This is a genomic window from Streptomyces sp. A3M-1-3, assembly GCF_024213665.1.
Classification (GTDB): Bacteria; Actinomycetota; Actinomycetes; order Streptomycetales; family Streptomycetaceae; genus Streptomyces.
Window position 1 is genome coordinate 1 of sequence record NZ_JANAVP010000043.1, and the last position, 45,463, is coordinate 45,463.

The 45,463-nt window shown below is 69.4% G+C and carries 43 protein-coding genes, 1 tRNA gene and 5 pseudogenes; 30 read left to right on the forward strand and 19 right to left on the reverse strand.

Annotated elements, in window-relative coordinates:
• Positions 1-201 precede the first annotated feature (201 nt).
• Together NLX86_RS31780 and NLX86_RS31785 are read right to left on the reverse strand one after the other, a co-directional pair.
• On the reverse strand, positions 202-870 hold the full coding sequence (locus tag NLX86_RS31780; protein ID WP_374214006.1) for a YdcF family protein: 669 nt from the start codon (positions 868-870) through the stop codon (positions 202-204).
• Positions 867-1,661: a GntR family transcriptional regulator gene (locus tag NLX86_RS31785; RefSeq protein WP_254375285.1), complete on the reverse strand. Its 795-nt coding sequence runs from the start codon at positions 1,659-1,661 to the stop codon at positions 867-869. The genes NLX86_RS31780 and NLX86_RS31785 overlap by 4 nt, the downstream gene beginning before the upstream one ends.
• Positions 1,662-1,813: 152 nt before the next feature.
• On the opposite strand from NLX86_RS31785, the gene NLX86_RS31790 reads away from it, so the two are divergent.
• From NLX86_RS31790 to NLX86_RS31840, 11 genes are all read left to right on the forward strand, one after another.
• Positions 1,814-2,155, forward strand: a complete 342-nt coding sequence (locus NLX86_RS31790) for a hypothetical protein (RefSeq protein ID WP_254375286.1) — start codon at positions 1,814-1,816, stop codon at positions 2,153-2,155.
• Positions 2,156-2,160: 5 nt separating this feature from the next.
• Complete coding sequence (locus tag NLX86_RS31795) at positions 2,161-3,522, forward strand: FtsK/SpoIIIE domain-containing protein (RefSeq protein WP_254375287.1); 1,362 nt, start codon at positions 2,161-2,163, stop codon at positions 3,520-3,522.
• 83 nt (positions 3,523-3,605) lie between these two features.
• A complete protein-coding gene (locus NLX86_RS31800; protein WP_254375288.1) occupies positions 3,606-4,001 on the forward strand; it encodes a hypothetical protein in 396 nt (131 codons plus the stop codon).
• A gap of 81 nt (positions 4,002-4,082) precedes the next feature.
• Positions 4,083-4,748, forward strand: a complete 666-nt coding sequence (locus NLX86_RS31805; RefSeq protein WP_254375289.1) for a DUF2637 domain-containing protein — start codon at positions 4,083-4,085, stop codon at positions 4,746-4,748.
• Between the two features lie 20 nt (positions 4,749-4,768).
• Positions 4,769-4,960, forward strand: coding sequence for a mobile element transfer protein (locus NLX86_RS31810; RefSeq protein ID WP_254375290.1), 192 nt, complete (start codon positions 4,769-4,771; stop codon positions 4,958-4,960).
• Between the two features lie 20 nt (positions 4,961-4,980).
• On the forward strand, positions 4,981-5,175 hold the full coding sequence (locus NLX86_RS31815; protein WP_254375291.1) for a hypothetical protein: 195 nt from the start codon (positions 4,981-4,983) through the stop codon (positions 5,173-5,175).
• 23 nt (positions 5,176-5,198) lie between these two features.
• The gene (locus tag NLX86_RS31820; protein WP_254375292.1) at positions 5,199-5,531 is read left to right on the forward strand and encodes a SpdD-like protein; all 333 of its coding nucleotides are present in this window, start codon (positions 5,199-5,201) and stop codon (positions 5,529-5,531) included.
• Positions 5,532-5,623: 92 nt separating this feature from the next.
• Complete coding sequence (locus NLX86_RS31825) at positions 5,624-5,830, forward strand: hypothetical protein (RefSeq protein ID WP_254375293.1); 207 nt, start codon at positions 5,624-5,626, stop codon at positions 5,828-5,830.
• Positions 5,831-5,961: 131 nt separating this feature from the next.
• Positions 5,962-7,248, forward strand: coding sequence for a replication initiator (locus tag NLX86_RS31830; protein WP_254375326.1), 1,287 nt, complete (start codon positions 5,962-5,964; stop codon positions 7,246-7,248).
• Positions 7,245-7,454, forward strand: a complete 210-nt coding sequence (locus NLX86_RS31835; protein ID WP_254375294.1) for an excisionase family DNA-binding protein — start codon at positions 7,245-7,247, stop codon at positions 7,452-7,454. Before NLX86_RS31830 ends, NLX86_RS31835 begins: the two co-directional genes overlap by 4 nt.
• On the forward strand, positions 7,454-8,623 hold the full coding sequence (locus tag NLX86_RS31840; protein ID WP_374214007.1) for a tyrosine-type recombinase/integrase: 1,170 nt from the start codon (positions 7,454-7,456) through the stop codon (positions 8,621-8,623). Before NLX86_RS31835 ends, NLX86_RS31840 begins: the two co-directional genes overlap by 1 nt.
• 51 nt (positions 8,624-8,674) lie before the next feature.
• On the opposite strand, the gene NLX86_RS31845 is transcribed toward NLX86_RS31840, so the two are convergent.
• Positions 8,675-8,748 (reverse strand) — tRNA-Gly (locus tag NLX86_RS31845).
• Between the two features lie 462 nt (positions 8,749-9,210).
• On the opposite strand from NLX86_RS31845, the gene dcd reads away from it, so the two are divergent.
• Positions 9,211-9,786, forward strand: a complete 576-nt coding sequence (gene dcd, locus NLX86_RS31850) for a dCTP deaminase (RefSeq protein ID WP_254375295.1) — start codon at positions 9,211-9,213, stop codon at positions 9,784-9,786.
• Here the strand turns inward: dcd and NLX86_RS31855 are convergent.
• Positions 9,777-9,998 (reverse strand): DUF1214 domain-containing protein, encoded by a 222-nt coding sequence (locus tag NLX86_RS31855; protein ID WP_254375296.1) that lies wholly within the window; start codon positions 9,996-9,998, stop codon positions 9,777-9,779. The genes dcd and NLX86_RS31855 overlap by 10 nt on opposite strands.
• Before the next feature lie 802 nt (positions 9,999-10,800).
• On the opposite strand from NLX86_RS31855, the gene NLX86_RS31860 reads away from it, so the two are divergent.
• A complete protein-coding gene (locus NLX86_RS31860; RefSeq protein ID WP_254375297.1) occupies positions 10,801-11,076 on the forward strand; it encodes a hypothetical protein in 276 nt (91 codons plus the stop codon).
• Between the two features lie 31 nt (positions 11,077-11,107).
• Here NLX86_RS31860 and NLX86_RS31865 read toward each other — a convergent pair whose 3' ends face one another.
• A complete protein-coding gene (locus tag NLX86_RS31865) occupies positions 11,108-11,362 on the reverse strand; it encodes a hypothetical protein (RefSeq protein WP_254375298.1) in 255 nt (84 codons plus the stop codon).
• A 625-nt stretch (positions 11,363-11,987) separates the two neighbouring features.
• On the opposite strand from NLX86_RS31865, the pseudogene NLX86_RS31870 reads away from it, so the two are divergent.
• Positions 11,988-12,237, forward strand: a pseudogene (locus tag NLX86_RS31870) (carboxymuconolactone decarboxylase).
• A gap of 111 nt (positions 12,238-12,348) precedes the next feature.
• Positions 12,349-13,780 (forward strand): annotated as a pseudogene (locus NLX86_RS31875) (DUF2252 domain-containing protein).
• Between the two features lie 34 nt (positions 13,781-13,814).
• Here the strand turns inward: NLX86_RS31875 and NLX86_RS31880 are convergent.
• From NLX86_RS31880 to NLX86_RS31890, 3 genes are all read right to left on the reverse strand, one after another.
• Complete coding sequence (locus NLX86_RS31880; protein WP_254375299.1) at positions 13,815-14,738, reverse strand: Yip1 family protein; 924 nt, start codon at positions 14,736-14,738, stop codon at positions 13,815-13,817.
• Positions 14,739-14,972: 234 nt separating this feature from the next.
• Positions 14,973-17,264 (reverse strand): (Fe-S)-binding protein, encoded by a 2,292-nt coding sequence (locus tag NLX86_RS31885; protein WP_254375300.1) that lies wholly within the window; start codon positions 17,262-17,264, stop codon positions 14,973-14,975.
• Positions 17,265-17,393: 129 nt separating this feature from the next.
• Entirely contained in the window at positions 17,394-17,900 is a 507-nt protein-coding gene (locus tag NLX86_RS31890; protein ID WP_254375301.1) for a sugar transferase, read from the reverse strand.
• A 305-nt stretch (positions 17,901-18,205) separates the two neighbouring features.
• On the opposite strand from NLX86_RS31890, the gene dnaK reads away from it, so the two are divergent.
• The 4 genes from dnaK to NLX86_RS31910 are packed head-to-tail and all read left to right on the forward strand — an operon-like array spanning position 18,206 to position 22,414.
• Positions 18,206-20,071 (forward strand): molecular chaperone DnaK, encoded by a 1,866-nt coding sequence (gene dnaK / locus NLX86_RS31895; protein ID WP_254375302.1) that lies wholly within the window; start codon positions 18,206-18,208, stop codon positions 20,069-20,071.
• Positions 20,068-20,712: a nucleotide exchange factor GrpE gene (gene grpE, locus NLX86_RS31900; RefSeq protein ID WP_254375303.1), complete on the forward strand. Its 645-nt coding sequence runs from the start codon at positions 20,068-20,070 to the stop codon at positions 20,710-20,712. The genes dnaK and grpE overlap by 4 nt, the downstream gene beginning before the upstream one ends.
• A 57-nt stretch (positions 20,713-20,769) precedes the next feature.
• The gene (gene dnaJ / locus NLX86_RS31905; protein ID WP_254375304.1) at positions 20,770-21,945 is read left to right on the forward strand and encodes a molecular chaperone DnaJ; all 1,176 of its coding nucleotides are present in this window, start codon (positions 20,770-20,772) and stop codon (positions 21,943-21,945) included.
• A gap of 1 nt (position 21,946) precedes the next feature.
• Positions 21,947-22,414: a heat shock protein transcriptional repressor HspR gene (locus NLX86_RS31910; protein WP_254375305.1), complete on the forward strand. Its 468-nt coding sequence runs from the start codon at positions 21,947-21,949 to the stop codon at positions 22,412-22,414.
• A 481-nt stretch (positions 22,415-22,895) separates the two neighbouring features.
• Here the strand turns inward: NLX86_RS31910 and NLX86_RS31915 are convergent, their stop codons facing one another.
• On the reverse strand, positions 22,896-23,282 hold the full coding sequence (locus tag NLX86_RS31915; RefSeq protein WP_254375306.1) for a DUF4234 domain-containing protein: 387 nt from the start codon (positions 23,280-23,282) through the stop codon (positions 22,896-22,898).
• A gap of 212 nt (positions 23,283-23,494) precedes the next feature.
• Positions 23,495-24,481, reverse strand: coding sequence for a helix-turn-helix transcriptional regulator (locus tag NLX86_RS31920; RefSeq protein ID WP_254375307.1), 987 nt, complete (start codon positions 24,479-24,481; stop codon positions 23,495-23,497).
• A gap of 347 nt (positions 24,482-24,828) precedes the next feature.
• Here NLX86_RS31920 and NLX86_RS31925 point away from each other — a divergent pair, with 347 nt between their 5' ends.
• Positions 24,829-25,149: a (2Fe-2S)-binding protein gene (locus NLX86_RS31925; protein ID WP_254375308.1), complete on the forward strand. Its 321-nt coding sequence runs from the start codon at positions 24,829-24,831 to the stop codon at positions 25,147-25,149.
• Between the two features lie 141 nt (positions 25,150-25,290).
• Here the strand turns inward: NLX86_RS31925 and NLX86_RS31930 are convergent, their stop codons facing one another.
• A complete protein-coding gene (locus NLX86_RS31930; RefSeq protein ID WP_254375309.1) occupies positions 25,291-25,695 on the reverse strand; it encodes a pyridoxamine 5'-phosphate oxidase family protein in 405 nt (134 codons plus the stop codon).
• A gap of 130 nt (positions 25,696-25,825) precedes the next feature.
• Here NLX86_RS31930 and clpB point away from each other — a divergent pair, with 130 nt between their 5' ends.
• Entirely contained in the window at positions 25,826-28,411 is a 2,586-nt protein-coding gene (gene clpB / locus NLX86_RS31935; RefSeq protein ID WP_254375310.1) for an ATP-dependent chaperone ClpB, read from the forward strand.
• Between the two features lie 105 nt (positions 28,412-28,516).
• Positions 28,517-29,050 carry a YbjN domain-containing protein gene (locus NLX86_RS31940; protein WP_254375311.1) on the forward strand — a complete coding sequence of 178 codons (534 nt, stop codon included), beginning with the start codon at positions 28,517-28,519 and terminating at the stop codon, positions 29,048-29,050.
• Between the two features lie 38 nt (positions 29,051-29,088).
• Here the strand turns inward: NLX86_RS31940 and NLX86_RS31945 are convergent, their stop codons facing one another.
• Together NLX86_RS31945 and NLX86_RS31950 are read right to left on the reverse strand one after the other, a co-directional pair.
• Entirely contained in the window at positions 29,089-30,279 is a 1,191-nt protein-coding gene (locus NLX86_RS31945) for a glycosyltransferase family 39 protein (RefSeq protein ID WP_254375312.1), read from the reverse strand.
• A gap of 148 nt (positions 30,280-30,427) precedes the next feature.
• A pseudogene (locus NLX86_RS31950) lies at positions 30,428-30,802 on the reverse strand (aminotransferase class I/II-fold pyridoxal phosphate-dependent enzyme); the annotation flags it as partial.
• A 181-nt stretch (positions 30,803-30,983) separates the two neighbouring features.
• Here NLX86_RS31950 and NLX86_RS31955 point away from each other — a divergent pair.
• Entirely contained in the window at positions 30,984-32,117 is a 1,134-nt protein-coding gene (locus NLX86_RS31955) for an aminotransferase class I/II-fold pyridoxal phosphate-dependent enzyme (RefSeq protein ID WP_254375313.1), read from the forward strand.
• Positions 32,118-32,186: 69 nt separating this feature from the next.
• Here NLX86_RS31955 and NLX86_RS31960 read toward each other — a convergent pair whose 3' ends face one another.
• The 6 genes and pseudogenes from NLX86_RS31960 to NLX86_RS31985 all read right to left on the reverse strand — a co-directional run.
• On the reverse strand, positions 32,187-32,402 hold the full coding sequence (locus NLX86_RS31960) for a DUF397 domain-containing protein (protein WP_254375314.1): 216 nt from the start codon (positions 32,400-32,402) through the stop codon (positions 32,187-32,189).
• Positions 32,399-33,153: pseudogene (locus NLX86_RS35215) on the reverse strand (helix-turn-helix transcriptional regulator). The gene NLX86_RS31960 and the pseudogene NLX86_RS35215 overlap by 4 nt, the downstream one beginning before the upstream one ends.
• A 309-nt stretch (positions 33,154-33,462) precedes the next feature.
• Positions 33,463-34,074, reverse strand: a complete 612-nt coding sequence (locus NLX86_RS31970; protein WP_254375315.1) for a hypothetical protein — start codon at positions 34,072-34,074, stop codon at positions 33,463-33,465.
• A 47-nt stretch (positions 34,075-34,121) separates the two neighbouring features.
• The gene (hisS, locus tag NLX86_RS31975) at positions 34,122-35,450 is read right to left on the reverse strand and encodes a histidine--tRNA ligase (protein ID WP_254375316.1); all 1,329 of its coding nucleotides are present in this window, start codon (positions 35,448-35,450) and stop codon (positions 34,122-34,124) included.
• Between the two features lie 576 nt (positions 35,451-36,026).
• Positions 36,027-36,410: a hypothetical protein gene (locus NLX86_RS31980; RefSeq protein ID WP_254375317.1), complete on the reverse strand. Its 384-nt coding sequence runs from the start codon at positions 36,408-36,410 to the stop codon at positions 36,027-36,029.
• Positions 36,411-36,849: 439 nt separating this feature from the next.
• Positions 36,850-37,020: pseudogene (locus NLX86_RS31985) on the reverse strand (aminotransferase); the annotation flags it as partial.
• 760 nt (positions 37,021-37,780) lie between these two features.
• Between NLX86_RS31985 and NLX86_RS31990 the strand changes: the two are divergent.
• From NLX86_RS31990 to NLX86_RS32020, 7 genes are all read left to right on the forward strand, one after another.
• Positions 37,781-38,374, forward strand: coding sequence for a DUF2617 family protein (locus NLX86_RS31990; RefSeq protein WP_254375318.1), 594 nt, complete (start codon positions 37,781-37,783; stop codon positions 38,372-38,374).
• A gap of 10 nt (positions 38,375-38,384) precedes the next feature.
• A complete protein-coding gene (locus NLX86_RS31995) occupies positions 38,385-39,992 on the forward strand; it encodes a polyamine aminopropyltransferase (protein ID WP_254375319.1) in 1,608 nt (535 codons plus the stop codon).
• Between the two features lie 51 nt (positions 39,993-40,043).
• Positions 40,044-40,934 carry an SRPBCC family protein gene (locus NLX86_RS32000; RefSeq protein WP_254375320.1) on the forward strand — a complete coding sequence of 297 codons (891 nt, stop codon included), beginning with the start codon at positions 40,044-40,046 and terminating at the stop codon, positions 40,932-40,934.
• A gap of 20 nt (positions 40,935-40,954) precedes the next feature.
• Entirely contained in the window at positions 40,955-41,749 is a 795-nt protein-coding gene (locus NLX86_RS32005) for an aldose 1-epimerase (protein ID WP_254375321.1), read from the forward strand.
• Between the two features lie 10 nt (positions 41,750-41,759).
• Positions 41,760-42,299 carry an orotate phosphoribosyltransferase gene (pyrE, locus tag NLX86_RS32010; RefSeq protein WP_254375322.1) on the forward strand — a complete coding sequence of 180 codons (540 nt, stop codon included), beginning with the start codon at positions 41,760-41,762 and terminating at the stop codon, positions 42,297-42,299.
• Between the two features lie 179 nt (positions 42,300-42,478).
• On the forward strand, positions 42,479-43,501 hold the full coding sequence (gene fbaA, locus NLX86_RS32015) for a class II fructose-bisphosphate aldolase (RefSeq protein ID WP_254375323.1): 1,023 nt from the start codon (positions 42,479-42,481) through the stop codon (positions 43,499-43,501).
• A 115-nt stretch (positions 43,502-43,616) separates the two neighbouring features.
• Complete coding sequence (locus tag NLX86_RS32020; protein ID WP_254375324.1) at positions 43,617-45,092, forward strand: MFS transporter; 1,476 nt, start codon at positions 43,617-43,619, stop codon at positions 45,090-45,092.
• Positions 45,093-45,463: the final 371 nt, after the last annotated feature.

Genomic DNA, 45,463 nt, shown 5'->3' on the forward strand with positions numbered 1-45,463 from the left:
TTCGTCCGTCAGATCTGCACGCGCCACAACACAAGATCATTTCACAGGCGAGATCCACTTTCGCAACAGGCCCTAGCCGCGCGACCGGCGTAGCCGGGGCCCGGAGCGGGGCGGAGACAGGAGCGTCGGGCCCCGGCGGTGAGCCGGGGAGCGCGCGGCGAGCGGAGCGAGCCGCCTTGAACCCGTAGAGAAGGTTTCTACTCACTCAGCCCGAGCAGTACCGGGCACGAGTCGACTTGTGAAGCCCTGGGCACACAGACGCTCGTAAGCTGCGATGACGTCCTCGGGGACTTCCTGGCTGATCATGAAACCCTGTTCGGGATAGATCAGGAGCCGCTGAAGGGAACCGACCAGCATGTCAATCACCAAGCGGGCGTCGCCGATCGAGTCGGCGTACTCGCTGAGGGTCATGGGCGCGGAAGTGCTCACGAACTCGACTGTCGGCCACAGCTTGCGTGCCGTGGCGTAGGCCCGACGCTCTTCGTACGGCTTGCTGACGAGCAGCACGGACGACACCTCGACACCGCTTTCTTCCAGCAGCGAGCGTGAGAAGCGGATGTTCTCGCCGGTGTTGCGTGCGTGGGGCTCCACTAGGACGGCCGAAGCAGGAACCCCCAGTTCGAGGGCACGCTCCCGATAGTGCACAGCCTCACCGCGGGGCATCCGCTCGCGCGTGGTTCGGCTCGTCGCCCCGGTGAACACAATCAGCGGCATCATGCCGCGTCGATACAGATCGACCGTGGTGTCAGCGACGCCGAGATCGTGACTGCCCAGGCTGATGGCAACGGAGCACGGACGCGGATCGTGACCCATCAGCTGGTAATCCCACAGCAGTTGGGTGTCGTCCCACACCTCTTGGGTCGGGATCACTGGTCGCCCTTTGGCTTCTCTGCCGAGTCCGGCACCTTGAAGTCGTACTCCCACGCAAAGCGCGAAGCGGCGTGGACGCCAATGGCGAACTCGACCACGGTGCCGTCAGCCGTGTAGGTCGTCCGATGAAGCTCCATCACCGGCTCTCCAGTAGGCAACTGAAGGAGCTTCACTTCCTCGGCCGTGGGGACACGGGCGAACAGTGCTTCCTTCATGTGGTCAATCTCGTATCCAGCGTCGTAGAGCACCCGGTAGCCACCGCCCCTGCCGGCAGGTCCCGGCGTCGGGTCCACCAGGCGCGTTCCCTCGACGTGCTCAGGGCGGTAGTAGCTGGTCAGAGTGTGCGTCGGCTGCTCGCCTTCCTTCACGAGCCGTGCTCGCGCGTACACCTCAGTGTCGGCCGGCAGTCCAAGTGCCTCTGCGACCTTGGGTGGGGCTTCGATTCGGCTGACCGACTGCGTCTGCTCATTGCGGCGGTAGGCGCGACCAGAAGCCACCCGGTCTGCGATGAACGCCACCTCATCACCGTCACGCCACTTGGCCTTGTCATACCGCGAGATTCCGAGCCGCTTGAGCGGCGTCTGGTGTCGCACGACCGTGCCGTGGCCTCGCGAGGAGGTGACCAGCCCTTCGGCTTCCAAAGCCTTGTAGGCCGCGTGAACCGTGGACTTCGAGCCCTCGCCAGCGTCCACCAGGTCCCGAATGTGGGGCAGCTGCTGGCCAGGCGCGTACTCGCCGCTCTGAATCCGCTCGGCCAGCCTGTCAGCCAGCTCGCGCCACTTGGGTGCCACGTGGACCTCCTCCTCGACAGAACAAGTCAAGCACAGTCCTAGGACATTGACAGTCCTGGGACTGTGCGTCATTGTCGTATCAGGCACCGCAGTCCTAGGACAGCGAGAGGGCTCGTCCTCGTGTGCCATAGGCCCCGAAACAAGGAGTGGCAATGTCGTCCTTCAAGATCGACCTTTCGACCGCCATCGTGTTCGTTGCGGTCGAGCCGAAGCTGAAGGTGATCAACAAGGAGACGGGTGAGATTGCCGTCGACCGCGAGACCAAGGCGAAGATGATGACGGTCGGCCTGACCATCGCGGATGACGGTGAGGCGAACCTCTACAACGTCTCGATCCCGGAGACGGGGATCCCGGCGGGTGTGAAGCTGGGGATGCCGGTAAAGGTCATCGACCTCAAGGCCCGGGACTGGGAGAACACCTTCGGCGGCGAGAAGCGGTTCGGCATCGCCTTCCGCGCGGTGGCTCTGGTCACCCCGTCCGGGGCGAAGGACTGAGCGGGATGTCCCGGGAGCTGTTAGCGGCCCTGCTGCTCGTGCTGGTCGCCGTCGCGCTGGTGCTGCGGTGGCAGCGTCCGGCCTGGTACTGGATGAGCTTCGGGATCGTCTTCGCGATGATCCGGGTGACCTTCCGGTACGCCTCGGTCATGGACGCCTGCGGGCTGACCGTTCCGCCGTCCCGGCTGCGGCTGGCACTGGCCCGGATGGCGAACCGTCCGGCGCCTGAGTCCCGGCCGCCGCGGGTGCTGCGGCTGCGGCCGACCCGTACGGGTCTGGTGCTGCGGCTGAAGCTGCGGCCCGGTCAGGACGCGTTCGACTTCGCGGCCTCCACGGATCGGCTGCGGCATTCGTTCTCGATGCAGGGCATCGTCTCCCGCGAGATCAAGTCGGGTGTGGTCGAGCTGCGGATGACCGGCTACGACGTCCTCAAGCGGGTGCAGATGCCCGCCAAGGTCGTACGGGAGGGGCTGCGCATACCGGTGGCCCTGCGCGAGGACGGGGAGATCCACTACCGCGACTACGAAGAGGTGCCGCACGCGCTGAACCTCGGCGCCACCAAGTCCGGCAAGTCCGTCTACCAGCGGCACCTGGTCAAGGAACTCGCCCCGCGACACGTCGCCCTCGTCGGCATCGACTGCAAGCAAGGCGTCGAACTCGCCCCGCTGGCCCGCCGGTTCACCGCTCTGGCCGACAACCCTGACGATGCGGCGGACCTGCTGGAAGCGCTCGTGGTCCGGATGGGTGCGATCTATCAGGTGATCCGGCGGGAGCAGCGGATCAGCGCGGACACCGAAGATGCGGAGATCACCGCCGACATCTGGGGCCTGCCCGAGGATCTGCGGCCGGTGCCCATCGTGCTGGTCGTGGATGAGGTGGCGGAGCTGGCCCTGTTCGCCAACACGGCAGAGAAGAAGCGCCGCGAGCGGATCATCACCGCGCTGGTGCGACTCGTCCAGCTCGGCCGCGCGGCCGGCATCTATGTGGAGATCTGCGGGCAGCGCTTCGGCGCCGAACTCGGCGACGGAATCACCATGCTCCGGGCCCAGCTGACCGGCCGCGTCTCCCACCGGGTCAACGATGAAGCCTCCGCCAAGATGGCGTTCGGCGACATCTCCCCGGACGCAGTACTCGCCACCACACAGATCCCCACCGAACGACCCGGCATGGCCATTGCCGGTGACTCTACGGGCGGCTGGATCCGCATCCGCACGCCGTTCACGACGATGCGGCAGGCCGTCTCCGCCTGCAACACGAACGCGCACCGCACCCCCGTGATTGCGGAGCTGGCGGCGTTCCGTCCGGTGCTGCCAGACCTCGCGCCGGTGGAGATCCCGGCCCCCACCGCGGCACCGGCCACGGCCTGATCCACCCCAGCACTCTCGGTCGGCGCGACCGTCTCGCGCCACGTCCCTACCCCCGCCATGCCCGAAACCGAAGGAGTAACCCCGTGTCCAAGACGACGATCACCACTGGTGAGCTGGCGCAGATCCTGTGGCGCGCGGCTGAGGGCTGGACGGCGCAGACCGCCGCCATCACCCTGCTCGCCGCGCACGGCACCTGGATTCCCCGCCTGACCGGGCACCCGGACCTGCTGCTGATCGACGACGACGAGGGCGAGCCGTACCCGTACGGCATCGACTGGCACAAGGTCGCCGCCGCCCTCGCCGCCGGTCAACTGCCCGGATCGAGCAGTGAACTGCGGATCCTCGCCATCGCGGCCTCGCTGGGTGACAGCGACGTCCCGGTGCGCCTGGGTGACGCAGTGACCGGGCTGGACGGCACGAATCTCGGCCTCGTCCTGCAAGCCATCGCCACCGCCAACGGCCGCCCCTGGGCCACCTGACCCTCACCCCGCCGGGACCGGGCGGCAGGACGCGTGAGCCCCGCCCGGCCCCGGCCCCAACTCTGAAGGAGGTGAAGACCCGTGACCCGCTCGATCCGCCCGGATGCCGTCCTCGTGCAAGCCGTGATCGCCGGTGCGCTGTCCTTCGCCCACCTGCACGACATCGCCGAAGCGGCCGGACAGCACGGCTGGAAAGCCTGGGCCTACCCGATCAGCGTAGACCTGCTCCTCGTCGCGGCCTGGCGGCGCCTGCGCATCCTCCGCGCCTCCGGAGCCCCGACCCGGGCCGCCTGGACCTGGTTCGCCGTCGCGCTCGCCGCATCCCTCGGCGCGAACGTCGCGACCGCGGGACTGCTCGACCTGGCCGACGTGCCGGACTGGCTGCGGATCCTGGTCGCCGGATGGCCCGCGCTCGCCTTCCTCGGCGGCACCCTTCTCGCCCACACCCCCACGACGCCCGCGGAGCCTGAGCCGCTGAACGTCGTCGAGCCGGTGACCGTGCCGGCCGAATCCACCCCGGCTCCCGAGCCGCAGCCGGTCGCGGTCGACGCTCCCGAGCCTGTCCCCGCCCTGCCCGCACCTGCGCCGCCTGTGGAGGATGTGCCGCCCGCGCTGGTCGACCACGCCCGCAAGCTCGCCGCCGCCCACCACACCGCGACCGGAAACCGGATCGACGCCGACACCCTGCGTACCCGCCTCGGCGTCCCGGCCTCCGTGGCTGACGCCATCGCCGCCCAACTCACCTGACACGAAAGGACTGACCTGTCATGCCTGCCCGCGACTTCTTCCACTCCATCAGCCGGATCGGCCCGGTGCAGATCGGCACCCACCGCGACCGGCACGGCCGCACCCGCACCGCCGCCGTGTGCACCGCCGAGGGCTGCGGCTGGTCCTCCGACTACACCACCCGCTCCGCCGCCGAACTCGCCGCCCGCACCCACCGCTGCCGGATCAACTAGCCCCGAGGGAGCACACCGCGATGAACGTCGAACTTCCGCTGGTCGTCCTGGTCGCCATCTTCGGCTACTTCGGAATTCGCCTCATGCGTCCGCCGACCTGGCTGATCGTCGTGCTCCTCCTCGGCGGCTTCCTCCTCGCCGACACCTTCCTCGCCCCCGCCATCGAATCCGGCACCAAGGCCGGCGTCGACGTCGTCAACGGCACCACCAAATAGCCAGCCCTGAAGGGAGATCCACCATGTTCCGTCCCCGCATCCCGACCATGCCGACACCGACCGGCATCGTCACCCCGCTCACCCACACGGCCCCGGTCGAGCAGCACCACGCCGCTCCGTGTGCCTGCCAGCACACCACCCCGGCCGCTGCTCCGGCTCCGATGCGTTCGGCTCCGGCGGTCCGGCTCACCCCGACCGGCCTGCTCGCCGTCGTCGGCGCCGGTGCTGCGGTCGTCCTCGTGGTCGGCGCGGTCCTGGTCTCGCTGTTGCTCGCGGTCGCCATCACCGCCGCCTCGGTCGCGGTGTGCGCCGTGGTCCTGCGCTCGCTCCTCAACAGCCAGACACGACAGCGCTGACCGGCCCTCCGGGCGGCCTCTACCGCCAAGTATCCGCCGCCCGGACGGCCCAGAGCCCCTACCCGATCCATCAACCGGAAGGAAACAACATCATGCCCCAGCACCACCTTGCCCCGGCCCGCGTGTGCCCTGACTGCGACGGCTTCGCCTCCGTCCACGTCACCCTCGGCGGCCGCACCTCCGCCGGGATCCTGCGGACCGTCACCGCCTACTGCCGCGCCTGCCACGGCACCGGCACCGTCCCCGCCCTGCGTGTCCTTGCCGCCGCCGCGGCCACCGCCGTCTTCGCCCGCCGCTGACCACCCCGCCGGGGCGCCGGCCGAACTGCCCGGCGCCCCGGCCCGAACCCCTTTGAGAGGAGGACCCGACCTTGACCACGACCACCACACCGCCGCTGCGGGACCTCGCCTTCCTCGCGGGCCTGGGCACCATGCCCGGCCTGGTCCGCCAACTCCGCGGCCTGGGCGGCTGCACCACCCCGATCCGCCTCGACGGCCACCGCACCGACATCCACCCCGCAACCGGCGAAATCCTCGGCGAACTCCACGCCGGAGATCTGCCCGCCGGGAACCTGCTGGTCCGCTGCAACAACCGCCGCACCACCCGCTGTGCCGCGTGCGCGGAGACCTACCGCCGCGACACCTACCAACTCATTACCGCAGGACTCCGCGGCGGCAAAGGCACCCCCGAGCAGGTGGCCAACCACCCCCGGGTGTTCGCCACCTTCACCGCCCCCAGCTTCGGCGCCGTCCACAACCGGCCCGCCACCGGTCGCTGCCGCTGCGGCGCCCAGCACCCCGACGACGCACCCGAGTTAGGCACCCCGCTCGACCCCGAGAGCTACGACTACGAAGCGGCCGTTCTGTGGAACGCGCACGCCTCAAAGATCTGGGCCCGCTTCTCCATCTACCTGCGCCGCGAAGTCGCCAAGCGCGCCGGACTCACCCAACGCGACTTCGCCGACCACGCCCGCGTCTCCTTCGCCAAGGTCGCCGAATACCAGCGGCGCGGCGCCATCCACTTCCACGCCGTCATTCGCCTCGACGGCCCCGACGGCGGCGACACCCCGCCCCCGGCCTGGGCCACCCCCGAACTCCTCACCGACGCCATCCACGCCGCCGCCACCGCGGCCGACGTCCCCGGCCCCGTCATCAACGCCCGCGCCCACACCTTCTCCTTCGGCCGCCAGCTCGACATCCGCACCATCCGCTCCGCCGACCTCGACGGCGGCACCGAACTCACCGAACGAGCCGTGGCCGCCTACATCGCCAAGTACGCAACCAAGGGCGCCGAAACCGCCACCGGCACCCTGGACCGGCCCATCAAGTTCCTCGCCGAACTCGGCCGCATGACCATCCCCGACCACGCCCAACGGATGATCCGCACCGCCTGGACCCTCGGCGCCCGCAAAGACCTCGAAGACCTCCGGCTCCGGGCCTGGGCCCACATGCTCGGCTTCCGCGGCCACTTCTCCACCAAAACCCGCCGCTACTCCACCACCCTCGGCGCCCTCCGTACCGCCCGCGCCGAGTGGCGACGTCTCCAAGCCGCCATCGCGCGCGCCGACGACACCCCCGCGCCGGCCGATCCGGACAGTGACGACACCACGCTCGTCCTCGCTCACTGGACCTTCGCTGGAACCGGCCTTACCCGCGGAGAGGAATGGCTCGCCGCCGCCTTCACACCCGACAGCACGGAAGGAGAGAGCACCCCATGAACGACCGGTATCTCAGCGTCGTACAGGTCGCCGAAGTGCTCGGCACCACGGTCCGCTTCCCCCGGCGGCTGATCGAGGAACGCCGGATCGCGTACGTCAAAGTCGGGCGACACGTCCGCATCCCCGAAAGTGCCGTACGCGCGTACATCGCTGCGAACACGGTGGAGCCTGTGCGGCGTCGGACTCGGTACGGGAGGGCTGCCTGATGGCGGGGAAGGGCAGGAAGAGGCGCTTCGGGCGTATCCGCAAGCTGCCTTCGGGGCGTTTCCAGGCGCGCTACCTGGGGCCTGATGGGGTCGACCGCCCGGCCCCGATCACCTTCGCGACTACGCGCGAGGCGGATGACTGGCTGGCAGAGAGGCAGACTGAGCTTCGCCGTGGGGACTGGGTAGACCCGGACGCCGGTGCGGTGAACTTCAAGGAGTACGCGATCCGCTGGGTCAAGGAGCGGCGTCTGTCGGCCACCACGGATGAGCTGTACCGGCGGAACCTGCGACTGCACATCCTGCCGACCTTCGGGGAACTGGATCTCGATGAGATCACCGCGCCCCTGGTTCGCGCGTGGCGCTCGGAGCGGCTGGACACCACCGGGGCCGACACGACGATTGCGAAGTGCTACCGGTTGCTCAAGGCCATTCTGGAGACGGCCGTCGACGATGAGCTGATCCGTCGCAACCCCTGCCGGATCAGGGGAGCAGGCAAGGAATCGGCGGATGAGCGTCCGACAGCCACTGTGCAGCAGGTGGACGCCCTCGCCGATGCGATGGGTCCGCGGTGGCGGCTGATGGTCTACCTCGCTGCGTACGGCCCCGCCCGTCCGGAAGAGCAAGCAGCGATGCGCCGACCGGACGTGGATCTGGAGAACGTCGGCGTCTGGATTCGGAACGCAGAGCCGGAACTCACCACTGGTCGCAGAGCACCTGGTGACACGAAGTCCGCTGCCGGACGGCGCTACCTCGTGCTGCCCGGCTTCCTGGAGCGCGATCTGAAACGGCACCTCGCCTGGTACGCGGAGAAGAAGCCGGACGGTCTGCTGTTCGTGGGGGAGAAGGGGGCCCCGTTCCGGCGGTCCTCCTTTGGGCGGAAGTGGCGCAAGGCTCGCGCAATGGTGGGGCTGCCCGACAACTTCCGCTTCTACGATCTTCGTCACACCGGACACACCCTCTCGACTCAGTCCGGCGCGACGCTCAAGGACACGATGGTGCGCGCGGGGCAGTCCTCCGAGAAGGCGGCGCTGATCTATCAGCACTCCAACCAGGAGCGTCAGAGGGAAGTCGCCGAGGGCATCGACGCTCGGGTTCGGAGCGAGCGACAGAAGTCGGAGAGCAGGCCAGACGATCAGGCATCGGGCACGGAACGGGCACGAGACGCTTGAACCGGTCTAGACAACAAAGAAGCCCCGGGCCGCTGGCCTGGGGCTTTCTGCTGGAGCGGGTGACGGGAATCGAACCCGCGCTCTGAGCTTGGGAAGCTCATGTTCTACCATTAAACTACACCCGCGTAACGGGCCGTTGATCCCCGCCCGCATCGTCGCACACTCTACCCCATGCCCGGCCCCCGGTGTATTTGCCGCGGGGCCGTTCCGCTGTTTCCGTGGTGGGATTTCGGGTGCGGGTGGGGGGAGTTGGGGCGTACCTTTGAGAGGCGGAGTGCCGCATGAAGTGGCGTCCTGTTCATCCCCTAATGTGGCGATTCGTCGCTTGTTGGTCGTTGGGGAAAGGGACTCGATGGAGCGCACCGTCGTCCGTTGTGCCGAAGGGCACGTTTTCAGCACCGCTTCGTTCCCGATGCAGCAGCTCGGGGAGGGCCGGATCGGGCCGGGGCGGCTTATCCGCTGTCCCCGTTGTGCCCGGTTGCGGCATGCGGTGCCGGTGGTCCTGGAGAAGCGCTAGCGAGACGAGCGGGGCTGTCGCTGCAGGTCGGAATTGCGGCGGGCCCGCGCGCTCTGCGTATCCTCGGGGCGTGCTTCTCTCAGACAAGGACATCCGGGCCGAGATCGACGCCGGGCGCGTGCGCGTCGAACCGTACGACGAGTCGATGGTGCAGCCCTCGAGCATCGACGTGCGGCTCGACCGCTACTTCCGGGTGTTCGAGAACCACCGCTATCCGCATATCGACCCCGCGGTGGAGCAGGCCGATCTGACGCGACTGGTCGAGCCGGAGGGAGACGAGGCGTTCATCCTGCACCCCGGTGAGTTCGTCCTGGCCTCGACGTACGAGGTCGTCTCGCTGCCCGACGACCTCGCCAGCAGGCTGGAAGGCAAGAGCTCGCTGGGGCGGCTGGGGCTCGTGACGCACTCGACCGCGGGGTTTATCGACCCCGGATTCTCGGGGCACGTCACGCTTGAGCTGTCGAACCTCGCGACCCTGCCGATCAAGCTCTGGCCCGGCATGAAGATCGGGCAGCTCTGCATGTTCCGGCTCAGCTCGCCGGCCGAGCATCCGTACGGGAGCGAGCGCTACGGGTCCCGCTATCAGGGGCAGCGGGGGCCGACTGCTTCGCGGTCCTTCCTCAACTTCCATCGCACTCAGGTGTAGATGGTGCCGTCCTGGTCCGCGGTGGCCGCGGGGCCGGGGTAGGTCTGGCTGCCTGCCCAGGGGTAGCGCTGTGGAGTCTGCGGCATGGAGCGGGTCTGGTTGTCGTAGACGGTCAGGGACCAGAAGCGGGCGGCGGGGATCCCGGCCGGCAGCGTCAGCCGGTAGCGGTGGGCGCCGTCGAACGGCTGGCCGGTGGAGTCGGCGGCAACCATCAGGTACTGGGAGCCCGACGCCGGTCAGGCGCATGCACATCGCGGGCGAGTCGCCGGTGGCGAGGTAGAAGAACGCGGTCCGGAAGTTCATCGCCCGCCCGGAGGCGGGCGGATGGAGCCGCACCCCGTCCGGGGTCGTACTTAGCGAAGCCTCCTGGCCGCGGGCGTGCAGGCCGAGCGTGCGGGCGCAGGCGTTGCCAAGGGCGACGGCCTCCACCGGAAGGGCACGCATCCGCTGGTCGGGCTTGAACTCACTGCCCTTTGGCGATGCCGATCGCGCCGCCGGCCTTCAGGGTCGACGGAGTCGGCGGGCTGCTCGTGGACGAGCGTGTCGAACAGCTCGTCCATTGCCGTCTTCGCTCCGGACGCTCACGACGCGCGGGGCACGGTGGACCCACCAGGCTCCCCGGCACTCGTGCGTCGTATCCCGTGCGCGAGTCCGCCGGCAGCACGCTCGCGGGTGCCCGCAGGACCGCGAGGCCGGCCCTGATTCGGGCACCCGACAGCACTTTCGTGCGCGTGTCGGTCCGCTGTCCAGGCATCGGCGTCGGGCCACACTGGGCCTCTGTTCGGCCTCCACGATGCCCGGCCCGATGTCACGTAATCACTGGAGTGCGGTTCACCGCGCGGCCAGGGACACCGGCGTCTGGACGGGAGTAGTTGCTGTGGCGTGGGCGGTCTGTGCCGCGGAGCTCCCGGGAACCTCCCGGTCGCGGACTCGCTCGCTGCGGCTGGAGAGTGGGGCGCCGGCTATGCGCTGTTCTCGCGGCGACTGGTATCAACCGTTGTGTCGGCGCCGATTGTGTTCACCGGCGTCGGGGTGCTGATCGGGCCGGTCGGGCTGGACGTTCTCGACCTGCGCCACGATGCCGGTTCTGTGCTGGCCGCATTGGCCCTCTTGCTCTTCACCGATGCGATGAAGGTACGCCGACGGGACCTGCGCACGGGCGGCTTCCTGCCCCTGCGCCTGCTGGCCATCGGCCTGCCCCTCAGCATCGGGGCGGAGTCTTCTGGCGGGCGTTGGCGGTCAGCACGGCGCTGGGCCTGGCCTTCGGAGGGATCGGTGGACGGCTGCTGACCGTTTCGCGGGCCCGCGCCTGGGTGACGGGTTAGTGGCGGCAGGTGTTCGTCCTGGCGGTGGCCTTCTGCGCGTACAGCCTGGCGACAGCCGTGGAGGGAAGCGGGTTCATCGCCACCTGGATGGGGGGCTGGCGTTCGGCGTCGCCCTGCGCAAGGGCAAGGCGGCGAGCGGGGAGCCGGCCGGCGAGCGGACTGCCGACCTGGCCGAGTACGTGGGCGGGCTGCTGGGGACGCTGAGCCTTCTGGTTTTCGGGGCGGTGCTGCTCGGCCCGGCGCTGGAGCACCTGGACTGGCGGATCGTCACGTACGCCGTACTCAGCCTGACGGTGGTCAGAATGCTGCCGTGGCCCTGGCGCCGGCCGGCACCGGCATGCGGCTGCCCACCGTGGCCCATGTCGGCTGGTTCGGCTCCCGCGGCCTGGCCTCCGTGGTCTTCGGACTTCTCATGGTGGAGGAGCACGTGCCCGGGATCGACCTGCTGGGCCGAGTCGTCTCGGTCACCATCGGCCTCAGCATTCTGTTGCACGGCATGTCGGCCCCGTTCTTCGCCGACCGCTACGGCACCTGGTACGACGCCGCGAAGGCCGCCACTCCCGACCTGCGTGAGGGAACTGACGTGCCGGAGCACCGGCAGCCGGCCCTCGGCGACTGCGGTGACACCGGCCTGGACTCTGCCCGGCCCGTCCAGCGGCCGGAGCAGCTGTTCCTCGCGGCCGGTGCCGAGCACCCCGGTGGCCCACAGGTTCCGTCCGGAGGCGCTGCAGCCACAGCGCCTGCCTCGGACGACCGGCTCGACAGGCAACCCGCCCGGAAGGGACTTACGGTCGGGGAGAGACGCTGCACCGATGCGGACCCTTGCCTCCGCGGCCGGATCCGCATCAGCGACACACCACCGGGAGACGATCCGAGATGGCCACAGCATCTGAACCCCCGTCCTGGACACCCTCGCCGCGATGACGGTCGACTCGACCGAGCGGTGCGCGCTGGCCCCGGACATGTTCATGCTCGCGCGTATCGCGGCCCTCGCCGCCTCGGACGCTCCGCCGATCTCCTACGTCGCCCACATCGACCCCGCCCCCGCCCCCGCGTCATGACGGCAGCAGGCAACATCGCCAGAGCACTCGGCATCGCCGTCGCCGTCGCCGAGGCCCAGGGCTGAGCGCAGACACGCTGCCTGAGCGGCAGCTGAGCAGGACACGGAGCCGACCCGTGCCGTCGCGCGCTGCCCCGGGCGTCCTGACGGCCGCAGGGCCAGGCTGGAGGGCCTTCCATGCCCCAGAAGTCGACCACATCGATGCGCGCGGCTCCGCACGCTGCGCCCGAGGAACGCGCCGCCCGCGGCAAGGAGGCCCGGCGCCGCTCACCCCGGTCGGGCCACGCCGCGTATGAGCCGTCCCCGCGCAGGCAGGACTCGCTGTCCATCCTGGAGGCACAGTCCGCGGCGCGGGTGCCCGAACTCGTACCGATACGCTACGGCCGGATGACGGAATCCCCGTTCCGCTTCTACCGCGGAGCCGCCGCGATCATGGCGTCCGACCTGGCCGGCAGCCCGGACTCGGGAATCCGGGCCCAGTTGTGTGGGGATGCGCACATGCTGAACTTCCGGCTGCTGGCCTCCCCGGAGCGGCAGCTGATGGTTCGACATCAACGACTTCGACGAGACACTGCCGGGCCCCTGGGAGTGGGACGTCAAGCGACTGTCGGCCAGTCTCGTCATCGCGGGCCGGGCGAACGGCTTCGACGCCGCCGCGCGCGCCCTCATCGCGCGCTCCACGGTGCGTTCGTACCGCGAGGCGATGATCCGCTTCGCGGGCATGCGCAACCTCGACGTCTGGTACGCGAAGATCGACGCCGAGCGCGTCCAGGCCCTGACCGCAGGGCAGCTCCACAAGCGCGGCGAGAAGAACCTGGCCCGCGCCATGGCGAAGGCCCGCACCCGCGACAGCCTGCAGGCCTTCGACAAGCTCACCGAGACGGTCGACGGCCGGCCCAGGATCGCGGCCGACCCCCCGCTGCTGGTGCCGATCACCCACCTGCTGCCGGACATCGAGCGCAGCGCGCTGGAACGCGAGTTCGGCGGCCTGATCGAGCGGTACGGCCGCACCCTGGCGTCCGACCGACGCACGCTGCTGGAGGACTACCGGCTGGCGGACGTCGCCCGCAAGGTGGTCGGCGTCGGCAGCGTCGGCACACGCTGCTGGATCTTGCTGCTGCTCGGCCGGGACGGCCAGGACCCGCTCTTCCTGCAGGCCAAGGAAGCCGACACCTCCGTGCTCGCCGCCCACGTCGGCGCGAGCCAGTACCGCAACCAGGGCGAGCGGGTGGTCTCGGGCCAGCGGTTGATGCAGGCCGCGAGCGATATCTTCCTCGGCTGGGAACGGGTGATCGGGATCGACGGCAAGCAGCGCGACTTCTACCTCCGCCAGCTGCGCGACTGGAAGGGCATCGCCATGCCGGAGACGATGCTGCCGGAGGGCATGCGGGCATTCGGCGAACTCTGCGGCGTCACCCTGGCACGCGCCCACGCGCGATCCGGCGATCGGATCGCGATCGCCGCGTACTTGGGCAGCGGCGACGCGTTCGACCGCGCACTCGCCACGTTCGCAGAGGCATACGCAGACCAGAACGAGCGCGACCACCAGGCCCTGGTGGACGCGGTGCGCGCGGGCCGAATGCCCGCGGAGGAACTACCGACTACCTGACCGTGCCGGGGCCCCTTGCGTTTGTTCCGCGCGCCTAGATCGTGCCGAGCTTGATGATCGACAGCAGCGCGATCAGCTGGATCGCCGACGCGCCCAGCGCCTTCGGCCACGGCAGGTCGTGCGACTTGCTCACCATCGACGTGAACAGGGCGCCGGCCGCTAGCCAGGTCACCCAGCCCAGCACCTGTACCAGCGTGTTCTCGCCGCCGAGGAAGACCGCGAAGAGCAGCCGGGGCGCGTCCGTGATCGACATGATCAGCATGGAGAGGCCGACGGTGGGCTGCCACGCGCCGTCGCCGCCGAGCTGCCGGGCGAGGGTGTGTGTGACGCCGCCCAGGATGAGGCCGCAGATGACGAACGCGACGCCGGCCGAGAGGACGATCGGGATGGCGTTGGACAGCGTCGCGTTGATCGCTTCCTCGCGGGCGTCGTCGAGGCCGAAGACCGCGAGCAGCCCGTAGAGGAACGTGACGATCAGCGCCGGTCCCCACACCGCGTGGTCGCGCATCTGCCAGAAGGTCGACGCCGGGCGCAGCACGATGCCGCTCAGCAGCTGCTTCCAGTGCAGGCGCGGCCCAGCCGGCGGCGCCGAGGTCTGCCCGGCGCGGTAGGTGGAGCCGTCGCCGTAGGGGTCGTCGTTGATGCTGAAGGCACGCGTGTGGCCGGGGTTGTTGTCGTACGGGTCCCCGTGCTGCGGCTGCTGGTACGGGTCGCCGAAGTACTCCGGCTCGCCGTGCCGTTGCGGCCGTTGCTGCCTCGGGTGCTGCTGCCCGCCGGCGTAGCCGCCGCCGGGCTGCTGCCACTGCTGCTGCGGCGCGCCGCCGCCGTACTGGGGCGGCGCTGCCTGGCCGCCGTACGGCGGCGGCGGAGGCGCCTGCTGCCCGTACGGCTGCTGCTGCGGGGGTTGTTGTTGCGGGGTGCGGTTGTCCCGGCCGCGTCCGATCCTGAATCCAGCCACGCATTCGAACGTACCTGGTCCGGCGGGTCCCGGTGACAGCCTGCCGGAACACGCCGGGGTTTGCTGCCGAGCTGTGACATCCCCTAGGGGGAACCCTGGCCCCGGAATCCCGGCCCCGGTGCGGTGCGGTACGACGCAGAACGGCCGGTCCTGCCCCCGAGGCAGGTCCGGCCGTTCTCCGCTGCGCGTGCGTGCGTACGTACGTGCGTAGGCGCGTTCGTACGCACGCACGGCCTACTTCACCGGCGCCGACGCGGGGTCCGGCTCCGGGTCCGGCTCCGGCGCCCCCTCCGGCTCCTCCGAGCCGGCCGGGTCCACCGGCGTCCGTACCGAGTCGAGCAGCAGCTGGGCGACATCGACGACCTGGAGCGATTCCTTCGCCGTGCCGTCGTTCTTCTTGCCGTTGACCGAGTCGGTCAGCATGACCAGGCAGAAGGGGCAGGCGGTGGAGACGATGTCCGGGTTGAGTGCCAGGGCCTCGTCGACGCGCTCGGTGTTGATGCGCTTGCCGATCCGCTCCTCCATCCACATGCGCGCGCCGCCGGCGCCGCAGCAGAAGCCGCGCTCCTTGTGGCGGTGCATCTCCTGCTGACGCAGGCCCGGGACCTTGTCCATGATCTCGCGCGGGGGCGTGTAGATCTTGTTGTGGCGGCCGAGGTAGCAGGGGTCGTGGTACGTGATGAGGCCCTCGACCGGGGTCACCGGGATCAGCTTGCCCTCGTCGATGAGGTGCTGGAGCAGCTGGGTGTGGTGGATGACCTCGTACTCGCCACCGATCTGCGGGTACTCGTTCGCGATGGTGTTGAAGCAGTGCGGGCAGGTCGCGACGATCTTCTTCTTCGACTTCGGCTTCTTCGACGACTCGTCTTCGTCGTCTTCGCCGAAGGCCATGTTCAGCATGGCCACGTTCTCCTGGCCGAGCTGCTGGAACAGCGGCTCGTTGCCCAGGCGGCGGGCCGAGTCACCGGTGCACTTCTCGTCGCCGCCCATGATCGCGAACTTGACGCCCGCGATGTGCAGCAGTTCCGCGAAGGCCTTGGTGGTCTTCTTGGCGCGGTCCTCCAGGGCGCCGGCGCAGCCGACCCAGTACAGGTAGTCGACCTCGGACAGGTCTTCGACGTCCTTGCCGACGATCGGGACCTCGAAGTCGACCTCCTTGGTCCACTCCACCCGCTGCTTCTTGGCGAGCCCCCAGGGGTTGCCCTTCTTCTCCAGGTTCTTGAGCATCGTCCCGGCCTCGGACGGGAACGCGCTCTCGATCATCACCTGGTAGCGGCGCATGTCGACGATGTGGTCGATGTGCTCGATGTCGACCGGGCACTGCTCGACGCACGCACCGCAGGTGGTGCAGGACCACAGCACGTCCGGGTCGATGACGCCGTTCTCCTCGAGCGTCCCGATCAGCGGGCGCTCGGCCTCGGCGAGGGCCGCCGCCGGGACACCGGCCAGGGCCTCGGCCGAAGCCCTCTCCTCGCCCTCCATCGTCTTGCCGCCGCCGGCCAGCAGGTACGGGGCCTTGGCGTGCGCGTGGTCGCGCAGCGACATGATCAGGAGCTTGGGCGAGAGGGGCTTTCCGGTGTTCCAGGCGGGGCACTGCGACTGGCAGCGGCCGCACTCCGTACACGTGGAGAAGTCGAGGATGCCCTTCCAGGAGAACTGCTCGACCTGGGAGACACCGAAGACGTCGTCCTCGCCCGGGTCCTCGAAGTCGATCTCCTTGCCGCCGCTCGTCATCGGCTGGAGCGCGCCGAGCGCGCTGGCGCCGTCGGCGTTCCGCTTGAACCAGATGTTCGGGAAACCGAGGAAGCGGTGCCAGGCGACACCCATGTTGGTGTTGAGCGAGACCGTGATCATCCAGATCAGCGAGGTGCCGATCTTGATCATCGCGGTGAAGTAGATCAGCGTCTGGAGGGTGGAGACGCTCAAGCCCTCGAAGGCCAGGACGAGCGGGTACGAGACGAAGTACGCGGCCTCGTAGCCCTCGACGTGGTGGATCGCGCCCTCGAGCCCGCGCAGCGCCAGGATGGCGAGGCCGATGGTGAGGATGACGTACTCGACGAAGTACGCCTGCCAGGCCTTGGAGCCGGCGAAGCGCGACTTGCGGCCGGCCCGCGAGGGCAGGTTCAGCAGCCGGATCGCCATCAGGATGACGATGCCCACCACGGTCATCAGGCCGATGAACTCGATGTACATCTCGAACGGCAGGAAGCCGCCGATGACCGGCAGCACCCAGTCGGCCTGGAAGAGCTGGCCGTACGCCTGTGCGAGCGTCGGCGGCAGCGTCAGGAAGCCGACCGCGACGAACCAGTGCGCGAAGCCGACGATGCCCCACCGGTTCATCCGGGTGTGGCCGAGGAATTCCTTGGCCAGGGTGATCGTGCGCTGCTTGGGGTTGTCGGTGCGGCTGCCCGCGGGCAGCGGCTGGCCGAGCTTGACGAACCGGTAGATCTGCGCGACGGCTCGGGCGATGAGCGCAACGCCGACCACGGTCAGGACCAGCGACACGACGATCGCGGCGAGTTGCATGGTGGCTCCTCGGGCCTGCGAGGGAGGGTGGGAATCCAGCAATTACTAAGCGGTAACTTAATCAGTCTGTGCTGAGATTACCCACTCATGCCGCCGCACTGTAGCCGCGCACGCGGTGATCTGTGTCGCTCAGGCAACCCTGAGTCGGCTGCGGCGCGGCCGGAGAGCGGCGGGGACGGTACGGACAAGGATGGCGAGATCCATCCCGAGCCAATGATGCTCGATGTAGTGCAGGTCAAGCAGCGACATCTCCTCCCACGGGAGATCGGAGCGTGCACCCACCTGCCACAGGCCGGTGATGCCCGGGCGTACCTCGAGCCGGTGCACGGTGCAGGCGGGGTCCCTGGCGGGCAGCGGCCGCGGGCCGACCAGTGACATCTCGCCCCGCAAGACGTTGACCAGCTGCGGGAGTTCGTCGAGGGCGTACCGGTCGAGCAGCCGCCCGAGCGGGGTCGGGGCGATACGGAACTTCAGGGTCTCGAACGGCCGGCCGTACAGTCCCGCCGCCGTCCGACGGGTGAACGGGGGGCCGGCCGAGGTGGCGACGGAGGCGGCGGTGAGGAGGATCAGCAGCGGTGCCAGGATGAGGAGCAGGGCCAGGCTGCCGGCCGCATCGAGCGCCCGCTTGGCTCTCATGTCCCGCGTCCTTTCCCTGGGCTCGTGCCTGCCCGTGCCCCGTTCGGGTGCCTGGGGCGGGCCCGTGCCCCGTCCGGGCGTCTGGGGCCCATGCCCCGTTCGGGTTCTTTCCCGACATTGCCCGACTTGATGCGGAACATCCGAGTGCGACGCGCAGGCCACGGCGTCCCGCACGCCCGCGCAGGTCGCGTATGAGCGGGATAAAGGCCAGAGAGTTGAGTCACCTTCGCTCAGGTCTGTTGACTCGTCGGGATCCTTCATGCATCCTTGAGCCTGTTCCACTCAAGTCAGCTGGAGGAATTGAAATGGCACGTGCGGTCGGCATCGACCTGGGCACGACTAACTCCGTCGTCAGCGTTCTCGAAGGCGGCGAGCCCACCGTCATCACCAACGCCGAAGGCGCCAGGACCACGCCGTCCGTCGTCGCCTTCGCCAAGAACGGCGAGGTGCTCGTCGGCGAGGTCGCGAAGCGTCAGGCGGTCACGAACGTCGACAGGACCATCCGGTCGGTCAAGCGCCACATGGGCACCGACTGGAAGATCAACCTGGACGGCAAGGACTTCAACCCGCAGCAGATGAGCGCCTTCATCCTGCAGAAGCTGAAGCGCGACGCCGAGGCCTACCTGGGTGAGAAGGTCGTCGACGCGGTCATCACCGTCCCGGCGTACTTCAACGACTCCGAGCGCCAGGCCACCAAGGAGGCCGGCGAGATCGCGGGTCTCAACGTACTGCGCATCGTCAACGAGCCGACGGCCGCCGCTCTCGCCTACGGGCTCGAGAAGGACGACCAGACGATTCTCGTCTTCGACCTCGGTGGCGGCACCTTCGACGTCTCGCTGCTGGAGATCGGTGACGGCGTCGTCGAGGTGAAGGCCACCAACGGTGACAACCACCTCGGTGGTGACGACTGGGACCAGCGCGTCGTCGACTACCTGGTGAAGCAGTTCGCCAACGGCCACGGCGTGGACCTCGGCAAGGACAAGATGGCTCTCCAGCGTCTCCGCGAGGCCGCGGAGAAGGCGAAGATCGAGCTGTCGTCCTCGACCGAGACCACGATCAACCTGCCCTACATCACGGCTTCCGCCGAGGGCCCGCTGCACCTGGACGAGAAGCTCACGCGCGCCCAGTTCCAGCAGCTCACCGCGGACCTGCTCGACCGCTGCAAGAACCCGTTCCACAACGTCATCAAGGACGCCGGCATCGCGCTGTCCGAGATCGACCACGTGGTCCTGGTCGGCGGCTCGACCCGTATGCCGGCCGTCGCCGAGCTGGTCAGGGAGCTGACCGGCGGCCAGGACGCCAACAAGGGCGTCAACCCGGACGAGGTCGTCGCCATCGGCGCGGCCCTTCAGGCCGGTGTGCTCAAGGGCGAGGTCAAGGACGTCCTGCTGCTCGACGTCACCCCGCTGTCGCTTGGTATCGAGACCAAGGGCGGCATCATGACGAAGCTCATCGAGCGCAACACCACGATCCCGACCAAGCGCTCCGAGATCTTCACGACGGCCGAGGACAACCAGCCGTCCGTGCAGATCCAGGTCTACCAGGGCGAGCGCGAGATCGCGGCGTACAACAAGAAGCTCGGGATGTTCGAGCTGACCGGCCTGCCGCCGGCCCCGCGTGGCGTGCCGCAGATCGAGGTCACCTTCGACATCGACGCCAACGGCATCATGCACGTCGGAGCCAAGGACCTCGGCACCGGCAAGGAGCAGCGGATGACCGTCACCGGTGGCTCCGCGCTGCCGAAGGACGACATCGACCGCATGATGCGCGAGGCCGAGCAGTACGCGGACGAGGACCACAAGCGCCGCGAGGCGGCCGAGACCCGCAACCAGGCCGAGCAGCTCGTCTACCAGACCGAGAAGTTCCTCAAGGACAACGAGGACAAGGTCCCGGGTGACGTGAAGTCCGAGGTCGAGACCTCGATCGCCGAGCTGAAGGAAAAGCTCAAGGGCGAGGACACCGCGGAGATCCGCACCGCCACGGAGAAGGTCGCCGCGGTCAGCCAGAAGCTGGGCCAGGCCATGTACGCCAACGCCCAGGCCGAAGGCGCGGGCGCCCAGGCGCCGGGTCCGGACGGAGCCGGCCACGCCAAGGCCGCCGAGGACGACGTCGTGGACGCCGAGATCGTCGACGACGAGAAGGCCGACGACCGCAAGGGTGGTGCCGCGTGACGGAGGAGACCCCGGGTTTCGACGAGAAGCCTGAAGTCCCCTCCGGCGCCATCCCCGAAGACGCCGTGCCGCAGGCCGCCGGACCCGACTCCTCCGAGGAGGCGGGTCCCGCGGCCCCGGCCGGGGACCTGCAGGAAGTTGCCCTGACCGCGCAGCTGGACCAGGTGCGTACGGCGCTCAACGAGCGCACGGCGGACCTGCAGCGGCTGCAGGCGGAGTACCAGAACTACCGCCGTCGGGTGGAGCGGGACCGGGTCACGGTCAAGGAGGTCGCCGTCGCGAACCTCCTGAGCGAACTCCTTCCCGTACTCGACGACATCGGCCGCGCCCGTGAACACGGCGAGCTGGTGGGCGGTTTCAAGTCGGTGGCCGAATCCCTGGAGACGGTCGCCGCGAAGATGGGTCTGCAGCAGTTCGGCAAGGAGGGCGAGCCCTTCGACCCGACGATCCACGAAGCCCTGATGCACAGCTACGCACCGGACGTCACCGAGACGACCTGCGTCGCGATCCTGCAGCCGGGGTATCGGATCGGCGAGCGGACCATCCGCCCCGCGCGTGTCGCGGTGGCCGAGCCCCAGCCCGGGGCGCAGGCTGCGAAGGCGGACGAGGACGAGGAGAACGGTGGCCCGGACGAGGGCTGACGTCAGCAGTAGCAGCAGTAGCAGCAGTAGCAGCAGCAGGAAGGAGGGACGTCGGGGATGAGTACCAAGGACTTCGTCGAGAAGGACTACTACAAGGTCCTCGGCGTCCCGAAGGACGCCACCGAGGCCGAGATCAAAAAGGCGTACCGGAAGCTCGCCCGCGAGTTCCACCCGGACGCCAACAAGGGTGACGTCAAGGCCGAGGAGCGCTTCAAGGAGATCTCCGAGGCGAACGACATCCTCGGTGACCCGAAGAAGCGCAAGGAGTACGACGAGGCTCGCGCCCTCTTCGGCAACGGTGGCTTCAGAGCGGCTCCCGGCGGGGCCGGCGGCAACTTCAACTTCGACCTCGGCGACCTCTTCGGCGGCGCGCCGGCCGGGGGCCCGGGTGCCGGCGGCTTCGGCGGCGGTCTCGGGGATGTCTTCGGCGGCCTGTTCAACAGGAGCGGCCCGGGTACGCGTACGCAGCCGCGGCGCGGCCAGGACATCGAGTCCGAGGTGACGCTCAGCTTCACCGAGGCCGTCGACGGGGCCACGGTTCCGCTGCGGATGACCAGCCAGGCGCCCTGCAAGGCGTGTTCCGGCACCGGCGACAGGCACGGCACACCACGTGTGTGCCCGACCTGTGTCGGTACCGGGCAGGTCAGCCGGGGCGGCAGCGGCTCGTTCTCGCTCACCGACCCGTGTGCGGACTGCAAGGGCCGTGGGCTGATCGCCCAGGACGCCTGCGAGGTCTGCAAGGGCAGCGGCCGGGCCAAGTCCTCGCGGACCATGCAGGTCCGGATCCCGGCGGGCGTCTCCGACGGCCAGCGGATCCGGCTGCGCGGCAAGGGCTCTCCCGGCGAACGGGGCGGGCCCGGCGGCGACCTGTACGTGGTCGTCCATGTCGACGCCCACCCGGTCTTCGGCCGCAAGGGCGACAACCTCACCGTCACCGTGCCCGTCACCTATCCGGAGGCGGCGCTCGGCGGCGAGGTGAAGGTGCCGACCCTCGGCGGTCCGCCGGTCACCCTGAAACTGCCTGCCGGGACGCCCAACGGCCGTACGATGCGCGCACGCGGCAAGGGAGCGCTGCGCAAGGACGGCACCCGCGGAGACCTGCTGGTCACCGTCGAGGTCGCCGTACCGACGGACCTCAGCGACAAGGCGAGGGAAGCGCTGGAGTCCTATCGCGAGGCGACCGCGGGCGACGATCCGCGGGCGGAGCTGTTCCAGGCTGCGAAGGGAGCATGAGATGGATCCGCGACGCCGACGGTTTGAATCGGCAGGGGCATTTGAGCTGACCGACGAGTCCCCGGTGTACGTCATCTCGGTCGCCGCCCAGCTCTCCGGGCTGCACCCGCAGACGCTGCGGCAGTACGACCGGCTCGGCCTGGTCTCGCCGGACCGTACGCCCGGCCGGGGCCGCCGCTACTCGGCCCACGACATCGAACTGCTGCGCACCGTCCAGCAGTTGTCGCAGGACGAGGGCATCAACCTGGCCGGGATCAAGCGGATCATCGAACTGGAGAACCAGGTCGCCGCGCTCCAGCAGCGCGTCGCCGAGCTGTCGGCCGCGGTCGAGGGCGCGGCGGTCGCGATGCAGCAGCGCGAGGCCCAGGTCCACGCGTCGTACCGGCGCGACCTGGTCCCGTACCAGGAGGCGCAGCAGACCAGCGCGCTGGTGGTGTGGCGGCCCAAGCCGAAGCGGTCGCCGGAGTAGTCGGGCACGACCTACGGAAGGAGCCCCGCCGGTTTTCCGGCGGGGCTCCTTCCGTAGGCCGGCCGGTGGCCATCAACCGGCTGAGGGCTCCGGCGACGGCGCTGCGGCGGCCGGCAGCGAAGTAGGCGGCGCCGGGGAAGGTTTCGTACGGAACAGCTGCCGTGGCCTTCACGCCGAGGCGCTTGGCGATACGGGTCTGCATCGCCGCCATCGAGAAACTCGGGTCAATCTTGCGCGTCGTCCACTCCTTGTGGCCGATGACCCGGTCGGCGTCCCACCCGTGCGCCCGGCAGACGGTTGCTGCAGCCTTCTCCACCGCCGCCAACTGGGCCTCGGCGTGTGGTTCGAGGTCGGCGTCGCCCGCCGGTCCCGTACAGACGCGATCACTGGGCCGGCGCGCGCGTGAGGGCCCAACGCACTCGGCCCCGTGCGGAAGGGCGCACGGGGCAGAGTGGCGGGTGTGGACGGGTGTGGCGGCGGATCAGCCGCGCGGGGCCCAGACCGTGTTGAGCTTGCTCTGGTAGTAGAGCGGCGTCAGGCCGAGGACGAAGGCCAGGACCAGGCCGACACCGCCGGAGCAGTCCGCGGTGACGCCGGCGGCGCGCTGCGCCTGGGCGATGCGGGAGCCGGTCTTCACGATGGACACGAACGGCGGGACGATCAGGAACGAGCCGAGGGTGACGGCGACCACGGCCATGCCGGGCTTGACCTCGATCGTCGGGTCGATCTGCTTCACCTGCTTGTTGACCTTGTAGTACCAGAACAGCCAGTAGATACCGAGGGTCACCAGGGTGAGCAGCCAGGTGCCGACCGGGCTGGAGGGCGAGCCGGCGGGCGCGGACGTGGACGGGCGGACGTCGGTGGACATCAGTGTTCCCCTACTTACATGCTTGGTGTGCTTCCTCGCTGTCCGCCTCGGCAGAACCGCCCCACGGACAGCGGGGAATGACTGTGTTGCCTCTGTTCCTCGTGTTGCTGCTGAGGCGAGGGCCTACGGAGCGTACGGGTTCTGGCCGCCCCTGGGACCCAGGGGGGCATTACGAGTTCATTACAACGCGCATTCCGGGCCGGTACCCGCCGTCAGTGGCAGTCCTTCCCCAGGATCCCCGACTGCGCGATGAGATAGCCGAGTTGGGCCCGGCTGCCGCTGCCGAGGGAGGCGGCGAGCTTGGCGATGTGCGCCCGGCAGGTCCGTACGTTCATTCCGAGCCGGCGCGCGATGGCCTCGTCGACATGACCCTCGATCAGGAGCTTGGCGATGGAGCGCTGGACGCCGGATATGCCGTCCGGCGTCGGGTCGTACGGGACTTCCTCCATCAGCGGGACGGCACGCTGCCACAGCTGCTCGAAGACCTTGATGAGGTACTCGACCAGGCCGGGGTGCCGGAGTTCGAGGGCGACCCGCCGGTCGTCGCGGGCCGGGATGAAGGCGACGGTGCGGTCGAAGACGATCAGACGCTCTATCAGCTCTTCAAGGGTGCGGATCTCCACCTTGCCGCCGGATATGCGCTCCACATAGGCGAGGGTTCCCTGGCTGTGTCTGACGGTGTGCTGGTACAGCGTGCGGATGCTGACGCCGCGGTCGATCAGGGGTCTGTCGCGCTCCAGGGCCTGGGTGAGCGCATGTGCGCTGCGGCCGCCGCCCGGCTGGATCGTCAGCATCTCGGCGTGGCACTCGGCGGTGGCGAGGTTGAGGGCGGCGTTGATCCGGTCGAAGCCTTCCAGCACCGTGATGGCATGGGTGCTGGCCGGACTCTGTGCGCTGATGGCCATGAACGGCTCGAATGAGTCGGTCAGTTCGATGGAGATTCGCCGACGGTCCTGGATTTCGCGCTCGATGGGATGAAGCCGCTGCGCCAGCGCCACGGACGGAGGAACTGGGCGAAGCCAGTTCGCGTCATCGGGATCCGGGTGCAACAGGGCGAATTCGAGGAGGCAGGGCGCGGCTTCCGCGTCGGTACGGGCGATCCGTCCGGTGCTCAGCGCACTGACGTAAAGCCGCGCTCCCTCGTCGCAAAGGTCGGTGACCGCATGGGGATGTGTCGGTTGTGTGTTGTTTGCGGTCAATTCTCCACCCCCCAGGGTCCTGTACGTACAGGAACATGATGCATCGCCCCTGTGGCATTGACGTGCCTGAATGAGCCATCGTCTGTGGTGCGGGGGAGAAGAAACCATCAAGTGAGGACGAAGCCGACTATGCGCGAGAGAATGCTTCGCTCGGTGCTTGCCACTGTCTTCTCTGCGGCCGTGGCCTTCGGTGCCCTGAATGCGGCCGGCCTCGGGCCGGCTGATGCCCCGCCGGACAGCGGCTGGGACAGTGTGCAGGCAGCCGCGCCGCTTGACAGTGGCTGGGACAGTGTGCAGGCGGCCCCGCCGGACAGCGGTTGGGACAGCGAGCCCGCGAAGAAAGAGGCATGACCGTGCCGCCGGACGACCGGTCGTTCCGGCGCGAGATGGCCACGGCCTACCGGTCCGGGTGGCACTTCATCGACCTGGTCACCGCGATCCCCCACCGCGGGGACTCGTTGATGGTCACCCTCGTCGGTGAGCCGATCGTGGTCGTACGCGAGGAGGATGAGGACGTCCGGGCCTACCGGTGCCTACGCCGGCCCCGGGGGGCCCCGCAGCCTGTGCGCTGTGCCATTCGTTACGGCATGGTCTTTGTCAATCTCGACCAGCGCGACCACCAGCTGGCCGAGCCCGAAACCATCACCGCCACCCCCCGCAGTGCCTGATGCGATTCCCCCGTCGTTGACAATCGCTCAGGCGCTTCCCCCACACAGCGGCGCCATCGTGGACCTGAACACGATGGCGCCGCTGTGCTGCGCGGATTCGGTACGAGGGGATTCGGTACGAGCGGATTCGGTACGTGGAGCTCAGCCCCTGCCGAGCGCCCGGTCCAGGGTGATCTCGATGAGGACGCGGTCCGGGTTGGGCGACGGCGTCCGCCCGTAGCGCTCCGCGTAGCGGCTCACCGCGTCCGCGATCAGCTCCGGTTCGGTACGGACCACCGCCCGCCCCTCCAATGTGGCCCACCGCCGGCCCTGCACCTGGCACACCGCGACCCGCGCTCCCTCCGGGCCGGCGGCCAGGATGTTGGCGACCTTGGCCCGGTGCTTGCTGGTGATGACGCGGGCGAGGCCGGCCTCGGGGTCGTACGTCACGCCCACCGGAGTGACGTGCGGCGTGCCGTCGGGGCGCAGCGTGGTGAACGTGCACAGGTGGTATTCACGCCAGAAGGCGAGGTACTCGGGGCTGGGGTCGCGTACGTCGGTGGCCATGCCGGAAGCCTAATCCGGACGTGGCCCGCCTACCCCCGCGGCCTTGAGTGGAATAGGCTCAACTTTGTGTACGCTGGCCGAGTCAGAGTTAGGGAGACAGGACCCCCACGCCGGGGAGGAGAGAGCACAAGTGGACGCCGAGCTGACCAACAAGAGCCGGGAAGCGCTCAACACGGCCACCAGCAGGGCGGTGCAGGACGGACATCCGGACCTGACCCCCGCGCATCTGCTGCTGGCGCTGCTCGCGGGTCAGGAGAACGAGAACATCACCGACCTGCTGGCCGCTGTCGAGGCGGACCAGGCTGCCGTACGGTCGGGGGCGGAGCGGCTGCTGGCCGCGCTGCCCAGTGTGACCGGGTCCACCGTCGCGCCGCCGCAGCCGGGCCGCGCGCTGCTCGCCGTCGTCGCCGACGCCGCGCAGCGCGCCAAGGAGCTGGGCGACGACTACCTCTCCACCGAGCATCTGCTCATCGGTATCGCCGCCAAGGGCGGGCAGGCCGGTGAGCTGTTGGACCGGCAGGGAGCCAGTGCCAGGAAGCTGCTGGACGCGTTCGAGAAGAGCAGGGGAGGGCGCCGGGTGACGACCCCGGACCCGGAGGGTCAGTACAAGGCTCTGGAGAAGTTCGGCACCGACTTCACGGCTGCCGCCCGCGAGGGCAAGCTCGACCCGGTCATCGGGCGGGACCAGGAGATCCGGCGCGTGGTGCAGGTGCTGTCGCGCCGTACGAAGAACAACCCGGTGCTCATCGGTGAGCCCGGCGTCGGCAAGACCGCCGTGGTCGAGGGGCTCGCGCAGCGCATCGTGAAGGGGGACGTGCCGGAGTCGCTGAAGAACAAGCGGCTGGTGGCCCTGGACCTCAGTGCGATGGTGGCGGGCGCCAAGTACCGCGGTGAGTTCGAGGAGCGGCTGAAGACCGTCCTCGCCGAGATCAAGTCCAGCGACGGCCAGATCATCACCTTCATCGACGAGCTGCACACGGTCGTCGGCGCGGGCGCGGGCGGCGACTCCTCCATGGACGCCGGCAACATGCTCAAGCCCATGCTGGCGCGCGGCGAGCTGCGCATGGTCGGCGCGACGACCCTCGACGAGTACCGGGAGCGGATCGAGAAGGACCCCGCCCTGGAACGGCGCTTCCAGCAGGTGCTGGTCGCGGAGCCCAGTGTGGACGACACGATCGCGATCCTGCGGGGACTCAAGGGCCGGTACGAGGCCCACCACAAGGTGCAGATCAACGACTCGGCCCTGGTGGCCGCGGCGACCCTCTCCGACCGGTACATCACGTCCCGCTTCCTGCCGGACAAGGCCATCGACCTGGTGGACGAGGCCGCGTCCCGGCTGCGGATGGAGATCGACTCGTCGCCCGTCGAGATCGACGAGCTGCAGCGCGCTGTCGACCGCCTCCGGATGGAGGAGCTGGCGCTCAAGAACGAGTCCGACCCCGCCTCCAAGCAGCGGCTGGAGAAGCTGCGCCGCGACCTCGCGGACAAGGAGGAGGAGCTGCGCGGCCTCACCGCCCGCTGGGAGAAGGAGAAGCAGGGCCTCAACCGGGTCGGTGAGCTGAAGGAGAAGCTCGACGACCTGCGCGGCCAGGCCGAGCGCGCCCAGCGCGACGGCGACTTCGACACGGCGTCCAAGCTGCTGTACGGGGAGATCCCCGGCCTGGAGCGTGAGCTGGAGGCGGCTGCGGAGGCCGAGCAGGAGGCCGCGAAGGACACCATGGTCAAGGAGGAGGTCGGACCCGACGACATCGCGGATGTGGTCGCCTCCTGGACCGGCATCCCGGCCGGGCGGCTGCTGGAGGGCGAGACGCAGAAGCTGCTGCGCATGGAGCAGGAGCTGGGCAAGCGGCTGATCGGCCAGGGCGAGGCCGTCCGTGCCGTGTCGGACGCGGTACGCCGTACGCGGGCCGGAATCGCCGACCCGGACCGGCCCACCGGATCGTTCCTCTTCCTCGGTCCGACCGGTGTCGGCAAGACCGAGCTGGCGAAGGCGCTCGCGGACTTCCTGTTCGACGACGAGCGGGCCATGGTCCGTATCGACATGAGCGAGTACAGCGAGAAGCACTCCGTCGCGCGGCTGGTCGGCGCCCCACCCGGCTATGTCGGGTACGAGGAGGGCGGCCAGCTCACCGAGGCGGTGCGCCGGCGCCCGTACAGCGTGGTGCTCCTCGACGAGGTGGAGAAGGCCCATCCCGAGGTCTTCGACATCCTGCTCCAGGTCCTCGACGACGGCCGGCTGACCGACGGCCAGGGCCGGACGGTGGACTTCCGCAACACCATCCTGATCCTCACCTCGAACCTGGGCAGCCAGTACCTGGTCGAGCCGCTGACCAGCGAGGAGGAGAAGAAGCAGCAGGTCCTTGAGGTGGTCCGGGCGTCCTTCAAGCCGGAGTTCCTGAACCGGCTGGACGACCTGGTCGTCTTCTCGGCCCTCTCCAAGGACGAGCTGGCGCACATCGCGGAGCTCCAGATCGGCCGGCTGGCGCAGCGCCTCGCCGAGCGCCGCCTCACTCTCGACGTCACCCCGGCCGCGCTGACCTGGCTGGCGGACGAGGGCAACGATCCGGCGTACGGAGCCCGGCCGCTGCGCCGCCTGGTGCAGACGGCGATCGGCGACCGGCTCGCGAAGGAGATCCTCGCGGGCGAGGTCACGGAGGGCGACACCGTCCGGGTGGATGTCGCGGGCGACGGCCTGATCGTCGGCAGAGCACAGTAATCACCGGCGATTACCGGCAAGAAACACGCAAGGCGCAGTCCGGGGTTGCCACTCCCCTCCCGGCATGGTGGAGGATGGCGGTAACCGTACGAAGGGAAATACACGGTGAGCATCGACCCGTCCTCGATTCCGAATTTCGGGGGCCAGCCCGAACCGCAGGCCACAGGACCGGCGGGCCCCGTCGTCCCCGACCAGGACCTGGTCAAGCAGCTCCTCGACCAGATGGAGCTGAAGTACGTCGTCGATGACGAGGGTGACCTCGCGGCGCCGTGGGAGGAATTCCGCACGTACTTCATGTTCCGCGGCGAGGACGACCAGCAGGTCTTCTCGGTACGGACGTTCTACGACCGCCCGCACAAGATCGACGAGAAGCCCCAGCTTCTCGAGTCGATCGACGACTGGAACCGCCGCACGCTGTGGCCGAAGGTGTACAGCCACACCCACGACGACGGCTCCGTCCGCCTCATCGGTGAGGCGCAGATGCTGATCGGCACCGGAGTCAGCCTCGAGCACTTCGTGTCGTCCACGGTCAGCTGGGTCCGCGCCTCGATCGAGTTCGACAAGTGGCTCGTGGAGCAGCTCGGCCTCGAGCAGGAAGTGGACTCTTCAGGCGGCGACAGCGACGGCGACGACGCGTAGCGTCTTGCGCCTGCCGCCGGGCGCCTGTCGCCCAGCGCCTACAGCGGTGTCGGGGCGATCGTCAGCAGATACGTCCCGTAACTGAACGACAGCCCGGCCAGGGCCACGGTCACCAAGACCGCGGCTCCGGGCCGGGTTTTCGCCATCGCGGCCGCGGGCGGCAGCAGCAGCGGGAAGGCCGGCAGCAGGAAGCGCGCCTTGGACTCGAAGAAACCGGAGCCGCCGACGGTGATCAGCAGCAGTACGGCGGTGTAGACGAGCAGCGGCAGCGGCGGCCGGTCCAGTACGAACAGGGCGAAGAGCAGCAGCGCCACCGCGACGATCACCAGCACCATCGCGAAGGACAGCTGGTCCGGATCTCGTAGCAGGTGCTTGACGAAGCGCAGCGAGCCGAGCCCGAGGTCGAACCGTGAGGTCCAGCCGGCCTGGACGGCGAAATACCCGCCGAGCGGATCGCCCCGGAGCACCCCCACACCCAACACGTAGCCGCCCCAACCGGCCGGCGCGAGCGCCGCGGCCAACCAGACCGCCGGAGCGGCCCGCCCCTGTCGATCGCCGCGCCAGATCTCGTACGCCGCGGCCACGACGACCGCGGCGGCGACGGCGATGCCGTTGGGGCGGGACAGCCCGGCGAGGGAGGCCAGGGCCCCGGCCCACAGCCAGTGCCGGCCGAGCACCGCGTACAGCGACCAGGCGGAGAGCGCCGTGAGAACCGGCTCCGTGTACGCCATGGTCAGTACGACCGAATGCGGCAGCAGCCCCCACAGCAGCACCAGCAGGGTCGCCGCGCGCCGGCCGTGCAGCCGCTCGCCGATGAGGTAGACCGCGACCGCGGCGGCTGCGGCCGCCACCCAGGAGACGAGCAGTGCGGCACCGGTCGGGCCGGTCGGCAGGACGGCCGACGCCAGCCGGATGAGCGCGGGGTAGAGCGGGAAGAATGCCAGGTCGCTCTGGATCACCCCGTCCTCGAAGGCGAGCGAACGGCCGTAGCCGTGCGCGGCGATGCCGGTGTACCAGCGGGAGTCCCAGGAGGTGCCGAGGATCGCGAGCGGGTTCCTGTCGAGCCGCCAGGCGGCCGCCGACAGCAGCAGTATCCCGGTCAGCCGGGCAGCCGCGAAGAGCCCGAGGGCGGGGAGTGCCCTGCGCAGCGCGGAACGGGGAAGGGGGAGGGGGCGGGGGAGGTCGGTACGGGTGGGACGGGCGGGCGTGGTGGTGGTACTCGTCGACATGGCCCGCCCCTCGGGAATCTCTGCACGCAGTAAGCAGCTCTGCGCTAGGTCCGACAAGCCGACTCTGCGCCTGCTGGCAGAGGACGGTGAGCCCGGCGGGCCGTGCGGGAACGACTTTGCACCCGCCCGGCCCACTGCGGCCGGCGAGTCAGCCGGCCAGGGCCTTCAGCCGCGCGACGGCCTCCTGGAGGACCTCGGTCCGCTTGCAGAACGCGAACCGTACGAAGGGCGCTCCCGCCGAGCGGTGGTCGTAGAAGACGGCGTTCGGAATGGCGACGACCCCGCACCGCTCGGGCAGCGCCCGGCAGAAGGCGAAGCCGTCGCCCTCGTGGGAGGTGGCCGCGCCGAGCGGCCGGATGTCGGTGGTGATGAAGTACGTCCCGGCCGGCCGGAAGACGCCGAAGCCGGCCTCGTCCAGGCCGGTGGCGAGCAGATCGCGCTTGGCGCGCAGGTCCTCCCGGAAGCCGTGGAAGTAGGAGTCGGGCAGCGCGAGGGCCTCGGCGACCGCGTACTGGAAGGGGCCGGGGAATGGCTCGGCTTTGCCCACCGGTAGCCCAGTCACCCCGCTGCGCGCCTATGGTGAGGGCCGAATCTCCTTGTGGACGGACTCGGGAAAGCGGGACTGCATGGGTACGAGGGGGACGGCTGATGTGCGCGGGGCTGTGGGCTCGGCGGACTGGAGTCCTGCTACGCGGGTGCGGGGCATGGGTACGTCGATCTTCACGGAGATGACGGAGCTTGCGCGGCGCACCGGAGCCGTGAACCTCGGGCAGGGAGTGCCGGAGCTGGACAGCCCGGCCGCGTTGCTCAAGGACGTGGCGGACGCGGTGCTGTCGGGCAGCAACCAGTACCCGCCCGCTGTCGGCTTCCCGGCGCTGCGTGAGGCTGTCGCAGCCCACCAGCTCCGGCGGTACGGACTCGACTACCGGGCCATGGGTGAGGTCCTGGTCACCACGGGCGCGACGGAAGCTCTCGCCGCCGCCCTGTTGGCGCTCTGCGACCCGGGAGACGAGGTGATCGCCTTCGATCCCTGCTACGACGCTTACGCGGCGGATGCCCGGCTCGCCGGTGCCCGTCTCGTCGGCGTCCCCCTGGTCCTCGACGGCGACGGCTTCGCCCTGGACGTGGACGCCCTGCGCGCCGCCGTGACGGACCGCACGCGGGTGCTGTTGCTGAACTCCCCGCACAACCCGACGGGCAAGGTGTTCACGGCGGATGAGCTGGCAGCGATCGCGGCTATCTGCCGCGAGCGGTCGCTGACGGTGGTCACGGACGAGGTGTACGAGCACCTGGTCTACGGCGACGGCGCGCGTCATCTGCCGATCGCGACTCTGCCGGGGATGCGTGAGCGGACACTGATCGTCTCCTCGGCAGGCAAGACCTTCAACGTCACGGGCTGGAAGGTTGGTTGGATCTGCGGCCCGGCTCCGCTCGTCGCGGCCGTGAACTCCGCGAAACAGTTCCTTACCTACGCCTCGGGTACCCCGTACCAGGAGGCCCTGGCGCGGGCCCTCGGCTCGGTGGAGGAGTGGGCCACGGGCCTGCGGGACACCCTGAGAGCGAACCGGGACCTGCTGAGCGAGGGCCTGACCCGTGCCGGGCTGCGTCCCTTCCGGGCCGACGCGGGTTACTTCGTGCAGGCGGACGTACGGCCGTGGGGCTACTCGGACGGTGCCCAGTTCTGCCGGGACCTTCCCGACCGCGCGGGCGTGGTCGCCATCCCCACCTCGGCGTTCTACCTGAGCGCGCAGGCTCCGGCCTGGTTGGTGCGCTTCTCGATCTGCAAGCATGAGGACTCGATCCGCAAGGCCGTTGATCAGATGGCCGGCGCGCGCTGACGCAAGTCGGCCCGCATGGCGACGCCCCCGGATCGTGGCTGAACCGGGGGCGGGGCGACCCGCTCTGGGCTATGCATCGGCGGTGGTGGCGAACTCCACCAGCCCGGCCCACCCTTCGGGGGAGAGCATCAGCACCGGGCCGGTGGGGTTCTTGCTGTCCCGCACGGGGACGACCTGGTGAGTCTTCGCGTAGGCGGGCGACCATTCGACGCACTGCCCGCCTTCGGGCCCGCTGTACGACGACCGGACCCACTCCATGGCCATCGGGTCGATTCCGTCACTCATGTTGTGCGCTCCTTGAACATGTCCTTCATGCGGGCAACCGAAGCATCGGGAGACAGCGCATCGGCCCGCAACCGGTCGTAGGTCTCCTGGGCGGCAGCCACGGTCTTGGCTGTCTCGTACGGGCGTCCCCCCTGCGGCCCCTCCGTGTGGAACACGGTAGGCGCGTCCTGGAACGCCAGCAACGTAAAAGCCGCGCCTGTGGCGGGTGCTCCTGCCGCGAAGGGAAGCAGTCGCAGCGTGACATGGGGCGACTCGGCTTCGCTGATCAGGTGCTCAAGCTGCCGTGCCATGATGTCCGGTCCTCCCACGACAGTCCGAAGGCATGACTCGTGGAGCACGACCCACAGCAACGGGGGGATTCCCGTTCCATGACCTCGTGACGCCGTATCCGGGCTGAGACCCTGCTCTCCATCACGGCCGCACCCTCCCGGGAGTTACCGGCGCGGAAGACGGCGCGCGCGTACTCCTCCGTCTGCAACATGCCCATGATGAACAAGGTCGAGTAGTCGAGGATCTGGGATGCCCGGTGTTCGAGCTGGATGTACGGCGCGAACCAACTGGGGTGGTCGCCTTCGAGGAGGCGGCGGAGTTGGCGGACGAACAGCGTGCCCGTCCCGAACGCCCGGTCGCAGCCCTCGGTGAACTTCTCGCTCGGCACCACCGCCCCGGATTCGACCTTGCTCACGTAGCTCTCCGAGTAGCCCGTGGCGCTGCCCAAGCCCTTCTGCGTGATCTTGCGGGCCGTGCGCACTTGTTTGACGAGGGCGGGCGGCAGTGAACCGGGTGGTGGCCTACGTCGGCCGGTTCGCCGGCCCCTTGTTCATCATCGCTGTCAGTGCTTCGTGCGGCTTCGTGCTCGGCGCGACGCTCGCACGCCCATAAGACTCCGCTCTGGTCGCGGGAGCTCCCAGGAAGACCCCGCCATCCGGTGGGGTGGGGCTCACCCGGCTCCCACGCCGTGGGACCAGAGCGGACACCGAGGCCCCCGTTCCGGCTGGTGCACCCTGGACAGGTCGAGTGCCGGAGCGGGGCCTCCTCATGCCCACTACGTCACCTCGGGCTATTCATCGAGGTACAGCAGCGCCGTGATCGTCTTCTTGCACACGTCGCAGTGCATCGGGGCCTCGATGCTGGCAAGGTCGCACTCGATGGACGTGATGCGGTCCACCAGTCCGGTCGCGACTTCGCCGTTCCACGCCTCGTGCCACCGCTCGGTGTTCTCCTGGAGCCGCGAGACGTAGCCCCGCGTCATCTCGTAGAACGCGCGGACGCCGTGCTCCTTCATGTAGCCCCAGTTGAACTCAAGGCTCCTGAGCACGACGGGGAACGGGTGGAGTGCCTGCGTACGGCCCCAGGTCTCCAGTACGTCCTGGACGTCCAGCCTGGCGGCTCGCTCGTCCAGGACGCTCCAGATCCCGGACTCGTCGTAGTCGCTGAGCACCTGGTCCAGGATGCCCGCGCAGCGGCGGAGGTTCGCCTTCTTCGCTTCGAAGACCCGGGCGGCCTCCGCGCGCGTCCCGTCTGCGGGCTCCTTGCGGGCCTTGGTGATGGCCCGGGTCAGTTCCGTGCTGAGGGCCGCCTCGTCACAGAGGGAGTCCCCGAAGCTGAGCCAGGGGTCCGGAAACCCCCGCTCAGCGGTGACCTCGAAAATACGATCGCCTTGCGTTCCCATCCGCTCCTCCTTGGAACGAGTCGACAGCGGAACGGGTCCGCTGCGCGTCAACTGGATGGTGCGCACCGCCGCGAGAGTTCCGCGGCGGCCTGATCGAACGGGACCTGGACCTGTTCACCGCTCTTCATGTCCCGCAGCGTGACCGTGCCGGCTTCGCGCTCGGCGGCGCCGTAAATCACGCAGAAACGGGCCCCTTGATCACTGGCCCATTTCATCTGCTTGGCGAACTTCCCACTTGACCCGAGATAGACACCTGTGCGGACTCCGGCACGGCGGATCTCGGCCGCGAGGCGGAAGCTGTCGGTCGCCTGCTCCTCGCCCATGATCGTGACGGCCACGTCGATCTGCGAGTAGGCGGTTTCGTCTGCCTGGGAGATCAGAGGCAGGATGCGTTCGATGCCCAGGGAGCCGCCGCACGCGGGGGAGTCCTTGCCTCCGAGCCGGCCAATGAGGCCGTCGTACCGGCCACCGGAAGCGATCGACCCGGGCATGCCCGGCGCGACCACCTCGAAGATGATCCCGGTGTAGTAGTCGAGCCCGCGCACGAGGCTTGGCGCGAATGCGATGCGCTCGGCGGGGATCGCGTCCTTGGTGAGTTCCAGCAGCCGGTCCACCTCGTCCAGCCCGGCCTGGCCGACCTCGCTGGACTTCAGCTCTCCCCTGACACGGGTGACGGCATCGGGGGCGGTGAGGTCATCGACCAAGCCCTGTGCCACCTCCGGAGACAGGCCACGACTGACTACCAGCTCGGTCACGACCGCCTCCGGAGAGAGCTTGTCGAGCTTGTCCAGCGTGATCAGCGCGCCGGAACCGAGATCGTCCGGAACGCCGTACGCCTCAAGCAGTCCGAACAGCGCGTGGCGGGAGTTCACGAGGAAGCGGAACTCGGGAACACCAAGCGCTTCAAGGGCGTCGTGCAGCGCTAGGACGACCTCGGCGTCCGACAGTGGCGACGACGATCCGACGATGTCCAGGTCGCACTGGACGAACTCGCGGAACCGTCCCCTGCCGGGCCGGTCGGCTCGCCACACGGGCGCAATGGCGTACCGCTTGTACGGCGAGGGGAGCTGGCTGCCGTAGGCGGCTGCCGCACGGGCCAGGGGAACCGTGAGGTCGTATCGGAGAGCAAGATCGGCCTCTCCGGTGGCCTCATGCTCGCCGCGTCGGAGAATCTTGAAGATCAGCTTGTCGCCCTCGTCGCCGTACTTGCCGGTGAGCACGTCCAGCCGCTCGAATGCCGGGGTCTGGAGCGGCTGGAAGCCGTAGCGGGCGAACACGGTACGGATGGTCGCGAACGCGCGCTCGCGCCTCTCGAACTCGGCGGCGAGGAAATCGCGGGTTCCGGACGCGGGGTCGAACTGCTTCGAGGTGGCCATGCTCGCCATAGTCCCGGAAGCCAGCGGTCGGGGGCAAAACGCGCGAGTGGTGTCCCGTTCTACTCCACGCGGGCGCGCGATCCCACGCGGCCGGCCGGAGCGGCTTTGGCCGGTGTCCTGTTCGGGTTGGGGTCGGGCATGGTCAGGGGGCCGTACGCTGCCCGGCAACTCGGGCAGGCTTTGCCCCTGCCCGGAATTTGAACGAGTGGCCCCCTGGCCTTGCCCGACGCGGGCCCCGGTGATGACGCTCGATGAAAGCGGCTCTGACCGCGATTGCGTGAATCCCAAGGTCAGCGGTGGGAGCGAAGATCGTTTCTTCGGGGTGTTGTCCTCGGTAACGGCCAACGTGGTCGAGTGCCGACTGCTCTTCCTTCCGTCTGACCGCTTTTTCCCTCCCTGACGACCGGATGAGGGCTTGGGCCTCGGCATACGTGGAGACCTCCTGGACAGGTTGACCAGGGATGATTACCTCGAAGGGCCCATCATTCTCCTGCCCCTCTGTCTCCTGCCTTCCCCACGATTGATCCGACACGGAAGCCTCGCTCTCTTCGGTGGCATATGTCGGGCACGATCGGATCAGAATGGCCCAGGGCTGACTTGCTGACTCCGGGCCGTCTCCATGAAGGCGTAGCGGCGCTCGCGCTTGGTGGGGTCCTGGCCGGCTGCCACGTCGCGCATGATCTGGTGCAGTGCCTCGGTGTAGTCATGCGCGGCTTGAGCCGCCTCATGCGAGCAGACCAGTTCAACGGCTTTTTTCGCCAGCCACAAGGCATGCAAGGTCTCGTCTTCTGGTTCATCCGCAGATGGCAGACCAAGGCTCCTGCGGTCCAGCACCAATTCGACTCGCTGTGCGGCGGCTAGAAATCCCAGGATGGCCTCTTTACGCTCCGCACGCTCCGTTTCCCCTCGGCGTTGCTGATCACGTCGCACCTCATCGCGAGTCGCCAGATGCTGTCCCACAAGAGTGCCCACTGTTCCGAGAAGGACACCGACCAAGGCGAGTACTGTTCCCCCACTCACTCCGTCCACGGCATCCAGGCTGGCCGATTCCGGCGGGCACCGTCCAGAACTTCGTCCTTGTCAGGCATCTCAGGGTGGTGTGTCCCGGTCAGAGGAGGATGCGGGTTCGCAGGAGATTGAAGGACGCGCGTCCGTACATGCTTCTTTTGAGGAGCTTGACCCGACAGACGTGGCCCTCGACGACGCCCGAACTCCAGGGGAGAGTCAGGCCCGTCGGACCCGGTCGACGATCAGCGTGGGCGGCAGAGCGTCGAGCAGTGGCATCCTGGGCGGGTCTTCAGCGACCTGTTCCGCGTATTTCCGCAGGCGGGGGCGATGCTGATGGCACGTCTTCTCCACTGCACGAGACAGGTTCTGCAGCAGGTGCCAACGATCGGCCGCGCGCCGCCGCTTCGGCGATCTCGGGCGGTCCGTCCGTGTCGGGGAAGCCCTGGCCGAGGTTGATCGACCCGGTCCGTACGGCGAGTGCCGACATCTCCGCGAAGATCGTCGTCCCGAACGCCGCGAGGCGGCTGTTGAGCAGCGGGCGCCGTCCTGTTCGTCCTGTCATGGTCGCCATCCTGTGCCGAACCTCTGGAGTTCCTCAAGTGTGCTTTGGCTGTACGCGGCCGAGGGCATCCCCCTGTCACGCGAGAAGCGGGGGACCTCGCTTCGGGGGACGAGAGGCAGGTGGGGGCGATGGGAGTCATCGTTTTCGTGCTGGTTGTGGCGGTCGTGGTGATCACGGGGGTTATGTTCGCGATCGGCCGCTGGGGTGGCGGAAGCGGCAGGGGAAGTGGCAGGGGAAGCAGCCGGGGCAGCAGCTCGGGGAGCGCGAGCACCAGCGGGTCCAACAGCTGGTGGCTCGGCGGCGGTGGGTTCGGCGGTGGCGGCGGTGGCGGCGGGGGCGGTTCGTGCTCGAGCGGCTCGTCGTCCTGCGGGGGCGGCGGCGGTGGATGCGGGGGCGGCGGTTCCAGCTGACACGGGGCAGCTCGGCACCGTTGTGGCACCGTCATATGAAATATGCGCCTGGCGGGTCCCAACTCCCGCCAGACGCTTTCGCGTTGACCGGTCTGTGACCTGCTTTGTTGAACAGTTGAACTGTCGGGCCCCCGAGGGGATGGAAACCCCGTCAAGTTGGGTAATAACGCTGTGAGCGCCGTGCGTTTCATGATTCCCTCGCTTGTGTAGACCAGCAGTCCTCGGACTTCCGTGGACCGGAGTTCTTGTGGACCCGAGCCGGCCGACCCCCTTCACCCGCTGAACACAGTCCGGGAGCCCGGGGCGACCCCCCGGCCCATCCCTCCCTTGCGCGCTAGCGGAGCCGATTCATGCTCACGACCCTCCAGACCAAGTACACCGATACGCGTGCTGCCGACCTTGCCTGGGCCCTGGGCCGGGAGCCGTTGCCTGCCCTCGCCGTGCTCGACCTGCAACTCTCCGGCGCCCGCCTGCAGTTGCGCCTGCTCGGCGCCTCGCACCAGGTGCTTGTGGAGGAGGACCGCGGCTCCTGCTCCGAGACGGTCGCCTGCATGCCGGGCAGCAGCACGCCGCTGCCGCTCGGTGTGGCCAAGCGCGTCGGTGACTGGGAGTACGAGTTCGCCGCCCGCGTCGAGACGCTCTCGCAGGGCTCGTTCGCGGGGCGCGCGCAGGAACTCCTCGCGCTGGTCGCCGACCACCCCAACGGCCTCGCCGGCACGTTTCCCGGTAGTCCGCACGCCTTCACGGCGATGCTGGCGCAGCGGTACGAAGGGCAGGTGCGCTGGCGGACGTGGCACGCGTATCCGCAGGAGGGGCAGCTCGTCGCGACCCGGACGCGCATCGGCCCCGCATGCCCGCCGCGCTCTGACCCGTCGCGCTCTGAAACGGGCCGTGCCCCAATTGCACACGTGTGGGTGACCAATCGAAGCCGGACCGTGACGTAGCGTTCGCCACATGATCGCCCCTTCCCCTACCCGCGGTGGGGAGGCCCCCTGCGCACCCGCTGACCCCGGCGCCCCGGCGCCGGAGCCCGAGGGGGAGGCATACCTTCCCGTACGGCCCGGGGCCGGTCGCTTCCTGGTCCTCACCACCGTCTTCATCTGCGCGGCGTGCGGACTGGTGTACGAGCTCGAACTGCTCGCTCTCGCCTCTTACTTGATCGGCGACTCCGTCACCCAGGCGTCCGTCGTGCTCTCCCTCATGGTCTTCGCGATGGGTGTCGGCTCGCTGCTGGCCAAACGTCTCCGCCTTCGCGCGGCCGTCGGCTTCGGCACGATCGAGGCGGTGCTCGCGCTGACCGGCGGCTGCTCGGCGATGGCCCTGTACGCCACCTTCGCCTGGTTCGGCGAGTCCCGGCCCGCCCTCGTCGGCTTCTCCCTCGCCATCGGTGTCCTCATCGGGGCCGAGATCCCGCTGCTGATGACGCTCATCCAGCGGATCCGCCGGCAGGACGCGGGGGGCGCCGTGGCCGACCTCTTCGCGGCCGACTATGTGGGCGCGCTGGTGGGCGGCCTCGCCTTCCCGTTCCTTCTGCTGCCGCTGCTGGGCCAGTTGACGGGCGCGATGCTCACCGGTGCCGTCAACGCCGCCGCAGGTGGCTCGCTCGTGCTGTGGCTGTTCCGGCACGACCTCACCCGGCGCGCCCGCTGGTGGCTGCTCACCGCGAATGTCACCGTGCTGGCCCTGCTGGCCACGGCCACGGCACTCGCGGACGACTTCGAACGTGCCGCCAGGCGGGCGGTGTACGGGGCCGAGGTGCGGGTCGCCGTGCGGACCGGCGTACAGGAGGTCGTCCTCACCGGCGACCGCGGCGGCAGCCCGCGCTCCCTCGACCTGTACCTCGACGGCCGGCTGCGCGTCAGCGGCCTGGACGAGCACCGCTACCACGAGGCGCTGGTCCACCCCGCGATGGACGGCCCGCACGCGCGTGTGCTGATCCTGGGCGGGGGGGACGGGCTCGCCGCCCGGGAGGTGCTGCACCACCCCGGCGTACGCTCCGTCACCGTCGTCGAGCTCGACCCCGGCGTCGTACGGCTGGCCCGTACCGATCCCGCGCTCTCCGCCCTCAACGGCCACGCCTACCGCGACCCCCGGCTGCGCGTCGTCACCGCCGACGCCTTCACATGGCTGCGGGAGTCCCGGGGAGGCCGCCGGTACGACGTGGTCATCTCCGACCTGCCCGACCCCGGGATCACCCCCAGCACCAAGCTCTACTCGCAGGAGTTCTACGGGGTCGCCGCCCGCGCCCTCACCGCCGACGGCCGGCTCGTGGTGCACGCGGGGCCGCTCTCCACCCGGCCGCGCACCTTCTGGACCGTCGAGTCCACGTTGCGCGCGGCGGGCCTGCGTACCCGTCCCTACCGGGCCACCGGCCGGCTCTCCGGCTTCGCGGCCGGGCCCGACCGGTCCTCCGGTGCGGACGGAGCCCCCCGCGACTGGGGCTTCGTACTGGCCGGCCGGACCCCGACGCGGCTCGCCGTACCCCCCGCGCGCGACACGGAGAGGCTCCGGATGCCCGGGCTGCCGCCCTCGACACTGCTGCACCCCCGATACATGGACTGAATGCGGGCGTTCCCCGTGTTCGAGGGGCGGGCGTGGGTAGGCTCCGTTGTCATGGAGCATGAGGTGTTCGTTCCGCTTCCGCCAGAGACCCTGCGACAGGTGCTGGGAGACCCCGCCCGGGTCGCCCGCTGCATCCCCGGGCTCCAGCAGGACGCCGATGAGGCGTCGGGCCCGCTCTCGGGGCGGCTGAAGGTCCGGGTCGGGGGCCACACCATCACGTACCGCGGTGTGCTGCGGATCGCTGCCCAGGGCGAGGATTTCGCGGTCGAGGGCGAGGGCGCGGAGGCCCGCGGCCATGGCTCGGTCAAGCTGGCCCTGACGATCAGGCCGCGCGCGGCGGAAGCCGGGACGGTCCTCGCGTTCACGGGAACGGTGGGGGGCGACGGCCGCATCAAGGAATTCCCCGCGGAGGCCGCGGAGTCGGCGGCGACACGGCTTCTGGACCGATTCGCGGCGCAGCTGGCGTCGACGGCCGGCGCGATGGCGGAGGCTGAGGCGGATCGTTCTGACGAGGCGGAGGCGGTGGAGGACGACGAAGGCGTGCCAGAGGCCGAGGCGCAGGCTTCCGTGTTCGAGACCGAGGTGCCACCGCCCTCGCTCGATCCGCTGCTCGACGACGTCCAGGACGACATCGCCGACGATATCGACGGCGACGCGGACAGCGACGTGGACCGGGACCTCGACCGCGACCTGAACGACGGTTTCGACGCCTCGCGCGGTGTCCCCGACGAGCTCCCCGCGGAGGCCGCTCACGCCCGCCGCACGATGATCGGCCGCAGCGCGGAAGAGGTCGACCACGCGCCTCCGCGCGGCCGTTACGCGCCGGTGCCCGCGCCTGATTCCGGATCGACGGCCGACACCCTGCGCTGGGTCGCGCCGGCCGCCGCGCTGGTGATCGCCTCGGCGGTCGTCGTCGGCCGGGTGCTGCGCCGCAGGCGCTGACCCACGGCTAGGGTCGTCGCGTGAGCACGCATCAGACGCAATTGACGGCGGGCCGGGCCGAGCTGGTCATCGACCCGGACAACGGCTGCCGCATCAGCAGCCTGCGCATCGACGGCACCGGACTGCTGCGGCAGGGCGCCAAGTACGGCTGCTTCCCGATGGTTCCGTGGTGCGGGCGCATCGAACAGGGGCAGTTCCGCAGCGGCGGAGTGCGCCACCAGCTGCCGCTCAACTCGCCGCCCCACGCCATCCACGGCACGGCCCGGGAGGCCGCGTGGCAGAAGGCCCGCGAGGAGAAGAGCGAGGCTGCGTTCACTTACGACCTGGTGGAGCCCTGGCCGTACCCCGGACGGGTCACCCAGACGTTCGAGCTGACCGAGGACTCCCTCACTCTCGCGCTGGGGATCGAGACGTACGGCGACTCCTTCCCGGCGCAGGCCGGCTGGCACCCGTGGTTCCTGCGGAACCTCGGCGACGGCGGCGAGGATGTACGGATCGACTTCGCGGCGCAGTGGCAGGAGGAGCGGGGCGACGACCACCTCCCCACCGGCCGCCGCATCGAGCCGCAGCCGGGCCCGTGGGACGACTGCTTCGGCATGCCCGACGGCGTGGACGTCACGCTCACCTGGCCGGGCCGGCTGGAGCTGAAGGTGACCAGCCGTGCCGAGTGGGCCGTGATCTACGACGAGCAGGCAGAAGCGGTCTGCGTGGAGCCGCAGTCGGGCCCGCCGAACGGCATCAACACGCTGCCGCAGCTGGTCACGCCGATCGAACCGCTGGAGATCGCGACGACCTGGGCCTGGCGGCGGCTTTAAGCTGACGCCCATGAGTGACGTACGTGGCGAGCTGCTGCAGCAGATCAAGGACAAGGCCGTGGTGCACGGCAAGGTGACCCTTTCTTCGGGTCTTGAGGCCGACTACTACATCGACCTGCGCCGGATCACCCTGGACGGCGAGGCCGCCCCGCTGGTCGGCCAGGTGATGCTCGACGCCACTGCCGATGCCGACTACGACTGTGTGGGTGGCCTCACGCTGGGGGCCGACCCGGTCGCGACCTCGATGCTGCATGCCTCCGCCGCGCGCGGCCGGCGGCTCGACGCGTTCGTCGTACGCAAGACCGGCAAGGCCCACGGCCTCCAGCGCCGGATCGAGGGCACCGACGTCAAGGGCCGCCGCTGCCTGGTCGTCGAGGATGTCTCCACCACCGGCGGCTCGCCGCTGACCGCCGTCGAGGCGGTGCGCGAGGCGGGCGGCGAGGTGGTCGCCGTCGCCGTGATTGTGGAGCGCGGTGCGGCTCCGGCAATCGCTGAGGCCGGGCTTCGGTACTTCAGCGCGTACTCGCTTCAGGAGCTTGGTCTCGCCTGACCTGCGGTTTTGACCCGAGGCGGACTGTTTCACGTGAAACAGTCCGCCTTTGGTCCGTCCAGGGGGGAGTGCGACGGGTGGAGTGTGGTGCAGCATCTGGAAAGATGGGCGCGACAGCGACGTCGCCCCCAGGTCAGGGCCCGCAACGCACGTACCCGCACATCACAAGGAGCGGACAGATGCCCATCGCAACCCCCGAGGTCTACAACGAGATGCTCGACCGGGCGAAGGCAGGCAAGTTCGCCTACCCGGCCATCAACGTCACCTCGACCCAGACCCTGCACGCTGCGCTGCGCGGCTTCGCGGAGGCCGAGAGCGACGGCATCATCCAGATCTCCACCGGTGGTGCGGAGTTCCTGGGCGGTCAGTACTCCAAGGACATGGTGACCGGCGCGGTCGCGCTCGCCGAGTTCGCGCACATCGTCGCCGCGAAGTACCCGGTCACCGTCGCTCTGCACACCGACCACTGCCCCAAGGACAAGCTGGACGGCTACGTACGTCCGCTGCTCGAGGTTTCCGCCGAGCGTGTCGCGAAGGGCCTGAACCCGCTCTTCCAGTCCCACATGTGGGACGGCTCCGCAGAGACCCTCGCGGACAACCTGGCCATCGGCCAGGAGCTGCTCGCCAAGGCCGCCGCCGCGAAGATCATCCTCGAGGTCGAGATCACCCCGACCGGCGGCGAGGAGGACGGCGTCAGCCACGAGATCAACGACGAGCTGTACACCACCGTCGACGACGCGCTGCGCACCGCCGAGGCGCTGGGCCTGGGCGAGAAGGGCCGCTACCTGCTGGCCGCCTCCTTCGGCAACGTCCACGGCGTCTACAAGCCGGGCAACGTCGTCCTCCGTCCCGAGCTGCTGAAGGACCTGCAGCAGGGTGTCGGCGAGAAGTACGGCAAGTCCTCGCCGTTCGACTTCGTCTTCCACGGCGGCTCGGGTTCCTCGGAGGAGGAGATCGCCACCGCGCTGGAGAACGGCGTCGTGAAGATGAACCTCGACACCGACACCCAGTACGCCTTCACCCGCCCGGTCGCGGACCACATGTTCCGCAACTACGACGGCGTTCTGAAGGTCGACGGCGAGGTCGGCAAGAAGAGCACGTACGACCCGCGCAGCTGGGGCAAGCTGGCCGAGGCCGGCATGGCCAAGCGCGTCACCGAGGCCTGCGCGAACCTGCGCTCCACGGGCACCAAGGTGAAGTAAGCAGCGAAGTAGGCAGTGGGGTAAGCAGTGAAGTAAGCACGCCCGCTTCTCACGAAGGGCCCGTCACCCGTCCGCAGGGGTGGCGGGCCCTTCGTGATGCCGGGAGGATCCCGGTATGAGCGACCCCGACATGAGCAGACGTGTGCCGGGGGCCATCCGGGTCGGCGAACCCGTGGGCCGCTGGGTGCTGCTCACCACCGTGCTCGGGTCCTCGATGGCCATGCTCGACTCGACCGTCGTCAATGTCGCCCTGCCCCGCATCGGGCAGGACCTCGACGCGGACCTGGCCGTACTGCAGTGGACCGCCAACGCCTACATGCTCACGCTCGCCGGCCTGATCCTGCTGGGCGGGGCGCTGGGGGACCGGTTCGGGCGGCGGCGGGTGTTCGTCATCGGGGTCGTGTGGTTCGCGGCGGCCTCGCTGCTGTGCGGCCTCGCGCCGAACGCCGGCGTGCTGATCTTCGCGCGCGCTCTGCAGGGCGTCGGCGGGGCGCTGCTCACCCCCGGCTCGCTGGCCCTCATCCAGGCGAGCTTCCATCCCGACGACCGGGCACGGGCGGTCGGGGTGTGGTCGGGGCTCGGCGGGGTCGGAGCGGCGGTCGGGCCGTTCCTGGGCGGCTGGCTGGTGGACGGGCCCGGCTGGCGCTGGGTGTTCCTGCTCAATGTGCCGCTGGCCGCGGTCTGCGTGCCGGTCGCCCTCAGGCGCGTACCGGAATCGCGCGACACGACCGCGCGCGGGCGTTTCGACGTGGCCGGTGCGGCGCTCGGCGCGCTGGCGCTCGCCCTGGTCACGTACGCCCTGATCGACGCCTCGGTGGTGGCGGGCGTCCTGGGCGTACTGCTCTCGGTGGCCTTCGTGTACGTGGAGCGGCGGCGGCCCGAGCCGATGCTGCCGCTGTCGATCTTCGCGTCGCGGCAGTTCACGGCCATCAATCTGGTCACCCTGTGCGTGTACGCGGCCTTCGGCGGGTTCTTCTTCCTCTCCGTGCTCCAGCTCCAGGTGGTGGCGGGGTACTCGGCGCTCGGCGCGGGCACCGCGCTGCTTCCCACCACCCTGCTGATGCTGCTGCTCTCCGGCCGCTCGGGCGAGCTGGGCCAGCGGATCGGGCCGCGCCTCCCGCTCACCGTGGGACCGCTGCTGTGCGCCGCCGGGATGCTGCTGATGATGCGGGTCGGCCAGGACGCCTCGTACGTACGGGACGTGCTGCCCGCGATGCTGGTCCTCGGCCTCGGCATGGTGACCCTGGTCGCGCCGCTTACCGCCACCGTGCTGGCCTCGGTGGATGTCGGGCGGGCCGGGCTGGCCAGCGGGATCAACAACGCCGCGGCGCGCGCGGCCGGCCTGATCGCGGTGGCGGCGCTGCCGCTGCTGTCCGGGATGGGGCCGGAGGCGTACCGGTCGGCGGACGCGTTCGCGTCGGCGTTCCGGGTGGCGATGCCGATCTGCGCGGGGGTGCTCGTGCTGGGGGCGCTGATCGCCTGGGCGACCGTACGGCGGGTCCCGGCGGGGAAGGCGGCCTGCCACCCGGAGTGCCGGGTGCACTGCGCGGTGACGTCTCCACCGCTGGATCCGGGCAGCAATGAGCGCTAGGGGTGTCCGGCGGATCTTGGCCGGGGCCGCGACGCTCCCCCAGCTACCTCCCCCAGCTACCTCCCCCAGCTACCTCCCCCAGCTACCTCCCCCAGCTACCTCCCCCAGCTACCGCTGGGGGTGCCCCCAGGGGGTGCCCCCAGGGGGTGCCCCCAGGAGGTGCCCCCCCCAGGCACGGCACCTCGCTGCGTTGCCGAAACGCCCGAATAGCTCCGCTATTAGGACGCTCCGGCGCCTTGCGCTGCACCGCACCAGACGCCGCGGCCTATCCGTCTCCCGGCCGGCGGACACCCCCTAGCCGCAATACCGGTGATTTAGTGGTTTTTCCGGCGGGTCGGGCTGGTCTTGGTCGGTTCGGTGAGGGTGACGGC

What these genes read in the sequence shown, in the direction of transcription:
- NLX86_RS31790 (WP_254375286.1), top strand. Translation starts at nt 1,814, where the DNA reads ATGTCGTCCTTCAAGATCGACCTTTCGACCGCCATCGTGTTCGTTGCG.
- NLX86_RS31795 (WP_254375287.1), top strand. Translation starts at nt 2,161, where the DNA reads ATGTCCCGGGAGCTGTTAGCGGCCCTGCTGCTCGTGCTGGTCGCCGTC.
- NLX86_RS31810 (WP_254375290.1), top strand. Translation starts at nt 4,769, where the DNA reads ATGCCTGCCCGCGACTTCTTCCACTCCATCAGCCGGATCGGCCCGGTG.
- NLX86_RS31815 (WP_254375291.1), top strand. Translation starts at nt 4,981, where the DNA reads ATGAACGTCGAACTTCCGCTGGTCGTCCTGGTCGCCATCTTCGGCTAC.
- NLX86_RS31820 (WP_254375292.1), top strand. Translation starts at nt 5,199, where the DNA reads ATGTTCCGTCCCCGCATCCCGACCATGCCGACACCGACCGGCATCGTC.
- NLX86_RS31825 (WP_254375293.1), top strand. Translation starts at nt 5,624, where the DNA reads ATGCCCCAGCACCACCTTGCCCCGGCCCGCGTGTGCCCTGACTGCGAC.
- NLX86_RS31830 (WP_254375326.1), top strand. Translation starts at nt 5,962, where the DNA reads ATGCCCGGCCTGGTCCGCCAACTCCGCGGCCTGGGCGGCTGCACCACC.
- NLX86_RS31835 (WP_254375294.1), top strand. Translation starts at nt 7,245, where the DNA reads ATGAACGACCGGTATCTCAGCGTCGTACAGGTCGCCGAAGTGCTCGGC.
- NLX86_RS31840 (WP_374214007.1), top strand. Translation starts at nt 7,454, where the DNA reads ATGGCGGGGAAGGGCAGGAAGAGGCGCTTCGGGCGTATCCGCAAGCTG.
- NLX86_RS31855 (WP_254375296.1), bottom strand. Translation starts at nt 9,998, where the DNA reads ATGGTTGCCGCCGACTCCACCGGCCAGCCGTTCGACGGCGCCCACCGC.
- NLX86_RS31885 (WP_254375300.1), bottom strand. Translation starts at nt 17,264, where the DNA reads ATGCAACTCGCCGCGATCGTCGTGTCGCTGGTCCTGACCGTGGTCGGC.
- NLX86_RS31890 (WP_254375301.1), bottom strand. Translation starts at nt 17,900, where the DNA reads ATGAGAGCCAAGCGGGCGCTCGATGCGGCCGGCAGCCTGGCCCTGCTC.
- dnaK (WP_254375302.1), top strand. Translation starts at nt 18,206, where the DNA reads ATGGCACGTGCGGTCGGCATCGACCTGGGCACGACTAACTCCGTCGTC.
- dnaJ (WP_254375304.1), top strand. Translation starts at nt 20,770, where the DNA reads ATGAGTACCAAGGACTTCGTCGAGAAGGACTACTACAAGGTCCTCGGC.
- NLX86_RS31910 (WP_254375305.1), top strand. Translation starts at nt 21,947, where the DNA reads ATGGATCCGCGACGCCGACGGTTTGAATCGGCAGGGGCATTTGAGCTG.
- NLX86_RS31915 (WP_254375306.1), bottom strand. Translation starts at nt 23,282, where the DNA reads ATGTCCACCGACGTCCGCCCGTCCACGTCCGCGCCCGCCGGCTCGCCC.
- NLX86_RS31925 (WP_254375308.1), top strand. Translation starts at nt 24,829, where the DNA reads ATGACCGTGCCGCCGGACGACCGGTCGTTCCGGCGCGAGATGGCCACG.
- NLX86_RS31930 (WP_254375309.1), bottom strand. Translation starts at nt 25,695, where the DNA reads ATGGCCACCGACGTACGCGACCCCAGCCCCGAGTACCTCGCCTTCTGG.
- NLX86_RS31945 (WP_254375312.1), bottom strand. Translation starts at nt 30,279, where the DNA reads ATGTCGACGAGTACCACCACCACGCCCGCCCGTCCCACCCGTACCGAC.
- NLX86_RS31955 (WP_254375313.1), top strand. Translation starts at nt 30,984, where the DNA reads ATGGGTACGTCGATCTTCACGGAGATGACGGAGCTTGCGCGGCGCACC.
- NLX86_RS31960 (WP_254375314.1), bottom strand. Translation starts at nt 32,402, where the DNA reads ATGAGTGACGGAATCGACCCGATGGCCATGGAGTGGGTCCGGTCGTCG.
- NLX86_RS31970 (WP_254375315.1), bottom strand. Translation starts at nt 34,074, where the DNA reads ATGGGAACGCAAGGCGATCGTATTTTCGAGGTCACCGCTGAGCGGGGG.
- hisS (WP_254375316.1), bottom strand. Translation starts at nt 35,450, where the DNA reads ATGGCCACCTCGAAGCAGTTCGACCCCGCGTCCGGAACCCGCGATTTC.
- NLX86_RS31990 (WP_254375318.1), top strand. Translation starts at nt 37,781, where the DNA reads ATGCTCACGACCCTCCAGACCAAGTACACCGATACGCGTGCTGCCGAC.
- NLX86_RS31995 (WP_254375319.1), top strand. Translation starts at nt 38,385, where the DNA reads ATGATCGCCCCTTCCCCTACCCGCGGTGGGGAGGCCCCCTGCGCACCC.
- NLX86_RS32000 (WP_254375320.1), top strand. Translation starts at nt 40,044, where the DNA reads ATGGAGCATGAGGTGTTCGTTCCGCTTCCGCCAGAGACCCTGCGACAG.
- pyrE (WP_254375322.1), top strand. Translation starts at nt 41,760, where the DNA reads ATGAGTGACGTACGTGGCGAGCTGCTGCAGCAGATCAAGGACAAGGCC.
- fbaA (WP_254375323.1), top strand. Translation starts at nt 42,479, where the DNA reads ATGCCCATCGCAACCCCCGAGGTCTACAACGAGATGCTCGACCGGGCG.
- NLX86_RS32020 (WP_254375324.1), top strand. Translation starts at nt 43,617, where the DNA reads ATGAGCGACCCCGACATGAGCAGACGTGTGCCGGGGGCCATCCGGGTC.